Consider the following 48473-nt stretch of genomic DNA (forward strand, 5'->3'; position numbering starts at 1 on the left):
TGGCCCGACCCCCGAAAAGTGTGGTAGCCCTTCGGGCAGGTCATACGGTGGGGAACACGGAGGCCCCTTGTGGCTGGGAGCCCAGCCCGCCGCGCGGAGCGCGGCGAAGAGCGCCGCTGCGCGGCGGGGCAGCGCGAAGCGCGGCTTCCGCCGCGCTTCGCGCGAAAGTTGGTTGCCGTCAGGGCTTGGTGACGTCGTCCGGGTCCAGGGCCTTGCGGCGTTCGTTGCCCACCTCGGGCGCCAGCCACAACACCCCCGCCGGGGGCAGTTGCAGCACCGCCGAGGCGGGCCGCCCGTGCCAGGGCTTCTCCTCGGCCTCGACCCCGCCCATGTTCCCCACCCCGGACCCGCCGTAAGCCGACGAGTCCGTGTTCACGACCTCACGCCACCGCCCCGCCACCGGCAACCCCACGCGGTAGTCGTGGTGCGGCATGCCGGCGAAGTTGGCCACGCACGCGAGCAGCGACCCGTCCTCGCCGATGCGGACGAAGCTCAGCACGTTGCCCGCCGAGTCGTTCGCGTCGATCCACGAGAAACCCTCGGGCCGGTTGTCCTGGCTGTAGAGCGCGGGCGACTCGCGGTACACCGCGTTCAGGTCAGCCACCAGCGCCCGGACACCGGCGTGGTACGGGTTCTCCAGCAGGTGCCAGTCCAGCGAGCGCGACTCCGACCACTCGCCCTGCTGCCCGAACTCGCCGCCCATGAACAGCAACTGCTTGCCCGGGTGCGCCCACATGAACGCCAGCAACGACCTCAGCCCGGCGGCCTTGTTCCAGTCGTCGCCGGGCATCCGGGCCCACAGCGAGCCCTTGCCGTGCACCACCTCGTCGTGCGACAGCGGCAGGACGAAGTTCTCGCTCCACGCGTACACCAGGGAGAACGTGATCTCGTTGTGGTGGAACGACCGGTGGACGGGCTCGCGGGACAGGTAGTGCAGGGTGTCGTGCATCCAGCCCATGTTCCACTTGAACCCGAACCCCAACCCGCCCAGGTGGGTCGGCCGCGTGACGCCCGGCCACGCCGTGGACTCCTCCGCGACCATCACCACGCCGGGGTGTCGCTTGTAGACGGTCGCGTTCAGCTCCTGCAGGAACCGCACCGCGTCCAGGTTCTCCCGGCCGCCGTACTGGTTGGGCAGCCACTGCCCTTCCTGCCTCGAATAGTCCAGGTACAGCATGGAGGCCACCGCGTCGACCCGCAGGCCGTCGATGTGGAACTCCTCGATCCAGTACAGCGCGTTCGCGACCAGGAAGTTCCGGACCTCGTTGCGCCCGAAGTCGAACACCAGGGTGCCCCAGTCGGGGTGCTCGCCGCGCCTGGGGTCCTCGTGCTCGTACAGCGCCGTGCCGTCGAAGCGGGCCAGGGCCCACGAGTCCTTCGGGAAGTGGGCGGGCACCCAGTCCATGATCACGCCGATGCCGTGGCTGTGCAGGACGTCCACGAAGTACCGGAAGTCGTCCGGCGAGCCGAACCGGGACGTCGGCGCGTAGTACGACGTCACCTGGTAGCCCCACGACCCGCCGAACGGGTGCTCGGCGACGGGCATCAGCTCGACGTGCGTGAACCCGTTCTCGACCACGTACGACGACAGCTCGTCGGCCAGCTCCCGGTACCCCAACCCGGGCTTCCACGACCCCAGGTGCACCTCGTACACGCTCATCGGCGCGTTGATCCACGCCGTGGCGTCGCGCCGGGCCGTCCACTCGGTGTCGCCCCACTCGTAGGTGGACCTCGTGACGACCGAGGCGGTCTGCGGCGGCGTCTCGGTGGCGAACGCCATCGGGTCGGCCTTCTCGTGCCACGCGCCGTCGCGGCCGAGGATGCGGAACTTGTACCGCGTGCCGGCCGGGATGCCGGGGATGAAGATCTCCCACACGCCGGACGACCCGAGCGAGCGCATCGGGTTGGCGCGGCCGTCCCAGCCGTCGAAGTCGCCGCACACCCGCACGCCGCGCGCGGTCGGGGCCCACACCGCGAACGACACGCCGCTCACCGCGCCCGACGCCGTCTCGTACGTCCGCACGTGCGCGCCGAGCACGTCCCACAGCCGCTCGTGCCGGCCCTCGCCGATCAGGTGCAGGTCCAGCTCGCCGACCGTGGGCAGCCACCGGTACGGGTCGTCCACCTCGACCGCGGCGCCGGGGTAGGCGACCTCCAGCCGGTAGTCGCCGGGGTGCTCGGGCAGCCCGCCCTCGAACAGGCCGTCGGCGACCCGGTCCAGCTCCCACGTCTTGTCGCCGGCCACCAGGGACACCGCCGTCGCCCCGGGCCGGAACGCCCGCGCCACCACCTCGCCCGAGGCGAGGTGGTGCACGCCGAGCACCGAGTGGGGGTCGTGGTGCGCCCCCGCGAGCAGCCGGTCGATGTCCTGTGGGTTCATCGCTTTCCCTCTCCCGTGATCCGCGCGATCGACGACAGCGGCACCGTCAACCACTCCGGCCGGTTCGCGTGCTCGTAGGAAACCTCGTACACGGCCTTGTCCAGCTCGAAGGCCCGCAGCAGGTAGCCCCGCTTGCGCGGGTCGCCCACCGAGGACGCGGCGGCCTCCGCGTAGCCCTCGGTGAAGGCCGCCCGGTTGCGCCGCGACCACTCCAGCGCGCGCACGGCGAGCTGGTGGTCCTCCGGCTGCCCGACCAGCAGCTGGTGGGCCGCGTAGTCGAACGACCGCAGCATGCCCGCCACGTCCCGCAACGGCGAGCGCAACGCCGTGCGCTCGGCGATCGGCGCGCCCGGCTCGCCCTCGAAGTCGATCAGCAGCCACCCGTGGACGGTGCGCAGCACCTGGCCCAGGTGCAGGTCGCCGTGGATGTGCTGGATGGCGATGGCGCCCGGCGTGTCCCGGGCCGCCTCGAACGCCTCGCGCAGCGCCGGCACGTACGGCCGCAGCTCCGGCACCGCCGCCACCACCGAGTCCAGCCGCGCGGTCATCGCCCGGACGGTCTTGTCGATGTCGTCGGCGTCGGCGTGCTCGGTGCCCAGCGCGCGCTCCAGGTCGGCGTGCACGGTCGCCACGGCCTGGCCCAGCCGCTGCGCCTCGCCCGCGAAGTCGCCGCCCACCTCGTCGGCGTGCAGGTCGCCCTCGGCCATCAGGTCCCGCACGCTGGTGGTGGCCATCGCCCAGCCGTCCACGGCGTCGGGCAGGAACTGCTGGAGCATGCCGACGGTGGTGACCTGGCCGTCGAGCCGGCCGGTGATCGAGCCCAGCGGCCTCGCGATGTGCTCGCAGCCCACCCGGTGCAGCGCGCGTTGCAGCACCAGGTCCGGGTTCTCGCCCAGGGTGAGCTTGCGGAACAGCTTGAGGATGTACTGGCTGCCGAACACCAGCGACGTGTTGGACTGCTCGGCGGTGATCGGCCGGCCGCGCAGCCCCTTGTTCAGCGTCACGTCCGGCTCGTGCTCGAACACCAGCCCGTCCACGGTCGCGCCGTCGGCGAGCAGGTCGAGCAGCCGCCCGGCCAGCTCCGGGTCGCCGGTCGCGTCGTGGTTGTCCACGGTGTCGCTGACCAGCAGCTGGTAGGGCTCGCGCCGGTCGGGCTGCTCCACCTCGACCACCAGGTGCACCAGCACCGGGTCGGCCTCGCTCAACACCGTCGTCCGCAGTGGACGGACGCCGGTGACCGGCCGGTCCTTGCCGCCGAACCACCGCTGCGCGGGCAGCAGCCCGGGCAGCTCGGCCACCACCTCGGCCACCAGCGCGCGGGGATCGGTGCTCGTCCGCGGGTTCATCTCGGTGCTCACCTCGCCTCGCCCTCGTCGCCGGCCTCCACCAACTGGAACCAGTAGAAGCCGTGGCCCGGCAGGGTGAGCAGGTAGGGCAGCTCGCCCACGGTGGGGAAGTGCACCCCGCCCGTCAGCTCCACCGGCCGGGTGCCGAGGTGCTCCGACAGGTCCAGCTCCACCGGCTGCGGGAACCGCGACAGGTTGTTCACGCACACCACGATGTCCTCGTGGCCGTCCGGGCGGCGCCAGCGCCGCCGGTAGGCCAGCACGCTGGGGTTCGAGCCGCCCAGGTCGTGGAAGTCGCCCTCGGCGAACGCGTGGTGCTGCTTGCGCACCTCGATCATCCGCCGGGTCCAGTTCAGCAGCGACGACTGGCTGTTGAGCTGCGCCTCCACGTTGAGGCCCTGGTAGCCGTACACCGGGTCCATGATCACAGGCAGGTAGATCCGCCCGGGGTCGCAGGAGGAAAAACCTGCGTTGCGGTCCGGCGTCCACTGCATGGGGGTGCGGACCGCGTCCCGATCGCCCAGCCAGATGTTGTCGCCCATGCCGATCTCGTCGCCGTAGTAGAGAACGGGCGACCCGGGCAGCGAGAGCAGCATCGCGGTGAACAGCTCCTGCTGGTTGCGGTCGTTCTCCAGCAGCGGCGCGAGGCGCCTTCTGATGCCGATGTTCGCCTTCATCCGGGGGTCTTTGGCGTATTCGGCGTACATGTAGTCGCGCTCTTCGTCGGTGACCATCTCCAGCGTCAACTCGTCGTGGTTGCGCAGGAAGATGCCCCACTGGCAGCCGTCGGGGATCTGCGGCGTCTGCGCCAGGATCTCCGAGATCGGGAACCGGGACTCGCGGCGCACCGCCATGAAGATGCGCGGCATGAGCGGGAAGTGGAACGCCATGTGGCACTCGTCGCCGCCCACCTCGGGGTTGCCGAAGTACTCGACCACGTCCGAGGGCCACTGGTTGGCCTCCGCGAGCAGCACGCGCCCGGGGTACTCGTCGTCCACGACCTTGCGGCAGCGCTTGAGGAAGTCGTGGGTGCGCGGCAGGTTCTCGCAGTTGGTGCCCTCCTGCTCGAACAGGTACGGCACGGCGTCCAGGCGGAATCCGTCGATGCCCAGGTCCAGCCAGAACCGCAGCGTGTCCAGCATGGCCTCCTGGACGTCGGGGTTCTCGTAGTTCAGGTCCGGCTGGTGGGAGAAGAACCGGTGCCAGAAGAACTGGCCGCGCACCGGGTCGTAGGTCCAGTTCGACGTCTCGGTGTCCACGAAGATGATCCGCGCGTCCGGGTACTTCGAATCGTCGTCGCTCCACACGTAGTAGTCGCCGTACGGGCCGTCGGGGTCGGAGCGCGACTGCTGGAACCACGGGTGGGCGTCGGAGGTGTGGTTGAGCACCAGGTCGGTGATCACCCGGATGCCGCGCCGGTGCGCCTCGTCGAGCAGGTAGACGAAGTCCTCGACGGTGCCGAACTCCGGCAGCACCGAGCGGAAGTCGGAGATGTCGTAGCCGCCGTCGCGCAGCGGCGAGGCGTAGAACGGCGGGAGCCACAGGCAGTCGACGCCGAGCCACTCCAGGTAGTCCAGCCGGGAGGCGAGCCCGCGCAGGTCCCCGGTGCCGTCGCCGTTGGAGTCGCTGAACGCGCGCACCAGCACCTCGTAGAACACCGCGCCCTTGAACCAGTCCGGTTCGCGCGGCGCGAGCCTGGCCGAGCGGAAGTCCTCCGCCTGGGGCTCGACCAGGAGGCCATCCGCTCCGATGGCCTCCCCGGTGTGCGGCACGCCTTCCAGTCCGGTCAGCGCGGCGTCGGGTCGGGGGTCTTCTGCCATGTGCTCCACCTCGTCCCACCTCATCGGGGGTACGTCTGATCGTCCCCCGCGTGCGGCCGCGGGGGACTCGAGTAGTCGACGGCTTGCCTGCTAGCTGCTGAACCTGCGCTGCACGGCCACGATGTGCGCCGACGCGCGCCAGGGTTCGAGCCGGACGTAGTTGGCCTGCCCCCAGTCCCAGGTCTCCCCGGTGACCTCGTCGTGCGCGATCAGCCGTTCCGGCCAGTCGTAGCCGAGCGAGGGCAGGTCCAGCCACACGGTGCCGTCCTGCGCGTTGTGCGGGTCCAGGTTCACCACCACGACCACCGTGTCGCCGCTGCCCGGGTCCTGCTTGGAGTAGGCGATGAGGGCGGGGTTGTCGACGTGGTGGAAGCGGAGTGTTCGCATCTGCTGCAACGCGGGGTGCGCCCGCCGGATGGTGTTGAGCTTGCGCAGCCACGGTTCCAGCGAGCGGCCCTCGGCCACCGCCTTCGCGTAGTCGCGCGGGCGCAACTGGTACTTCTCCGAGTTCAGGTACTCCTCGCTGCCCTCGCGCACCGCCTGGTGCTCGAACAGCTCGTAGCCCGAGTACACGCCCCACGTCGGCGACATCGTCGCGGCCAGCGCGGCGCGCAGCGCGAACATGCCGGGGCCGCCGTGCTGGAGGGACTCGTGCAGGATGTCCGGGGTGTTGACGAACAGGTTCGGCCGGGCCTCGTCCCAGTGCTCGACCAGTTCGACGCCGAACTCGGTCAACTCCTCCTTGGTGGTCCGCCAGGTGAAGTAGGTGTAGCTCTGGGTGAAGCCCAGCTTGGCCAGCCCGTAGAGCCGGGCGGGCCGGGTGAACGCCTCGGACAGGAACAGCACGTCCGGGTGGGCGTCCTTCACCGTCCAGATCAGCCACTGCCAGAAGTCCGGCGGCTTGGTGTGCGGGTTGTCGACCCGGAAGATCCGCACCCCGTGGTCGACCCAGTGCAGCACGACCCGCAGCACCTCGTTGTAGATGCCCTGGGGGTCGTTGTCGAAGTTGACCGGGTAGATGTCCTGGTACTTCTTCGGCGGGTTCTCCGCGTAGGCGATGGACCCGTCCGGGCGGGTGGTGAACCACTCCGGGTGCTTGAGCACCCACGGGTGGTCCGGCGCGCACTGGAGGGCGAGGTCGAGCGCGACCTCCAGGCCCAGCTCGCCGGCGCGGGCGACGAAGGCGTCGAAGTCCTCGATGGTGCCCAGCTCGGGGTGGATCGCGTCGTGGCCGCCCTCGTCCGCGCCGATCGCCCACGTCGAGCCGGGGTCGTCCTCGGTGGCGGTGAGGGTGTTGTTGGGGCCCTTGCGGTTGACCCGGCCGATCGGGTGGATCGGCGGCAGGTAGGCCACGTCGAAGCCCATCGCGGCGATGCGGTCGAGTTCCTTGGTGGCGGTGGCGAACGTGCCGTGCACCGGGACGCCGGACTCGTCGACCCCGCCGGTGGAGCGGGGGAAGAACTCGTACCAGGAGCCGAACGCGGCGCGCCCGCGGTCCACCCAGACCTTCTGCGCCTTGCCCTTGGTGATCAGCTCGCGCACCGGGTGGTCGTGCATGACCTGCCGGACGTCCCCGGCCAGCGCGGGCGCGACGCGCTCGGGCAGCGGCCGGTCCTCGTCGCGCAGCGCGGCGGCGGCGTTGAGCAGCAGCGGCTTGTCCTTGCGCCGGTCGGGTCGGCGGGCGACGCGGTCCAGCAGCCGGGCGCCGGTCTCCAGGTCGTTCTCCAGTTCGCCGGCGCCCTGGCCGGCGGCGATCTTCACCTCCACGGCGTGCAGCCACGTGGCCCACGGGTCCGACCAGGCGTCGACGCGGAACGTCCACGACCCCACGGCGTCCGGGACGATCGTGGCGACCCACCGGTCCAGCCCGACGCCCAGCGGCGCCATCCGGGTTTGTCTGGCGACCCGGTCACCCGGCCCACGCCACGTCACCGTGGCGGCGACGGCGTCGTGGCCCTCGCGCCACACCGTCGCCTCGACCGGGACGTGCTCGCCGACCACGGCTTTGGCCGGGTACCGGCCACCGCTCACGGTCGGGGTCACGTCGTCGATACCGAGTCGTCCGCTCATCGGCAGCGCCCCTCTCACCTGGTGTGACGCTTGCACGGTCAAGTTTGCCCGGCACGGTCGCGCGCGTCGTCACCGGGGACACCCACGTGGAGTTCCTACCCCGTCTGGTTGGATCGCACACTTGGGGACTTGATCGATTCCCGCGATGCAGACACCCGTCCCACATACCGGATCGTGTGTCACACGGCCGGGGGAGTGAACGTGAACTCCTTCCCGCCGGTGCGCCTTGTCGCGGTGCCGCTGTGACCGGATTGCCGAACGGGTGGATTCCGGACACCGCAGTGGAGTGAGCCGGATCGGCCGCCGCTACCGGCGGTTCATGGTGATCTCGTTCAGGTACGTCGGTCTCAAGGGCCTGTTCGTCGTCCGCGTCCCCACGCCGGGTCCGACGAGGTCTTCGGCGACGTGGGGGCCGGCCCCAGTCGCCGCGCAACGCGCCGGCGGTGCCGCGGTTTTCGCCGGCCGGGTGGCGGCTATCCCGGAGCGGGCGACGGCCGGGTGGCGGTCATCCCGGGCGGGCGACGGCCGCCAGAGACGCCGCGGTGCCGCTGCCGCGGAACTCGACAAGTCCGCTCCGGCCGGCGCGGACGATCATCCTCGCCGTCGATCGGCGGAACGGGTGACTCCGCACCCGTGCGTTGCCGCGAACACCGCCAACTGTGTACGAAAGAACACGCGAGGGGCCGTCCGCGCTGGTAGAGCTGGATCGGTCCCTGCATCGGTCCGGGTGACCGTTGCTCCGCACCGCTGGATGGGGGATAAGGTCCGACGCCATGCGAGCACTCCGCCGGTTCACCGTCCGAGCCAGCCTGCCAGAGCCGCTGTCCGCACTGGGCACGCTCGCCCTGAACCTGCGCTGGACCTGGCACCAGCCGACGCAGGACCTGTTCGCCTCGATCGACCCCGCCCGGTGGTCGGAGAGCGCCGACCCGCTGCGGCTGCTGTCCACGGTCGACCCGGAGCGGCTGGAAGGGCTGGCGCGCGACGAGCAGTTCCTCGCCCACACCCGCGCCCTGGCCGACGACCTGCACCGCTACCTCACCGGGCCCCGGTGGTTCCAGCGGCGGCAGGACGAGGTGCAGCAACGGCGTGAGCACGGCAACTACGACCTGAGCCCGCTGCCGTCGGCCATCGCCTACTTCTCGATGGAGTTCGGCGTCACCGAGGCCCTGCCGAACTACTCCGGCGGCCTCGGCGTGCTCGCGGGCGACCACCTCAAGGCCGCCTCCGACCTGGGCGTCCCGCTGATCGCGGTGGGCCTGCTCTACCGGTCGGGCTACTTCCGGCAGGCGCTGTCGCTGGACGGCTGGCAGATCGAGCACTACCCGGTGCTCGACCCGCGCGGCCTGCCGCTGGAGCTGCTCACCGAGCCCTCCGGCGCGCCGATCCTGGTGCACGTGGCCATGCCCGGCGACCGGGTGCTGCGCGCCAAGATCTGGAAGGCCCAGGTCGGCCGCATCCCGCTGCTGCTGCTCGACTCCGACGTCGAGGAGAACGACGAGGACCTGCGCGGCGTCACCGACCGGCTCTACGGCGGCGACCAGGACCACCGCATCCGGCAGGAGATCCTGGCCGGCATCGGCGGCGTGCGGGCGGTGCGGACGTTCTGCGACCTCACCGGCCACCAGAGCCCCGAGGTGTTCCACACCAACGAGGGGCACGCGGGCTTCCTCGGCCTGGAGCGCATCCGCGAACTGGTCACCGGCGAGGGCCTCGACTTCGACCAGGCGCTGGCCGCCGTCCGCGCGGGCACGGTGTTCACCACGCACACCCCCGTCCCGGCGGGCATCGACCGGTTCCCGGTGGACCTCGTGCAGCACTACTTCGGCGCGGAGACGCTGCTGCCGGGCGTGAACACCCAGCGCATCCTCGCGCTGGGCGCGGAGGAGAACCCGGGCCTGTTCAACATGGCCCACATGGGCCTGCGGCTCGCGCAGCGCGCCAACGGCGTGTCCAAGCTGCACGGCAAGGTCAGCCGGGACATGTTCCGGGGCCTGTGGCCGGGCTTCGACGTCACCGAGGTGCCGATCGGGTCGGTCACCAACGGCGTCCACGGGCCGACGTGGGCGGCCACCGAGATGAGCCGCCTGCTCGGCGAGTCCGAGGACACCGGCGTGGGCCTGCGCGGCTTCGAGCCGGTCACCGACCAGCGGCTGTGGGAGCTGCGCAACGACCTGCGCGGCAAGCTGGTGGACGAGGTGCGCCGCCGGACCCGCCAGTCGTGGCTGCAACGCGGCGCGTCGGCGCTGGAACTGGGCTGGACCGACTCGGTGTTCGACCCGGACGTACTCACCGTCGGCTTCGCCCGCCGCGTCCCCACCTACAAGCGGTTGACGCTGATGCTGCGCGACCCGGAGCGGCTGCGGACCCTGCTGCTGCACCCGGAGCGGCCCGTGCAGCTCGTGGTGGCGGGCAAGTCCCACCCGGCCGACGACGGCGGCAAGGCGCTGATCCAGCAGATCGTGCGGTTCGCCGACGACGCCGGCGTGCGGCACCGGATCGTGTTCCTGCCCGACTACGACATGTCGATGGCCCGGTACCTGTACTGGGGCTGCGACGTGTGGCTGAACAACCCGATGCGCCCGCTGGAGGCGTGCGGCACGTCCGGCATGAAGTCGGCCCTGAACGGCGGGCTCAACCTGTCGATCCGGGACGGCTGGTGGGACGAGCTGTACGACGGCAGCAACGGGTGGGCCATCCCGACCGCGGACGGCGTCACCGACCCGACCCGCCGCGACGACCTGGAGGCCGCCGCCCTCTACGACCTGCTGGGCAACCAGGTCGCGCCGCTGTTCTACGACCGCGGTGAGAACGGCGTGCCCACGCGGTGGCTGTCCATGGTGCGGCACACGCTGGCGTCGCTCGGCCCGGCCGTGCAGGCGTCGCGGATGGTGCGGGAGTACGTGGAGAGCCTGTACGCGCCGGCCGCGTCGTCCGCCGCGTCCGTGGTGGGCGAGGGGTACCGGGGCGCCAAGGAGCTGGCGGCCTACCGGCAGCGGCTGCGGGCGTCCTGGACGCGGGTGCGCGTGCTGGACTCGGAACTGACGCTGAACGGGTCGGCCGCGCCGCTGCTGGGCACGCCGGTCGAGGTGCGGGCGCGGATCGAGCTGGCCGGGCTGGAGCCGTCCGAGGTGGACGTGCAGGTCGTGCTGGGCAAGGTCGGCGACTCCGACGAGCTGTACGACGTGGTCACGCACACCATGCACTACTCGGGCAACGGCAATTACGACATCGAGGTGCCGCTGCCGCACGCGGGGGCCGTCGGCTACACGGTCCGCGTGCTGCCGCGCCACGACCTGCTCGCGTCACCGGCTGAGCTGGGTCGCGTCGTGCTGGCGGGTTAGCTCACCCGGACGGATGACCGCCGGTCACGGCCGGCGGTCATCCGCTTTCCTCCGTCGGGGCGGCGTTATGCCATCCGGTGAACTCGCCGCGGTGCGGGGTCCGGTCGACGTGAACGGGCTTACGCTTTTTTCGCGTGGAATAGGTACCCCCGGTGCAGCCCCTTGGTCCCCGGTGCAACGCAGAACCGCGAGAGGAAGCGTGGGCCCGGTGAGGAAAATGGCGTCAACCGCATCGTTGCTAGTCGTCCTGGTGGCCGCGGCGGTCGTTCCGGACGCGCCCGCCGAACCGTCGCGCGCGTCGGCGCCACCCGTCGCGTGCGCCGGCTTGGTGCAGCAGTTGTCCGACACCATGAACTGCGGCCTGCCGGAACCGTCGGGCGGCCCGCCCGCGGTCCCGAGCCGGCCGGTGCGGTAGCGCGCGTCACCGGAAGAGGTGCGGTAGCGCGTCACCGGAAGTGGCCGACCGCCGGAGCCGCTCACCCGAGCCCTCCGCGCACCGGCACTCTTTGCCCCCACCACCGCTCACATACCGCGAGCGATAAGTGAGCGGAACCTTTGCGTGCCACTCCTCCGGGCGACAGATCACCCGACACCGGAATTTTGTGAGTAATGTCAGGCGGACCGGTCGCACGCGCAAGACCGGGGCGCGGGGGCCGGGGACACGCGCCGTCCCCGGCCCACCTCCATTAGCGGAATGCGTTCCCGCCCCACCGAAATTGTCGTACCCGCGTGGGAGAATGGATACCGGGGGCCGGCGGCCGGCCCCAAGTCCTCCCACGGGCCGACCCGAACCGGCTGGAACGCGCCCGAACGCCACGAGCCGCACCCGCCCCGGCCCGCCCCAGCCGGGCTGCCCGCCCCAGCCGGGCTGCTCGACGCGCACGACTTCCGCCGCCGCTTCGGCCGCCGCACCGCGCTGGGTTGCCGTGCGAGGCTGGGTTGCCGTGCGGGGCTGGGTTGCCGTGCGGGGCTGGGTTGCCGTGCGGGGCTGGGTTGCCGTGCGGGGCTGGGTTGCCGTGCGGGGCTGGGTTGCCATGCGGGGCTGGGTTGCCGTGCGGGGCTGGGTTGCCGTGCGGGGCTGGGTTGCCGTGCGGGGCTGGGTTGCCGTGCGGGGCTGGGGTCGCTGCGCCGCGCCCGGTCGCCACACCGAGCCTGGGCCGCCGGCGCCACCCCACCTGCCCGGCCGCCCTCACCCGCCCCGCGGCCCCGCCGTCAGCTGATGTCGAGGCGGGCACTGGTTTCGGCCACCCGCGGCATCCAGCCCGCCAGGGCGCGTGCCTCCTCCAGGGTCCGCCGCGCCGCCGCGTTGTCCCCGGACGCCATCTGCGCCCGGGCGAGCGTGGCCAGCGCGTCGGCCCGGCTCAGCGTCGTCTCCGCCGTCTGCCGCGCCTGCCCGGCCAGCACGATCGCGCGCGGCACGTCGTCCTCCAGCAGGGCCAGTTGAGCCAGGGTCGCCGTCGCCCGGTACCGCGGGTACCCGAGCTGCACCGCACCGTCCGACGCGCGCTTCGCCGCACCCAGCCCGACCTCCAGCGGCAGCTGGCCGGCCTCCATCGCGTTCGCCGTCGAACTCGCCATCTGCGCCATCACGAACGCCATGTCCCGCTGGTCCAGGTCCGTCCGCCCGACCAGGTTGCTCACCAGGTGCAGCGCCTCGGCGTACCGCGTCCGCATCGTCAGCACGGACACCTTCGTCCCGATCGCGGACAGCAGCGTCGGGTGCGCCGCCATCAGCCGCTCGGCCACCTCCTCGGCGCGTTCCAGGTCGCCCGCCTCCAGGGCGTCCGACGCGGCGGTCACCAGCGGCGCGGCTTCCAGTTCCGCGACCACCCGGCCCTTGAGCCTCGGCAGGGTGAACAGGAACCAGCCCGCCGACGTGCCACCCGCACCCCGGCGCGGCACGAGGGCGTTGACGACCACCGCCGTCCCGGCCACCGCGAGCCCCCGCCCGAACGGCCCGTCGAGCAACACCCAGCACACGGCCACGACGCCGGCGGTCAGCAGCACGGACGTCAACGACGTCAGCCACATCCGCCGCCGCACCGGCGCTCGCCCGGCCGTGATGCCCACGGACATCAGCACGGGCACGTTCCGCAGCACGACCCGCAGGCCCGGCCGGTTCCACGTGCGGACCTCGCCGCCGACGCCGATCACCACCGCCGTCACCCGCGCGCCCCACGCGAGCGCCCCGAGCAGCAGCCCGATCTCCAGCAACGCCAACGCGGCGAGCGCGCCGCACGCGGCACCCGCGAGGCCGACCGGGGCGGAGCGGTGGTCCCAGACCACCAGGACGAGGACGACGACCGCCGTCAGCACCTTCCACACAAGCCTGAAGACGCTACCGCTCCGCCGGCGGTTCCCTCAGGTCACCGCCTCGCTCGCACCCGGCCGCACCGGCAGCCCGGCGGCGGCGTACGCGCGGAACCCGCCGACGAGGTCGGTGGCGTTGGGCAGCCCGACGCGCCGGAGGTCGCGGGCGGCGAGGCTGGACGCGTAACCCTCGTTGCACAGCACGACGACGGTCGTGTCGGCGTCGAACCCGGGTATGCGGTGGTCGCCGTCCGGGTCCAGCCGCCACTCCAGCACGATCCGCTCGACCGCGACCGAGCCGGGGATCTCCCCTTCGGCGGCCCGGTCGTGCCGGGGACGGATGTCCACGAGGAGGGCGTTCTCCAGGTGTTCCAGCTCGGCGGGCGTGACGCGGCGCAGCTCGCGCCGGGCCTCGTCCAGCAACGCTTCGGCGCTCACGGCCCCTCCTGGTCGGCCAGTTCCCGCAGCCGCTCCAACGGCAGGCGCCGCGCGGGCAGCGGCGGGATCTCGGGTGGGATGTCCAGCAGGCTCGGGTACTGCCGGGTCGGCACCAGCGGCGGCGAGTAGGCGTGCACGCTGGCCGCGCCGACGGTACCCGCGTTGGTCACCCGGTGCGCCCGGCCGGCCCCGAACCCGATCGCGTCCCCGACCTCCCGCGTCCCCGACCGGACCGGGCCGCCGGGGTAGCGGTAGTCCTCGGCGAGGCGTCCGGTGAGGACGGTGAACGAGCCGGCCGCGCCGCCGTGGTCGTGCGGATCGGTGCCCTGGCCGGGCAGCCAGGACAGCAGCCACAGCTCGACGCCCTCGGTCAGGCCGAGCCGTGCCCACCAGCGCCGTCCGGGGTCGTACCGGAGGACGGACAGCAGCGGGGTGGTCAGTTCGGTCGCGACGACGGAGGTCAGCTCGCGCAGTTCGCGCGGGGTCCAGAGGGCGCGGTCGGGGTGGATGAGGTCGCGCAGGAGGGGCACGTCGAGCGCCGGGTGCAGGTCGGCGCGGGGTGCGAGTGCGGAAGTCACGGTGGAGTCGCTCCTGGTGGCTGCGGTCGGGCTCGGGCAGCGATCACGACGCGACGTGGCCGAGCGGGGATCAACCCGCCGGGAGCCGGAACGCCGGCCCGCCACGCCGCGTCCGGGTACAGCCGCACGACGCCACCAGCAGGAGGTCGATCGTGCGGTCACACCAGGTGAGCAACGGCAGAGCCACGCGCGCATGCTGCCACGCCGACGCCGGCCACCGCACCCGCTCCCACCAGCCAGGATTCCCTCGGACCCCGACGCACCGGCCCGCGCCCGACAACGCACACCATCACCGCGCGCGACCGGCTCGCGCGGTGGCTCAAGCCGGCCGGCGGGTGGGTTCGGGGACCCTCAGCAGCAGCAGGGAGCGGGAGGTGAGGTGTAGCCGGCTCAACGGCGCGTGCGGGTGGGGGGAACGCGGGGCGCCGTCGGGAGTGGTGGTGTCCAGGGCCGGGAGGTAGTGGGTGCCGTACTCCGGGCCCGGCAGGGTCACCTCCTGGCGGGTCGGCCCGGCGTTGAGCAGCAGGAGCCAGGAGTCGTCGCGCACCAGCTCGCCGTCCCGGGTGCGGGACAACGACGTCGAGCCGTCGATCCACATCCCCAGGAACCGCCGGCTGTCGTCGAACCAGTCCGTCTCCGCCATCTCCTCACCGTCCGCCCGGAACCACACCAGGTCCGGCGCGCCCGACGGCGTGGTGCGGCCGTCGAAGAACTCCGGTTGCCGCAGGGCCGGGCTGTCCGCGCGCAGGCCGATCACGCGGCGGGCGAAGGCGAGCATCGACTCCGCCTCCGTCGACAGCTTCCACTCCACCCACGACGTCTCATCGTCCAGGCAGTACGCGTTGTTGTTGCCGCCCTGCGTGCGCCACAGCTCGTCGCCCGCCGTGAGCATCGGTGTGCCGGTCGAGAACAGCAGGGTCGCCAACAGGTTGCGGGCCTGCCGGGACCGCAGCGACAGGATCGCGGGATCGGTCGTCTCGCCCTCGACCCCGCAGTTCCACGACCGGTTGTCGTTGGTGCCGTCGCGGTTGTCCTCGCCGTTGGCCTCGTTGTGCTTCTCGTTGTAGGACACGAGGTCCCGCAGCGTGAACCCGTCGTGCGCGGTGATGAAGTTGATCGACTGCCACGGCCGGCGCAGGTCGTCGGCGTAGAGGTCCGACGACCCCGACAGGCGGTACGCCAGGTCGCGCACGCCGGTGTGGCCGCGCCAGAAGTCCCGGACCGTGTCGCGGTACCGGCCGTTCCACTCCGCCCACTGCACGCCGAAGTCACCCACGCGGTAGCCGTCGCCGGTCGCGTCCCACGGTTCCGCGATCAGCTTGCACCGGGACAGCACCGGGTCGGTGGTGATCGCCGTGAGCATGGCCGACGCCCGGTCGAACCGGCCGCCGTGCGGGCGGCCCAGGGTGGAGGCGAGGTCGAAGCGGAAGCCGTCCACGCCCAGTTCCGTGGTCCAGTACCGCAGCGAGTCGGTGACCAGGCGCACCACCTGCGGGGACCCGGCCTCCAGCGTGTTGCCGCACCCGGTGATGTCCAGCGTGCTGCCGCCGCCCTCGATGTGCAGGTAGTAGCCCGGCGCGTCGAAACCGCGGTAGGAGAGGGTGGGGCCTTCGGGGCCGCCCTCGCACGTGTGGTTGAACACCACGTCGATCAGGACCTCGATGCCCGCCGCGTGCAGGGCGGCGACCATGGTCCGGAACTCCTCGATCTCCCGCCCCGGCTCGCTCGCGTACCCGGGGTGCGGCGCGAAGTAGCTCAGCGGCGAGTAGCCCCAGTAGTTGTGCCGGCCGTCGCGGATCAGGGCCGGTTCGTCGACGAACGCGTGGACCGGCAGCAGCTCCACCGTCGTCACGCCCAGCCGCGCCAGGTGCTCGACCACGGCCGGGTGCGCCAGCCCCAGGTAGGTGCCGCGCAGGTGCGGCGGCACGGCCGGGTGGCGCTTGGTGAACCCGCGCACGTGCAGCTCGTAGACCACCGCCTCCTCGAACGGCACCTCCGGCTTCACGCCCGTGTCCGGCCCGCCCGGCGAGGTCACCACCGACAGCGGGACGCTGCCCAGCGAGTCCACCGACGACGGCGGCCCGTGCATCGGGTCCACCGCGTACCCGAGTGCCGCCCCCAGGTCGGTGAACGCCCCGGTGATCCGCCGCGCGTACGGGTCGACCAGCAGCTTCGCCGGGTTGCACCGCAGCCCGCGCGCCGGGTCGTACGGCCCGTGCACGCGGTAGCCGTAGCGCTGGCCCGGTGTGACACCCGCCACGAGACCGTGCCACACGCCGAACGTGCGCTCGGTCAGCTGCACGCGCCGCTCGGCGCCGTCCTCGCTGATCAGGCACACCTCGACCGCGTCGGCGGGCGGGGCGGACACCGCGAACCGCACACCACCGGCCTCGGGGTGCGCGCCCAGCGGGAACGGCCGGCCGGCGAGCGGGGACGAGTCGAGTGCCATGCCCCGATCTTCCCAGGGACCGGCGACGAAGTGGGGATGGCAGGGCCGGACCGGACCTCTCGTCCGTGCGCGGTGGGCGGCAATGGAAGACTGTCCGCGCGCGAGGTCGCGTCGGTGGGTCGGGGCTCATTTCGTGGTGATCACGCTTTTCGATCACCGCGGAACCAGGCGCGACCCGCCGGCTTCCCGGCGACCTCGCCGCCGCGACGAAGGAGCGGCGATCGGACAGAGCGGCGAGGGTTGGCGTGGAAAACGAAGATCTGGTCATCCACATGCAGGGTGTTTCGGTTCGACGGGGCAAGACCACGCTGGTGGGGGACGTCGACTGGAGCGTCGAGCTGGACGAGCGGTGGGTGGTGCTCGGGCCCAACGGCGCGGGCAAGACGACCCTGCTCCGGCTGGCCGCCGCCGAACTGCACCCCACCAAGGGCAAGGTGCACCTGCTCGGCGAGCGCATCGGCAAGACCGACGTGTTCGAGCTGCGCCCGCGCATCGGCCTGTCGTCGGCGGCGCTCAACGGGCGCATCCCGGCCGAGGAGAAGGTGTCCGACCTGGTCGTCAGCGCCGGGTACGCCGTGCTGGGCCGCTGGCGCGAGGAGTACGACCAGCTCGACACCGGCCGGGCCAAGGAGCTGCTCGCGCAGTTCGGCATCGACCACCTGGCCGACCGCACCTTCGGCACCCTGTCCGAGGGCGAGCGCAAGCGCACGCTGATCGCGCGGGCCCTGATGACCGACCCGGAGATGCTGCTGCTCGACGAGCCGGCCGCGGGCCTGGACCTGGGCGGCCGCGAGGACCTCGTGGCGCGGCTGTCGGAGCTGGCGATGGACCCGGACGCGCCGGCGACGGTGCTGGTCACCCACCACGTCGAGGAGATCCCGCCGGGCTTCACGCACGTCCTGCTGCTGCGCGAGGGCTCGGTGGTGGCGCAGGGCCTGCTGGAGGACGTGCTGACCGAGGAGAACCTGTCCAAGACGTTCGACCAGCCCTTGGAGCTGCAAAAGGCCGGCGACCGGTACTTCGCGCGCCGCAAAGCTACCCAGGGGTAACCTCCCCTTGGCCCATCGACGCGACGCGGCGTCGGCAGACGACACGGAGGATCTTCTGTGGCTGAGTTCGTGAACCTCGAAGTCGAGGACGGCATCGGCACCATCCGGCTGGACCGACCGCCGATGAACGCGCTGAACCGGCAGGTCCAGGAGGAGATCCGGGCCGCCGCGCAGGAGGCCGCGCGGCGCGCCGACGTCTACTCGGTGATCGTCTACGGCGGTCCGAAGGTGTTCGCCGCCGGCGCGGACATCAAGGAGATGGCCGACCAGTCCTACGTCGACATGGCGGCCAAGGTCGCCGCCTTCCAGTCGTCGCTGCGCGCGGTCGAGGAGATCCCCAAGCCGACCGTGGCCGCGATCACCGGCTACGCGCTGGGCGGCGGGTTCGAGCTGGCCCTGTGCGCCGACCGCCGCATCGCGGGCGACAACGCCAAGGTGGGCCAGCCGGAGATCCTGCTCGGCGTCATCCCGGGCATGGGCGGCACGCAGCGCCTGCCCCGGCTGATCGGCCCGTCCAAGGCCAAGGACCTGATCTACACCGGCCGGTTCGTCGGCGCGGAGGAGGCCCTGCGCATCGGCATGGTGGACGAGGTCGTCGCGCCCGACGACGTGTACGAGGCCGCCAAGCGGTGGGCCGGCCAGTTCGTCAACGGCCCCGTGGTCGCCTACGCCGCCGCCAAGGCCGCGATCGACGGCGGGCTGGACACCGACCTGGGCAACGGCCTCAAGCTGGAGAGCCAGCTGTTCGCCGCGATGTTCGCGACCGAGGACCAGAAGACCGGCATGGCGTCGTTCATCGAGAACGGCCCGGGGAAGGCGAAGTTCAGTGGCCGTTGATCCCAAGCCGAACCCGCACGCCACCGCCGAAGAGGTCCAGGCGGCGTACAAGGACCCGAAGCTCGCCAACGTGCTCTACCACGACTGGGAAGCCGGCACGTACGACGAGAAGTGGTCCATCTCCTACGACGAGCGCTGCATCACCTACGCCAAGGACCGCTTCCGCGCCGTCGCGGGCGACGTCGGCCCCTACGAGCACGCCCTGGAACTGGGCTGCGGCACGGGTTTCTTCCTGCTCAACCTCATGCAGGGCGACGTCATCCGCAAGGGCTCGGTGACCGACCTGTCGCCGGGCATGGTCGAGGTGGCGTTGCGCAACGCCAAGAACCTCGACCTGGACGTGGACGGCCGGGTCGCCGACGCCGAGCGCATCCCGTACGACGACAACACGTTCGACCTGGTCGTCGGGCACGCCGTGCTGCACCACATCCCGGACGTGGCGGCGGCGATGCGCGAGGTGCTGCGCGTGCTCAAGCCGGGCGGCAAGTTCGTGTTCGCGGGCGACCCGACCGACATCGGCAACTTCTACGCCCGCAAGCTGGGCCAGCTGACCTGGTGGCTGACCACCAACGTCACCAGGTTCGCCCCGCTCAACGACTGGCGGCGACCGCAGGAGGAGCTGGACGAGTCCTCCCGAGCGGCGGCCCTGGAAGCGGTCGTGGACCTGCACACGTTCGACCCGTCCGACCTGGAGCGCACGGCGCGCGGCGCGGGCGCGGTGCACGTCAAGGCGGTCACCGAGGAGCTGTCGGCGGCGCTGTTCGGCTGGCCGGTGCGCACGTTCGAGGCGGCCGTGCCGCGCGAGAAGCTGGGCTTCGGCTGGGCGATGTTCGCCTACCGCACCTGGCAGCGGCTGTCGTGGGTGGACGAGAACGTGCTGGCGAAGGTCCTGCCGCGGGAGGTCTTCTACAACGTGTCGGTGACGGGCCGCAAGCCGGTCTGACGTGGGCTACGCGTTCACCCTGGACGACGTGGCGTACCTGCGTTCCGACGCCGGGTGCGCCGCGTTGTCGGCCTTGGCCGACCTGCCGCTGACACCCGCGTCGCGGCTGGCCGACGTGCGGCGGGCGAAGCAGGTGTCCCCGGACCACTCGGGCGCGGTGCTGGAAACCGTGCTGCTGCGCCGCAAAGCGGTGGCCAAGGTGGACTTCGACCAGGGCCTGTTCACCGACGACGCGCTCCAACAGGCCACGCCGCGCGCGGTCGCCGAGCACCGGGCGCGGCGGTTCGCCGGCCGGGTCGCGCACGACGTGACATGCTCGATCGGGGCGGACCTCGCCGCGCTGCCCGACGGGTCGTTCGGCTCCGACCTGGACCCCGTGCGGGTGGCGATGGCCCGGCACAACCTGGCCGGGTCGCGCGCGGTGCTGCGGGCGGACGCGCTGCGGCCGGTCTCCCGGCACGTGCCCGTGGTGGCCGACCCGGCGCGTCGGGACTCCGCCGGGCGGCGGACGTGGCGACCCGCCGACTTCGCTCCGCCGCTGGACGAGCTGGCCGCCGCCTACGCCGACCGGGACCTGGCCGTGAAGTGCGCGCCCGGCGTGGACTTCGCGGTCGCGCCGTGGGCGGACGAGGTCGAGCTGGTGTCGTTGGACGGGCACGTGCGTGAGGCGTGCCTGTGGACGCGGGGACTGGCCACGCCGGGCGTGACGCGGCGGGCGTCCGTGCTGCGGTCCACCGGCGAGGAGTGGACGATCACCGACGCCGAACCCGACGACTGCCCGGTGAGCGAGCCGCGGGAGTGGCTGGTCGACCCGGACGGCGCGGTGGTGCGGGCCGGGCTGGTGCGGCAGTACGGGCACAAGCACGGCCTGGCGCAGTTGGACGAGCGGATCGCCTACCTGACCGGACCCGTGCCGCCGCCCGGGATCCGCGCGTTCCGGGTCGTGGAGCACGGCCACTACAGCGAGAAGGCGCTGCGGGCCGTGCTGCGCGCGCACGACGTCGGGAAGCTGGAGATCCTGGTGCGCGGGCTCGATATCGACCCCAACGCGCTGCGGCCCAGACTGAAGCTGTCCGGTGGCGGGTCGATGACGGTGGTGTTGACCCGCATCGGCCGTCGTCCGGTGTACCTGTTGGCGCACGCCGAGCGCACTTAGGCGTTCTTGACGTCGAGCGCACTTAGGCGTTCTTGACGTCGAGCGCACTTAGGCGTTCTTGACGTCGAGGGTGCTCAGGCGTTCTTGACGCCGAACGCGGTCAGGCGTTCGAAGAGGAACTCGCGCAGGGCGTTCAGGTCGGCGTCTGCGGCGATGTCGATGCCGTCCTCCTTGGGGGTCTCCAGGCGTTCGTCCACCAGCAATGCGCCCCGGGCCGGTCCGAACGCGCACTCCACCTCGACCGGGAACCGTTGCGTCGTCAGGAGTCCAGGGTTCACAGCCGCTGCCACGGCGACGGCGTCGTGCACCGCCATGCCGTCCCAGCCGAGGAAGCGGCGGTAGGTCGCCAGGTAGTCCGGGGTGAGTCCGACCAGGCGAGCGCCGATCTCCGACGATTCGCCCACTTGTTGGAGCCACTCCGCGCTGACCGCGCACCGCTTGGTCAGGTCCATGGTGACCAGCGTGGTCGGGACCCGTTCCTCGACCAGAACGCGCCGAGCCGCCTCCGGGTCGCACCAGAGGTTGAACTCGGCTGCGGCCGTGATGTTGCCGCCCCTGATACCGCCGCCCATCACCACCAGGCGCGCGATGCGGTCTTTGAGGCGTGGGTGCGCGGCCAAGAGGAGGGCGATGTTCGTCAGTGGTCCGATGGGGACGATGGTCACCGGCTGCTCGGAGGCCTCCAGAAGGTCTTTGAGCAGGGTGACGGCGTCGCGGGGGTCCGGTTCGGCGGTTGGTTCGGGCAGCGTGTCGGCGAAACCGGACAGCCCGTCCGTGCCGTGGGCGCGGGAGACGTGCGGCTGGGGGTGCACCAAGGGGCGTTCCGCGCCCAACGCCACCGGGACGTCGTCGCGGCCCAGCAGGGTCATCAGGCGCAGGGCGTTGCGGCTGGTCTTGTCCAGCGCGACGTTGCCGAACACGGTCGTCACGCCGAGGAGGTCCACCTCCGGACTGGCGACGGCCACGGCGAGCGCGAGGGCGTCGTCCACGCCCGGGTCGGTGTCGATGATCAGGGGGATCGTCACGCACCCCATCCTGCCGCGCGGGTTACAGTGCCCGCGTGACGAGCATGTGGGGTGCGCCGATGTGGACGAGGTGGCGTCGGAACCGACGTGACCCGGCGCAGGCGCGTTTCCTCACGGTGGCCTCCCTGAAGTGGGTCCTGCGCCACCGGGCCTACACGCCGTGGTACCTGGTGCGCTACTGGCGGTTGCTTCGCTTCCGCCTGGCCAATCCGCACGTGGTGCTCAGGGGGATGGTGTTCCTCGGCAAGAACGTGGACCTCCACTGCCGTCCGGGATACGGGCGCCTGGAGATCGGCCGCTGGGTCCACATCGGCGACGGCAACGCCATCCGCTGCCACGAGGGTTCGCTGCGCATCGGCGACAAGGCGGTGTTCGGCAAGGACAACACCGTCAACTGCTACCTGGACGTGGAGATCGGCGCGGCCACGCTCATCGCGGACTGGGTCTACATCTGCGACTTCGACCACGTGACGTCGGACGTCAACCTGCCCATCAAGGACCAGGGCATCGTGAAGTCCCCGGTGCGCATCGGGCCGGACTGCTGGCTGGGCACGAAGGTCACGGTGACGCGCGGGACGCGGATCGGGCGCGGGTGCGTGCTGGGCGCGCACGCGGTGGTGCGGGGGGACGTGCCGGACTTCAAGATCGCGGTCGGGATCCCGGCGCGGGTGGTGAAGGACCGGCGCGAGGACTACAAGGCGGACGCGGTTCGGCGGGCTGCGGTGGAGGACATGGCTCGCAAGGCTCGGGAGGCTTTGGAGAAGTCCCAGCAGGCTTGACTTTCGGCGTGTCGCGCTTTGAAAGCGGCAAGCGAAGAGCGAAGAGCGAAGAGCGAAGAGCGAAGAGCGAAGAGCGAAGAGCGAAGAGCGAAGAGCGAAGAGCGAAGAGCGAAGAGCGAAGAGCTGAAAAGCGGCGCTCGCCGCGCGGCAGGCCCCCGGGGGTGGAAGGGCGTCGGTTCGTCCCCCGTACGGCCTGCCGGAGGCAACCACCCTTCGCTCCTTCTCGCAACCGGAAAAGCTGGTTGCGAGAAGGAGCGAAGCGCGGTTGGGCTGCGCCCAGGCCGTACGGGGAACGAACCGAGGCCCTTCCTGTGCTTGGCAGCCCGTTGGCGCCTGCGGCGCTTAGATGGGCTGGAGTTCTTCTGTTGCCTTGGCGTCGTAGGTGACCTGTGCGGTTCGGATGTCTTCGATGTGGTCTTCTGCCCACACTCGGATCGCGTCCATCAGCACGCCCACGTTCTCGCCCAGTGGCGTCAGGCTGTACTCGACCTTCGGGGGCACGCTCGGGTACAGGTCCCGGTTCACCAAGCCTGCGCGTTCCAGGTCCCGCAGGGTCTGGGTGAGCATCTTCTGGGTGATGCCGTCCAGTCTGCGCCTCAGCTCGCCGAACCTCATCGTGCCCGGCCGCAGGGCCCCGATCACCAGGCACACCCACTTGTTCGTCAGCAGGTCCAGGACGGCCCGGGAGGCGCAGTTGCGGAGGAACGCGTCCGCGCCGCCGTGTGCGCGCAGGTCGGGAACGGTATACATGAGGTACCTATATACCTTTCAGGTGCCTTCTTCACAACGGGTACCACCCTCGATGATCCTTTTCGCATGACGAAGATGCGAGCCGTCCTCCAGAACGGCCTGGGCGGCACCGAGGTGCTGGAGCAGGTCTTGACCGACAAGCCGACCGCCGCGCCGGGCCGGATCGTGGTCAAGGTGCACGCCGCCGGGATCAACCCCGTGGACTGGAAGGTCCGCGAGCACGGGTACTGGTTCGCCACGCCCCTGATCCCCGGCTGGGACGTGTCGGGCGTGGTCACCGAGGTCTTCCCCGGCGAGAACCGGTTCCGGGTCGGGGACGAGGTGTTCGGGCTGCCCGGCTTCCCCGACGTCGGCGGCGCGTACGCCGAGTACGTCACCGCGCCCGCCCGGCACTTCGCCCGCAAGCCCGCACAGCTCGACCACGTCGAGGCCGCCGCGCTGCCGCTGGCCGTCCTGACCGCCTGGCAGGCGCTCACCGAGGCGGCGGACCTGCGGGCCGGGCAGCGGGTGCTGGTGCACGCCGCCGCTGGTGGGGTCGGGCACCTGGCCGTGCAGTTGGCCAAGGCGCTCGGCGCGCACGTCGTCGGCACCGCCAGCGCCGGCAAGCACGACCTCCTGCGCGACCTCGGCGCGGACGAGCTGGTCGACTACCGGACCGAGGACTTCACCACCATCGAGCCCGTGGACGTGGTGCTGGACCTCGTGGGCGGCGAGGACTACGAGGAACGGTCGATGCGCGTGCTCAAGCGCGGTGGCACTTACATCGCCGTGGTGAACCCGACCATCGTCGACGAGCTGCGCGTCAAGGCGGAGCCGTTGGGCGTGCGCGTCGAGACCGTCATGGTGACCGCCGACCACGCCGCGCTGGAGCAGGTCGCCGAATGGGTCGAGCAGGGCAGGGTGCGCGTCGTGGTGGCCGAGACGTTCCCGCTGGAGGAGGTCGGCAAGGCCCACGCGCTGGGCGAGACCGGGCGGACCACCGGCAAGATCGTCCTGACCGTCTGACCCGCCTACAGGAAGGCGTTGCCGGTGGCGATCTTCGGCCGGCCCAGTGGTCCGTGTTCGCGGACCGCTGCCCGGTCGTAGACCGCCGCGGTGTCCCGGGCGATGCGGGTCCAGTCGAAGTCGGTGGCCAGGCGGGCCTTCGCGGCCTTCGCCCGGCGCACCGCCGACGGCCGGTCGTCCAGCACCGACCGCACGGCCCGCGCCAGCGCCTCCACGTCACCGGGCGCGAAGGACAGGCCGGTGACCCCGTCCAGCACGACCTCGCCCAGCCCGCCCGCCGTGGACGCCACCAGCGGCGTCCCGGCGGCGGCGGCCTCCAGGGCCACGATGCCGAACGGCTCGTACCGGCTGGGCAGCACGACCGCGTCCGCCGCGGCCAGCACGCCCGCCAGCTCCCGGTCGGACAGGTGGCCGACGAAGTCCACCGCCCGCCGGACCTTGTGCTTGCGGGCCTGCTCCACCAGCCACTGCCCGTGCGTGCCCTCGCCGGCCACCACCAGCCGCGCGCCGCGGTGGGCGCGTCGGATGCGGGGCAGGGCGGCGATCAGGTCCTGGACGCCCTTCTCCCACTCCAGCCGGCCGAAGAACAGCAGCAGCGGCGCGCCGTCCGGGCTGTACTCGGCCCGCGCCGCCGCCACGTCCTCGGAGCGCACCCGCCACCGGCGCGGCTCGATGCCGTTGTGCAGCACGGTGACCTGGTCGGCGTCCACCTCGAACAGGTGGGCCACCTCGGTGCGCATGGCCGAGGAGCACGTGATCAGCGAGTCGGCGCGGTTGGCCAGCCACCACTCCACCGAGTGGACCTGCTGGTTGAGCGTCTGCGACAGCCACCCGCTGTGCCGGCCGGCCTCGGTCGCGTGCACGGTCGCCACCAGCGGCGCGCCCGCGGCCTCGGCCAGCGCGATCGCCGGGTGGGTGACGAGCCAGTCGTGGGCGTGCACGACGTCGGGCCGCCAGCCGCGCAGCAACGCCAGGCCGGCGCGGGTCATGGCGTGGCCCATCGCGAGCGTCCAGGCCACCAGGTCGCGCTCGAACACCAGGTGCGCGGGGTCCTCGGCGACCCGGACCAGCCGCACGCCGTCCACGACGGTGTCGGTGGTGGGGTGGGTGACGGCGTCGGTGCCGGTGGGCTGGCGGCACAGCACGACGACGTCGTGGCCCTGCGCGGCGAGCTGCGTGGCCAGCGCGTGGACGTGGCGGCCCAGACCGCCCACGACGACCGGCGGGTACTCCCAGGACAACATCAGCACGCGCATGCCGCATCCTCCAGTGTTGGATTGCCCCGGCTCCGCCGGGGCGGCTCGCCCGCTGGGAAGTCGGTCGTCCGGTGCTCGGACCGCGCCGGTCGGAAAGCGTAACCGGCGCGGTCCGAGCGCCGGACGGCCGACGCGTCCTCGCATTTCCCCGATACCCTCGTGATGACCGAGGGGAGGGCTGTCATGCAGCCTTGGGTGTACGGGGTCCTGTTCTGCGCGGTGCTGATCGGCATCGCGCTGGTGGTCGACCGGCGGGCGCGCGCGAAGCGCGCGGGTTTGCAGCGGCCGGCCGACACGCGGGGGCGGTCGAAGGCCGACCCGGTGGTGCGGGCGCGGATCGACAACCCCGGTTCGGCCGGGATCGCCGAGCGCGCGGAAGGGCGCGTGGGCGGCAACGGCGGCGCCGGGGTCTGACCGGACCGACGGGCGGGGGCGGGCCTCACGCCAGTCCCCGCGCGTCGAGGTGGCCGAACGGGCCGTCGACCCGGCGCAGTTCGGCGGCCCGCGCGTGGCCCCGGCCGTGGCGCAGGGCGGCGGCCAGTTCGGCGAAGCGGTCCGCGTGGACCTTGGCGCGGTAGCGGGCGTAGTCGGCGGCCGAGTCCTTGGTGACCATGAACGCCCAGTCGCTGGACAGCGCCAGCAGCGCCTCGCGCACCGCCTGGTCGGCGACCGGGTCGCGGGTCGTGCCGCGCAGGTCGAGGTCCAGCAGTTCGCGCTGCACGCGGGCGTTCAGGTCCACGATGTCGGACACCTGCGGGCCGTTCCACACGTGCCAGTCCTTGCCCGCGCCCCACGACGACGGCGGGATCTCGACCGGCGCGCCCACGTGCCCGGCCTCCACCGCGCCGCGCAGCGTGGTCACCCGCACGCCCGCCTCGGGCAGCGCCCGCAGCACCGCCTCCAGCCACCGCGGGCCTTCGTGCCACCAGTGCCCGTACAGCTCGGTGTCGTACGCGGCGACCACCAGCGACGGCTTCCCGTGCCGCTCCTTCAACTCCCGCAACCGGTTGACCACGTGCGAGACGAAGTCCGCGGCGTGCCGGCGCACGGCGTCCGCGGCGGCGTCGGGGTCGTAGGGCTTCTTGTCCTCGGGCGCGACGTTCTTGCCGGTCACCCGGGACGGCTTGAGCCCGCTGGGGTGGTCGTAGGTGTGGAAGTCCCGGTAGGCCGGGTCGCCGGGGTAGCCGACCTTGGGCGACCACACCCGGTAGGACACCTCCAGGTCGCGCCCGAACGCCAGCACGTCCGACCCGCCGACCGGGCGGGCCGCGGCGGTGTCGCCGTGCAGGGACGGGCCGTCCACCAGGAACCGCCGCACGCCCGCCGCCGCGTACCCGTCCTCCAGACCCGGCGCGTAGGCGCACTCCGGGGCCCAGATGCCCTCCGGCGCGGAGCCGATCCGGTGCCGCGTGTCGGCCAGGCCGGTGCGCAGCGAGAACGCCCGCAGCCCGGGGTCGAGCAGCGGCTGGAACGGGTGCGCCGCCGGACCGCCGAGCAGCTCGACCACCCGGCTGTCCACAAGCGACCGCAGCAGCGGCGAGAACCCGTGCCGCCACTTGGTCTCGAACGTCTCCAGCGCCCACTTCGAGTCGCGGTGCTCGCGCGCGGCCAGGTCGGGCAGGCGCAGGGCGGCGCCGTGCGCGCGCAGTTGCCAGTCGCCCAGCCAGTCGTGGACGCCGCGCAGGCAGTACGGGTCGTCCAGCTGCGCGGCCAGCACCGGCGTGACGCCCAGGGTCAGCACGTCCTCGCGGCCCTCGGCGGCGAAGCGCTCCAGCAGGTCCACCACCGGCAGGTACGAGTGCGCCCACGCCTGGTACAGCCACTCCTCGCCGACCGGCCACGCGCCGTGGTGCGCGAGCCAGGGCAGGTGGCTGTGCAGGACCAGGCAGAACGTGCCCTCGGCGGTCATCGGCGCACCGCCACGGCCACCAGGTCCAGGCTCGCGTCCAGGTCGTCGGTGGTGATCTCGAAGTCCTCGCTGCGCACGTCGGCCACGGCCGCGAGCAGGTCCGCCGGCCACTCGCCGCCCTCGACCACGACGGCGACCTGCGCGTCGATGATCGACCCGCCGAACCGGGCGTCCAGCTCGCGCAGCCGGGGCCCGTGCCGCAGGCCGGCCAGCAGCTCCAGCTCCAGGCCCGCGCCGGTGACCAGCTCGGCCAGCTCGGCGGGGTTCAGCTCGCGGGTGTGGAACGGGTTGAGCGGGGTGTCGCGGCCGGGGGAGAAGGTGATCCGGTTCGGCGTGGTGACGAGGAGCCGCCCGCCGGGGCGCAGCACGCGCGCGCACTCGGCGAGGAAGCCCTCCTGGTCCCACAGGTGCTCGATGACCTGGAGGTTCGCCACGACGTCCACGCCGGCGTCGCGCAGCGGCAGCGACGCCAGGTTGCCGCGCAGCACGGACAGCTCCGGGTACGCGCGGGCCGCGTGCTCGGCGGTGAGCTGGTCGTAGTCCAGCGCGACCACGCGCGCGGCGTGCTCGGCGATCAGCGCGGCCCCGTAGCCCTCGCCGCAGCCGGCTTCCAGCACCACCGCGCCCGCGCAGTGGTGCACCAGATCGAGGTAAGCGGCCTCGTGGCGCCGGAACCAGTAGTTCTCCTCGGCGATCCCGGGCACGGTGCGCTCACCGGTGAGGGGCAGCGGCTCGACGGTCACCGGGCCAGCGTAGTCGCCGGTTACTCGCGGGTAGCCATCGGCTGGCCGGATCGTGTGTCACTATTTCGTGTGAACGGCCGCGTGTCGATTACCGAATGCTGTGTCGTGCGCGCATTGTCAAAAAGTTGCGACTCAAACGCAAAATGACACTATCGGGTGACGGAATCCCGCGTTCTGTTGATCTTTCGCTGGAATAAACGCGCTGCGTGGTGGCTTCGAAGCGCTTCCCGCAGGGGGTCCGACCGGCCCCGTAACGCGCTGGTTCGACCCTCTCACGCTGGGTATCCTCGGGCGAATCTTCGAAGCGAGTGGGGCGGCCATGAGTGCGAAAGAGCCGGAGATCGTTCCGCTTCATGCGGATTTCGACGTCGTGTACCGCGGTTTCCACCGCCGTCAGGTGATCGAGCAGCTCGAACACCTGGAAGAGCAGCTGCGCTACACCAGCGTGGACCGCGAGGAAGCCCTCGCCCAGGCGGCGGACCTGCGCAAGCTGCTGGAGATCACCCGCCGCGACCTCGACGAGGCGCGGGCGCGCGTGGAACGGCTGGAGATGTCGCCGAACACCACCACCGGCGCGGCCGAGCGGCTGCACCGGATGCTGGTGCTGGCCGAGGACGAGGCGTCCGAGCTGCGGCTGCGCGCGGAGCGCGAGGTCGAGTCGCTGCGCGCCCGCACCGACGTGGAGCTGGCCGAGCAGCGCCGGGCCGCCGAGGAGGAGGTCGCCGCGCTGCGCGCCGAGGCGGAGGCCCACGCCCGCGAGCTGCGCGGGGCCGCCGCCCGCCGCGCCGCCGAGCTGGACCAGCGCGAGGTCGACGTCGAGCGCCGCCGGGTGGAGACCGAGCACCACCTCCGGGAGCGGGTCGCCGAGGTCGAGGCCGAGTGCGCCGCCGCCGTCGCCCAGGCCCAGGAGGACGCGGACCGCCTGCTGCGCGAGACCGCCGAGCAGTGCAACCAGCTCGAAGCCGAGGCCGAGGCGAGGCGCGCGAAGGCGCAGAACTACTTCGAGCTGCAGATGACCCGCCGCCGCAACGAGGCCGCCCTGCACTTCACCGAGCAGGAGCAGCTGGCCAAGGCGCGGGCCGAGTTCGTGATCAAGATGGCGTGCCGGGAGGCGCAGCGCCGCATCGCCGAGGTCCAGGAGCGCACCGAGGAGCTGCACGACCTGCGCCGCACGGTCGTCGCCCAGCTCAACGCCGCCCGCGCGGCCCTGGCCGCCGCCGCCGACCGGGTGCCCTCGCTGATCCCCGAGCAGGACCGCGTCGAGCAGGTGGTCTCCGACGAAGAGCGGATGGGCGCCTGATGGCCCGTCGCCCCGTCCTGCCCCTCGCGGTCGCCGCGGTCGTCGTACCGGCGGCCGTGACGGCGTTCGGGTTCACCGTCTACGGCGAGGAGATCACCGGCGCGCTGCCGTTCTCCTCCTCGCCCGCGCAGCCGAGCCACCTGGTGAAGCCGCCCACGCGGCTGCCCGTCCCGACCCGCCCGACGACCGAGCCGGCCGAGGTGGTGGCCCCGCCACCGTCGCCGCCGTCGCCCGAGTTGGCCCGGCAGAACGTGGCGAGCCTGTTCTCCAGCAACGGGGTCAAGGGCATCACGTTCGCGCCCGGCACCACCGACCACGTGGGGCGCGGCGAGGCGGTGCAGACCGGGGTGGGCAACCTGCTGGGCGGCGTGCCCGGCGCGGTGGTGACGCTGGTGGCGCACGCGTGGAACGGCGAGACCCTCTCGCACCGCTGCGACGTGCTGGCCATGCGGCGGGCGGCGCTGGTGCGGGACTTCCTGGTCGCGCGCGGGGTGCCGGCGGAGGCGATCAGCACCCGCGTCGTGGTGGACCCGGTGTGGGGACCGCCGTCGGATGGTGGTCCGCAAGTCGACGTGCTCGTCGGGTAGGAGCGTTATGTCAGGCGCGGTCGCGTTCGTGTTCGGGTTGTGCGCCTTGTCGTTCGCGGCGGGCTGCGTGCTGACGGCGTACATGCTCAGACGCGAGCCGGAGCCGGAGACCCCGCCGGCGGTGGCGCCGGAGCCGCCGCCGGTCGAGCTGAAGCTGGACGTGGTGTGGCCGCCGGAGGACTACGCGACCAAGCCGATCCACCGCAACCCGGTGCTGGGGCTGCCGGTCACGGAACGGCCGGCCGAACCCGCCCGCCCGGCGCTGACCCTGGTGCCCGACCTCCAGCCGGTGGTCGACGAGCCCGAACCCCGCCCGCTGGAGGTCGTGCCGGAGCCGGCCGCCGAGATCGAGGCCGAGCCCGCGCCGGAGCCCGTCGTGGTGGCGGTTCCCGCGCAGCCGGAACCGGTCGTGGTGGAGCTGCCCGAGCGGGAGCCCGTGGTGGAAGTGCCCGCGCAGCCGGAACCGGTCGTGGTGGAGCTGCCCGAGCCCGTCGCGGGAGTGCCCGCGCGGCCCGAGCCCGCCGAGCCCGGGCGACCCGTGCCCGCCCAGCTGCCCGACCCGACCGAGTTCCGGCAGCGCTACCTGCGCAGTTTCGAACAAGCCCGCAAGCGCACCAGCCGCTAGTGGCCGGGCCGCCGGGTGCGGAACTTGCGGAACAGCTCCTGCGCCTTGGCCTTGTTGCGCGGGTCCCGGGCCGCGTGCTTGAGCTGCTCGGTGATCCGCCGCCCCTGGGGGCTGCGGGTGAACGCACTGAGTTTCCTGAACAGCGATGCCATGCCCATCACCTTCCCTGTCCGGGCAACGGGCAAACGCCGCACGCGGTTCCTAGACCGGCGAAACGGTCACGCCCACGGCCCCCGGACCGACGTGCGCGCCGATGGCCGAACTGACCTGGGTCACCAGGAACCGCCGCAGGTTCGGCAACTTCGTCCGCAACTGCTCCAGCACCGTCTCCGCCCGCTCGCGCGCGTCGAAGTGCTCCACGGCGATGTCCACCGGCGCGTCACCGGCCCGCCCGACGGCGAGGTCCACCAGCTTGCGCACCGCCCGTTCCGCGCCGAGCACCTTGTCCAGCGGCGCGATCCGCCCGTCCACCATGGTCAGCAGCGGCTTCATCGACAGCGCCGACCCGAGCAGGGCCGCCGCCGCGCCGATCCGGCCGCCGCGCCGCAGGTACTCCAGGGTGTCCACGTAGATCAGCTCGGTGCTGCGGTGGAAGCTGTGCTGCGCCGCCGAGAGCACGCGCTGCACGTCACCGCCGGCCGTCGCCACGGTGGCCGCCGCGACGACCGCGTACCCCAACGACATCCCGCACGTCCGGGTGTCCACGACGTGCACCGGCACCGCCACCTGCCCGGCCGCCTGCCGCGCCATCTCCACGGTCTGCGACAGCCCGGTGGACACGTGCAGCGACACGATGGCGTCCACCCCGGAGGCCGCCGCGTCGGCGTAGGCCCAGAAGAACGCGCCCGGGTCGGGCGGGGCGGTCGCGACCTCGACCGCGTCGCGCATGGCGCCCACGAGCCGGGGCACGGGCACGCGCGCCTCGTCGTCCACCTGGTCCCCGATCCTGACCTGGATCTGCGCGACGGTGATGCCGAGCTTCTCGGTCAACTGCGGCGGCAGGCACGCGGTGGAGTCCGTGACGATCGCTACCCGTCGGTACATGTCTCCCGACCCTAGCCCAGTAGGGGGAGGGGCTGTAACGCCGCCACCAGGCCGTACGATGCCAACCGATCGGGCCCAAACGCCTTGTGTCCATCGTCACGCGCGACACGTGCTTGCTGTCGTTTGCACCCCTGCTACTGGTGGGTAACATACGGGTGGCCCACACCACCATGCCAACGCGGCGAGGACATGGCAGGGTCACCACATCTGGTAACACCCGGATCGCGCGCGAAACCGCGTCGCCTGATCCGTCGCCGCCCCGTCCGCAGGAGGTCGAAGAGGACCCATGAACATTGTCGTCCTGGTCAAGCAGGTGCCCGACACCTGGTCCGAGCGCAAGCTCACCGACGCCGACCACACCCTCGACCGCGAGTCCGCGGACGCCGTGCTCGACGAGATCAACGAGCGCGCGGTGGAAGAAGCGCTGCTGCTCCAGGAGGCGCACGGCGGCGAGGTGACCGTCGTGGCGATGGGTCCCGACCGGGCCACCGACGCGATCCGCAAGGCGCTGTCGATGGGCGCGGACAAGGCCGTCCACGTCTCCGACGAGGCCCTGCACGGCTCCGACGTGCTGACCACCGCCAAGGTGCTGGCCAAGGCCATCGGCACCGTCGAGGGCTTCGACCTGGTCATCGCGGGCAACGAGGCCACCGACGGCCGCGCGGGCGCCGTGCCCGCCATCCTGGCCGAGCTGCTGGGCCTGCCGCAGGTCACCCAGGTCCGCAAGCTGACCGTCGAGGGCGGCACCGTCAAGGCCGAGCGCGAGACCGACGAGGGCGTGGCGCACCTGGAGGCGAGCCTGCCCGCCGTGGTCTCCGTGACCGAGAAGATCAACGAGCCGCGGTACCCGTCGTTCAAGGGCATCATGGCGGCCAAGAAGAAGCCCGTGACCACGCTCACCGTGAGCGACCTCGGGCTGGACGCGGGCGAGGTCGGTCTGTCCGCCGCGTGGTCCAAGGTGCTCCAGGCGGCCCCGAAGCCGCCGCGCAGCGCCGGTCAGCGCGTCGAGGACTCGGGTGACGGCGGTCAGAAGATCGCCGAGTACCTGGTCGGCCAGAAGCTCATCTGAAGGCGAGGAGGGAACAAATGTCCGAGGTCCTGGTCCTCGTCGACCACGTCGACGGCGAGGTCAAGAAGGTCACCTTTGAGCTTCTATCCGCCGCGCGCCGTCTCGGCGAGCCGTCCGCGGTGGTGGTCGGATCGCCCGGCACCGCGGGCAAGGTGAGGGAGTCCCTGGCGCGCTACGGCGCGGCCAAGGTGTACGCGGTCGAGTCCGAGGACGCCGCCAACTTCCTGGTCACCCCCAAGGTGGACGCCCTGGCGTCGCTCGCGGGCAGCAAGTCCCCGGCGGCCGTGCTGGTCTCCGCCACGCTGGAGGGCAAGGAGGTCGCCGGTCGCCTGGCCGTGCGCCTGGGCTCCGGCCTGCTCTACGACGTGGTGGACCTGGACGGCGAGGGCGTCGGCACCCAGTCGATCTTCGGTGGCGCGTACGTCGTCAAGTCGCAGGTCACCAACGGCACGCCGGTCATCGCGGTGCGCCCCGGTGGTGTGGAGGCCGAGGAGGCCCCCGGTGACGCCGTCGAGGAGGCCGTGGAGCTGCCCGCCACCGACCCGGCCAAGGCCACCCGCGTGACCGGCCGCGAGGCCGTCGTGGGCGGCGACCGCCCGGAGCTGACCGAGGCGTCGGTCGTCGTCTCCGGTGGTCGCGGCGTCGGCTCGGCGGAGAGCTTCGCCGTGGTCGAGAAGCTGGCGGACAGCCTGGGCGCGGCCGTCGGCGCGTCGCGCGCCGCGGTGGACTCCGGTTACTACCCGCACCAGTTCCAGGTCGGCCAGACCGGCAAGACCGTGTCGCCGCAGCTCTACATCGCGCTGGGCATCTCGGGCGCGATCCAGCACCGCGCCGGCATGCAGACGTCCAAGACGATCGTCGCGGTGAACAAGGACCCGGAGGCGCCGATCTTCGAGATCGCCGACTTCGGCGTCGTGGGCGACCTGTTCAACGTCGCGCCGCAGCTGACCGAAGCGGTCGACCAGCGCAAGGGCTGATCACCAGCGCTTTCACCGAGGGCCGTCCCCGATCTCGGGGGCGGCCCTCGGCCGTTGCGGGGCGCACCGGGGCTTAACCGACCTGCCACTGATGCGTCATCGGAACGACCTGCTGTCGGTCGCCATCCGGTCGGTACCAAAGACCCATGACGCAGCCGCAACTGCTTGTCAGCACCGGTGAGACCACCGGGCCGCGCTACTCCCTGCTCGTCGCGCGCGAGGGCGCGGAGGTGGTGGCCGCGCAGAAGCTGCGGCACCAGGTCTTCGCGGGCGAGATGGGGGCCACCCTGCGCTCGCCGGTCGAGGGCCACGACGTCGACGCGTTCGACGAGCACTGCGACCACCTCGTGGTGCGCGACGACCGGACCGGCGAGATCGTCGGCACCTACCGGATGCTCCCGCCGGAGCGGGCCGCCGACGCGGGCCGGCTGTACTCCGACACGGAGTTCGACCTGACCAACCTGGCCCCGCTGCGCCCGAGCGTCGTGGAGACCGGCCGGTCGTGCGTGCACCCCGACCACCGCAACGGCGCCGTCGTGTCCCTGGTGTGGGCGGGCATCGCCCGGTACATGCTGCTGTCCGGCCACTCGTGGCTGGTGGGCTGCGCCTCCGTGCCGCTGCAGGACGGCGGTTCGTACGCGGCGGGCGTGTGGGACACCGTGCACGCCAAGCACTACGCGCCCGAGGAGTACCGGGTGACCCCGTTGCGCCCGTGGGACGTGGACGCGGTGGAGCGCCCGGCCCGCGCCGTGCTGCCGCCGTTGCTGAAGGGGTACCTGCGCCTGGGGGCGTGGGTGTGCGGGCGGCCGGCGCTGGACACGGACTTCGGCGTGGCGGACCTGTTCGTGCTGCTGGGGATGGAGCACGTGGACCAGCGGTACCTGAAGTTCTTCCTGGGGGAGACGGCGTGAGCGCCCACCCGTGGATGCCCGTGTCGCCGTGCGGTGACGGGTGCGTGGACCACTCGTCGGCGCGGGTCGGTGTCGTGCGCGTGGTGCTGCGGGTGGTCGGCGCGCTGGTGGTGCTGCTGAGCGGGATCCTGGTGGCGCCGGCCGTGCTGGTGGCGCGGGGGCGGACGCGTGGCGTGTTGCTGCGCTCGTGGTTCCGGGTGCTGCTGCGGTCGTTCGGCGCGCGGCTGCGGGTGGTAGGCGCTCCGGAGTTCCAGGCGACACCCGGGCGTGGGGTGCTCGTGGTGAGCAACCACGTGTCCTGGTTGGACGAACTGGCGATCGACGCCGTCCAACCGATCCGCATGGTGGCGAAGCGGGACATCCGCTCGTGGCCGGTGCTGGGGTGGCTGATCACGTTGGCGCGGACGGTGTACCTGGACCGGGAGCGGTTGTCGTTGCTGCCCGGGACGGTGGCCGAGTTGGCGACGGCCCTGCGGTCGGGCGCGGCGGTCGGGATCCACGCCGAGGGGACGACGTGGTGCGGTCTGGCGTCGGGCCGGTACCGGCCGGCGTTGTTCCAGGCGGCGCTGGACGCCGGCGTGCCGGTGCGGCCGGTGGTGCTGCGGTACGCGCAGGAGGGGCGGACCGCGACCGGGGCGGCGTTCGTCGGGTCGGACACGTTGGTCGACTCGATGCGGCGGGTGCTGCGGTTGCGCGGGTTGGTCGTCGAGGTGCACGTGTTGGACGAGGTCGCGCCGGGGCGTGCGGCCGGGCGGCGGGCGTTGGCCGACTTGGTGCAGCAGGAGTCGGAACGGGCGTTGTACGGGGATGTGCTGGTGCCGGCGCAGCGGGTCCACGCGGCGCTGGAGGCCCGGCGCGAGGCCGTCTGAGACCACGGCGGGGGTGCGGTCGCCTACGCACCCCCGCCTTGCCCTTCCGCCGGGCCCGCCACGCCCTCTCCGCCGGCTCTCGCCGCGCACCCCGTGCCGCCGCCCCGCGGCTTGGCCTCCGCCCCGTGCCGCCGCCCCGCGGCTTGGCCTCCGCCCCGCGGCTTCGCCGCCGGTACGGGCGTGCCAGTTTTGCGTCATGAAACCTTGACCTCGACCCCGCTGGAGGTTGAACCATTGACCGGTGACCTCGACTGAGCAGCGCGAATCGCCCAAAGGCGACCTCTGGACCGCCGACCGGCGCGGTCCGACGATCGGCATCATCCTCCTCGTCACCCTGCTGGCGTTCGAGAACATGGGCGTCAGCACCGCGATGCCGCGCATGGTCGCCGAACTGGACGGCAACGAGCTCTACGCCTGGCCGTTCCTGTCCTTCCTCGCCGCGAGCGTCATCGCCACCGTGCTCTCCGGCCGCCTGAGCGACCTGCGCGGCCCCCGGCCCAGCCTGCTCGTCGGGCCCGCGTTGTTCCTGGTCGGGCTTCTCGTCGCGGGCACCGCCCAGGAGATGGGGCAGCTGATCCTGGGCCGCGTCCTGCAAGGGCTGGGCGGCGGCGCGCAGGTCGTCGCCGTCTACGTGCTCATCGCGCTGGTCTACCCCGAACGCGCCCGGCCCGCCGTGTTCGGGCTGCTCGCCAGCGCCTGGGTGGTGCCCTCGCTGGTCGGGCCCGCCCTGTCCGGGTGGCTCACCGAGACGCTGTCCTGGCGGTGGGTGTTCCTCGGGCTCGCGCCGTTCGTGCTGCTCGGCGTCCTGCTGCTGGTCCCGGTCCTGCGGAACCTGCCGCCGCACACGCCCGACCAGGGCACCCGCAAGGGGCTGCCGCTGGCCGCGGTCGCCGCGGGGGTCGGGGTCGTCGGGTTGAGCTGGGCCGCGCAGCACCCGAACGGGGTCAACCTGCTGATCGGCGTCGCCGGCCTGGCCGTCCTCGTCCCCGCGCTGCGCATCCTGCTGCCCAAGGGCACCCTCCGGGCCAAGGCCGGGCTGCCCGCGACGATCCTGTCCCGCGGCCTGCTCGCCGGCTCGTTCTTCGCGGCGGAGGCGTTCATCCCGCTCACCCTCTCCTCCGTCCACGGCTACTCGGCGATCTGGTCGGGCATCCCGCTCACGCTCAGCGCCCTCGGCTGGTCGTCGGCCGCCTGGTGGCAGGGGCGCAACCCGCACGTCCCGCGCGAGAAGCTGGTCCGCTGGGGGTTCGTGCTCAACGCCACGGGCATCGCGGGAGTGACGCTCATCGCACCTTCGTGGGGTCCCGCCTGGGTGACGCCCATCCTCTGGGCGGTCGCCGGCGCGGGCATGGGGATCGCGATGTCGAGCCTCAGCGTGCTCACGCTGGGCGCGTCCACCGACGTCGACCGGGGTTTCAACTCGTCGGCGCTGCAGATCAGCGACATGCTCGGCTCCGCGCTGCTGGTCGGCCTGGGCGGGGTGCTGGTCTCCACGTTCGCCTCGACCGCCGCCCCGACCGCCGCGGTCGTGCCGTTCGACCTGCTGATGGCCGCGATCGCGGTGCTCGGTGCCGTTCTCACGCGCAGGCTGGGCCGGGCTACCCTGGAAGACTGATGGCCTACTTCGACCATGCCGCCACGACGCCCATGCTCCCCGAGGCGATCGAGGCGATGACCAAGGCGTTGTCCACCACGGGCAACGCCTCGTCGCTGCACACGTCCGGGCGCAAGGCGCGGCGCGCGGTCGAGGAGGCCCGGGAGGACATCGCCGACGCGCTCGGCACCCGCCCGTCCGAGGTGATCTTCACCAGCGGCGGCACGGAGAGCGACAACCTCGCCGTCAAGGGCGTCTACTGGGCGCGCCGCACGGACCGCCGCCGGCGCGTCGTGGCCTCCAGCGTCGAGCACCACGCCGTGCTGGACACCGTGCAGTGGCTGGCCGACCACGAGGGCGCCGAGGTCACCTGGCTGGAGCCCGACCGGCACGGCCGCGTCCACCCCGACGCCCTGGCCGAGGCGCTGGGCGACGACGTGGCGCTGGCCACCGTGATGTGGGCGAACAACGAGGTCGGCACCATCAACCCGGTGCGCGAGCTGGCCGCGCTGGCCGCCGAGGCGGGCGTCCCGTTCCACACCGACGCCGTCCAGGCCGTCGGCGCGGTGCCGGTGGACTTCACGGAGTCCGGCGCGAGCGCGCTCACCCTCACCGGGCACAAGCTGGGCGGCCCCTACGGTGTGGGCGTGCTGCTGCTGGGCCGGGACGTGACGACCACGCCGGTGCTGCACGGCGGCGGCCAGGAGCGGGACGTGCGCTCGGGCACCCTGGACGTGCCGGCGATCGTCGGCCTGGCCGCGGCGGTGCGGCACGCGGTGACCGAGCAGCTCGCGGCGGCCCGGGAGCTGGCCGCGCTGCGCGACGAGCTGGTGGCGTCGGTGCGGCGGGCCGTGCCGGACGTGGTGCTCAACGGCGACCCCGTGCACCGGCTGCCCGGCAACGCGCACCTGACGTTCCCCGGCTGCGAGGGCGACAGCCTGCTGATGCTGCTGGACGCCAAGGGCATCGAGTGCTCGACCGGCTCCGCGTGCACGGCCGGTGTCGCCCAGCCCAGCCACGTGCTGCTGGCGATGGGCGTGGACCCGGTGCCGGCACGCGGGTCGCTGCGGTTCTCCCTGGGCCACACCTCGACGCCGGACGAGGTCCGCGAGCTGGCCGAGGCGATCGGACCGGTGGTGGAACGCGCCCGCACGGCGGGCATCGCGGGGATGAAGCGGACGAAGGCGGGGGTGTGACCGGGATGCGGGTGCTGGCGGCGATGAGCGGCGGCGTGGACTCCGCCGTGGCCGCGGCGCGGGCCGTGGCGGCGGGGCACGACGTGACGGGCGTGCACCTGGCCCTGTCGGCCAAGCCCGGCACGCTGCGCACCGGCGCGCGGGGCTGCTGCACGATCGAGGACGCGCGCGACGCCCGCCGGGCCGCGGACGTGCTGGGCATCCCGTTCTACGTCTGGGACTTCGCCGAGCGCTTCACCGAGGACGTGGTCGAGGACTTCGTCGCCGAGTACGCGGCCGGCAGGACGCCCAACCCGTGCCTGCGCTGCAACGAGCGCATCAAGTTCGAGGCGTTGCTGGACAAGGCGATCGGCCTGGGCTTCGACGCCGTCTGCACCGGCCACTACGCCCGACTGTCCACTGTGGACGGGAGGCTGGAGCTGCGCCGCTCGGCCGACGACGGCAAGGACCAGTCCTACGTCCTGTCGTCGCTGACCAACGAGCAGCTGGCCCACGCCATGTTCCCGCTGGGCGACTCGACCAAGGCGGACGTCCGGGCGGAGGCGGCGCAGCGCGGTCTCCAGGTCGCCGAGAAGCCGGACAGCCACGACATCTGCTTCATCCCGGACGGCGACACGCGCGGCTTCCTGACCCGGAAGCTGGGCGAGCAGCCGGGCCTGCTGGTGGACGACGAGACCGGCGCCGTGCTGGGCCGGCACGTGGGCGTCCACGAGTTCACCGTGGGCCAGCGCAAGGGCCTGGGCATCGACGCGCCGGCCCCGGACGGGCGGCCCCGGTACGTGCTGTCGCTGGAGCCGGTGACCGGCACCGTGCGCGTCGGTTCGGCGGAGAAGCTGGCGGTGACGGAGATCGTGGCGCGGCGTCCGGTGACCCGGATCCCGTTCGCCGGGCCGGTGGAGTGCGTCGCCCAGGTGCGGGCGCACGGCGGACTGGCCCCGGCGGTGGCCGAGCTGGTGGACGGCGAACTGCGGGTCCACCTGCGGGAGCCGTTGAGCGGGGTGGCCCCAGGCCAGGCGGTCGCGGTGTACCGCCCCGACGAAGCGTCCGGCGACCTGGTCCTGGCCAGCGCCACCATCGACGCCACGAGCTAGGCGCCCTTCGCCCTCGCCCTTCGCCTTCGCTTTTCGCGCGCAGCGCGTGCTCGGCTTGTTGGGGCGCGCAGCGCCCCCGCTTTTGGCTTTTCCGTCCTCCCCGTACGGCCTGCCCGAAGGGCTACCACAGATTTCCCCGGGTGCAGCCGAAATTTTTGTGAGGAACGAGCAAAAATTTTAGCGGCACCCGGGGAAATCTGTGGTTGGCTCCGCCAGGCCGTACGGGGAGGACGGAAAAGCCCCTCTTTTGCTTTTCTCCCCGGGGGCCTGCCCGCCGGCGAGGCTCTTTTAATCTTTTCAAGCGCTTCGGACAGCGCGCTTCGCGCTCTCAGGACAGCGCGCTTCGCGCTCTCAGGACAGCGCGCTTCGCGCTCTCAGGAGAACGCGCGGAGCGCTCGAAAGATCAAAAGCGAAGAGCGAAAAGCGGCGCTCGCCGCGCGGCAGGCCCCCGGGGGTGGAAGGGCGTCGGTTCGTCCCCCGCACGGCCTGCCGGAGGCAACCACACTTGGGGGTTCTTGGCAACCGGAAAAGCTGGTTGCCAAGAACCCCCAAGCGCGGTTGGGCTGCGCCCAGGCCGTACGGGGAACGAACCGAGGCCCTTCCTGTGGCTGAACAGCCCAGTCAAAAGCAGTGCGCCTGCGGCGCGTCGCTAGTCCCGGCTGTCAGGAAAGGGTGAAGGCTAGTACGGCGGTGGCGGTGAAGTCGATGGCCGGTTCCGAGCTGGGCCACGACGTCAGTTCGTCCACGAACCGCGAAGTCTGCGAGTCGAATTCCTTCGTGTAGGGCTTGGCGCACGGGATCGCGCCCGCCGGCATCTCGCCCAACCCGTCGAACAGCGCAGCCGCGTTCGGACCGTTGATCACGCCGCCCGCGAGCACCCGCTTGCCGCCGTTCGGGTGGCCGGACAGGTTCGCCGCCTGGTGGTGCGGGCATTCCGGGAACTTCGTGCCCACGCCGATGACCAGCGTCGTGCCCCAGGCGTTGGCGCCCAGCGTGAAGTTGCGCTGCTGCACGCCGAATGCGTCGAAGGACCGGTCGCCGGTGAGCGTGCGGTACAGGCGAGCGGTGGCGGTGTGGCCGAAGCTCCTCGTGGCCACGTCGAACTCCGTCACGCTCGCCGCCGTGCGGAACGGGCTGGTGGCCGCGCTGTCCACACCGGACTGGAGCTGGCGGCGCAGGTCGCCCACCACCTGGGCCTCGGTCACCTCCGCGTCCGGGATTCCGGCCCGCAGGAGCTTGACCAGGTCGTAGTGCGCCAACACGCTGGTGTTGTAGACGTTCAGCGTGTCCGCGTCGCCACTGGCCAGGTGGACCGCCGCCCAGTGCGTGGCCTGCCGCGCCCACTGGCCGGCGCGGGGGTCGCGCAGGGCCTTGCCCGCCACCGCCAGCTGGGTCGCGCCGAACTCCAGGTCGTCGGCCCACGAGTCCTCGGGGTAGTAGGCGTGCGGGAACGCCGTGACCAGTTCGCCCACGTCCGTGGTCTTCGCCCGCGCGAACAGGGTCGCCGCCTGGTCCAGGTACCACCGGGCCTTCGCCGGGTCGCGTTCCAGCTGGGCGGCCAGGGCGAAGGACGCCGTGACCCGGCCGACCAGGTTGGGGCTGATCTTCTCGCCCGGCTGGTTCGCGCGGAACACGGGCCGGTTCTTGATGAAGTACTTCTCGTCGCCCGGCTTCACGTCGAGCTTGTCGTCGTCCTCGGGGAGCCGCCAGACATCGTGGTCGCCCAGGAAGCCGTGCGCCTCGCTGCCCGTCCCGATGCCGACCTGCGCGTAGAGGACGCCCCGGTCCGCGTCCCAGACCTTGTCCAGCCAGCGCAGGCCGAACTCGGCCTCGGCGCGCAGCGCGTCCTTCGGCTCGGCGCGTTGGGCGAACAGCATGGACGCGGTCGAGTACGCGGTGGCGTGGGTGAACTTCACGAAGTCGCCGGCGTCGAACCAGCCGCCCTCGACGTCCACGGTGTGGCCCAACGGCTTCAGCGGCTCGGCCAGCTCGTCGCCGCCGTCGCCCCGGAACACCGGGGTGTCGTAGACGGTCGCGGCGCGGTCGGTGAGGTGGGCCGGTTCGCGGTTGAGGCGGCCCGGGATGACGTCCTGGCCGTCGCGTTGGGCCTGGAAGAACTCCACCGTCCGGTCGGTGACCGACGAGAACAGGTCGCCGCCGACCTTGAACGGCGGCGAGGTCGTGCCGGCCGCCTTGATCCGGTACGTGCCGGCCTTGGTCACCGCCGTGAAGTCGAGCGGGTGGACGGCCCGGTACGCCGGGCTCCACCCGCCCCTCGACGCGCCGATCCGGCCGGTCAGCACCGTCCGCCCGCGCGCGTCCACCACCGAGAACCCGCCGTCCACGGGCGTCTTGGCCAGCAGGTACGCGTGCTTGGCCTCCGCCGTCCCGTAGCCGACCTGGTCCAGCCGCACGTGCCCGGTCGGGGCGGCGTTCGCCGGCAGGGCCGTCGACACCGAACCGACGAGGGCGAGCGCCAGCGCCCACCGTGGGAACCGCATGGAACCTCCGCTCCAGGCCGGCGGCGGTGGCCTTAGTAAAGAACCTTCCCTAATTGAGGGGAGAGTAGCCGCCGGCCGGGCCGGTTACCAGCCCTCGGGCGGCTCCACGAACGCCTTGCCCAGGTCGCGGGTCACCGCCAGCGCCCGGCGGACCCAGGGCGCGGTCGCCCCGGCCAGGCCGCACGTCGGCGTCGGCACGGCGTGCGTGGCCAGGATCGAGCGCGGGAAACCGAGGCGGTCCACCAGGTCGAGCGCCGGCTTGGCCGCCTCGCGCAGCTTGAGCGGACGGCCCGGGTCGGTGCTGGGCACGACGCCGAGGAACAGCGTCGTGCGCTCCTCCCACGCCTCGCCGACCTCGTCCCACAGCCCCTCGTCCAGCGCGGTCACGTCGAACGCGATCGCCTTCGCGCCGGCCTCGCGCAGCAGGGTCAGCGGGGGACGCGGCGCGCAGCAGTGCACGACCACGTCCGCCCCGACGCCCTCGATGACGGTCTGCAACACGGCCCGCGCGTCGGGCTCGGGGACGGGGGCCACCGTGCCCAGCTTGGACGGGGTCGGCAGCAGCCCGCGCAGCACGGCGGGCAGCGTCGGCTCGTCCAGCTGCACGACGACCTTCGCGCCGGTCCGCTTGCCCACCTCGGCGACGTGCCGGGCCAGGCCCTCGGTCAGCGACGCGGTGAACTCGCGCAGCGCGCCCTTGTCGGTCAGCACGCGGTGGCCGCGCATCAGCTCGATGCCCGCCGTCAGCGTCCACGGTCCGGCCGCCTGCACCTTGATCACCGACGGGGTCAGGCCGTCGGCCGCTTCCTCGAACGCGTCGAGGTCGCGGCGCAGCAGGTCCACCGCGCGGCGGTGGTCCTTGCCGACGTGCGACGCGGTCCGGTAGCCGGAGGTCACCACCTCGATCGGCAGGTCGACCAGGAGCGCGGCGGTGCGGCCGATGATGTCCGCCCCGACGCCGCGCGCGGGCAGTTCGGGCAGGTGGGGGAGGGTGGGCAGTTCGCCGAGCACGACCCGCGCGGCTTCCAGCGGGTCCGTCCCGGGCAGGGAGCCGATGCCGGTTGCGCTGCCTTCGGACCAGGGTGCGTGTTCCACGCGCACAGTCTCCCATCCGGGGTTTCGACCCGTTCCGGACAGAAAAGGTCTAGACCCATTGACGAGGTGGTCCAGTCCACCTACCGTCACTGTGTCGGTGCTGAGAGTTGCGACGGCACCGCACACGACGTGGTGTGGGGGCGTGCCGCGCCCCGCGCTCCCGCACCACTTCCACCCCGTCCCCCTGCCACGGGAGCACGTTCGATGTCGAACAAGCGCACCACCCTCGCCGCACTCGCGGCGGGCGTCGCGGCGGCTGTGACCGCCGGTCTGCTGCTGGCCGCCCCCGCGGGCGCCGCGCCGACGCCCACGGCCACGTTCACCCAGGACTCCGCGTGGAGTTCGGGCTACCAGGGCAAGTACACGATCACCGCGGGCAGTTCCGCGCTGACCGGCTGGAAGCTGGAGTTCGATCTGCCCGCGGGCAGCACGCCCGGTTCCTACTGGGACGCGACCCTCGCGAGCAGCGGCAACCACCACACCTTCACCAACCGCGAGTACAACGGCACCCTGGCGGCGGGGGCGTCCACGTCGTTCGGCTTCCTGGTCAACGGCACCGGCCTGCCGCTCAACTGCAAGCTCAACGGCCAACCCTGCGCCGGCGGCACGACCACCACCACCACCACGACCAGGACCACCACAACCACCACGACCACGTCAACGACCACCACCACGACGACGACCACCACCACTCCGCCGCCGGGAAGCATCAAGTCGGCCCCGTACGTCGACATCACGATGCCCACCCCGTCCCTGGAGTCGGTGGCGCGCGCGACCGGGCAGAAGGTGTTCACGCTGGCCTTCGCGCTGGCCGACAGCTCGGGCTGCAACCCGTCGTGGGGCGGCACGATCCCGTTGAACGACAGCCGGATCATCAACGACGTGCGCGCGTTGAAGGCGCTCGGCGGTGACGTGATCGTGGCGACCGGCGGCGCGGCCGGCCCGTACCTGGAGTACACCTGCTCGACGGCGGACGCCCTGCTCGCCGCGTACAAGAAGGTGCTCGACGCGGTCGGCAGCAACCACCTGGACGTGGACGTCGAGGCGTCCATCCCGCACGACATGGTGAACACCGCCCTCAAGCGCCTCCAGACCGAGCGCGGCACGCACATCAGCTACACCATGCGCGTCCAGGGCGACGACTACGGCATGGACCCGTACTCGGTGCAGATCCTCCAGAACGCCGCCGCCAAGGGCCTGACCGTGCTGGTGAACCCGATGACCATGGAGTTCGGCACGTCCAAGCCGGACTGGGGCGACGCGGTGATCGCGGCGGCGGAGAGCACCCTGCGGCAGATGAAGCAGATCTGGCCCGGCAAGTCCGACGCGGAGCTCAAGCGGCTGCTCGGCGTGACCCCGATGATCGGCCGCAACTTCAACGGCAAGGTCTTCACCCAGGACCACGCGCGCAAGCTGGTGAACTGGGCGAACGTCAACAAGATCGGCTTGCTCGGCTTCTGGTCGGTGGGCCGCGACAACGGGTCCTGCCCCGGCGGCGGCATCTCGCCGACGTGCAGCAGCATCCCGCAGTCGCAGTACGAGTTCACCACCCTGTTCAAGGGGTTCACCGCGTAGCGACCCCGCGGGTCGGCGGTGGTGGCGACCCTGCGACGCCACCACCGTCAGCCGACCGGCCCCGGGTTCGGCCCACCGCGGCCGAACCCGGGGCGTCCGTCGGTGCAGCCGCGTGACCTCGACCAGGTCCTCCAGGTACGGCAGCGCCCGCTCCCGCAGGTCCAGCGCGCCCACCAGCAGTTCGACCGACAGCGGCCGGGCGCGCTCCAGTTCGGCCGACAGCGTCGCGACCCGGCGCTCCAGCGTCGCGACCCGCGCGGTGAGCGCCTCGACCTGCTCGCCTGCGCCGAACATCGGGCCCCCTTGTCCTAAGGTGCACAGCGTGAACGGACCCGCGGAGATGCTCGCCAACGACGCCGCGTCCACCGCGCTGGGGATCAGGGCCCTGGCGCTGGCGGACGGTTCCGCGACGCTCGCCATGACCGTCACCGACCGGATGATCAACGGCCACGGCATCGCCCACGGCGGGTACGTCTTCCTGCTGGCCGACACGGCGTTCGCCTGCGCCTGCAACCGCCCCGGTTCGGTGACGGTCGCGGCGCAGGCGGAGATCGACTTCCTGTCGCCGGTGCGGCTGGGTGACGAGCTGGTCGCCACCGCCGTCGAGCGGGTCCGGCGCGGGCGCAGCGGCATCTACGACATCACCGTGCGTCGCGGGGACGAGGTGGTCGCGGAGTTCCGCGGCCGGAGCCGGACCCTGCGCGACTAGGCCGCCGAGCGGCGCAGGCCGATCACCTGCAGGGTGATGAACCCGAGCACCGCCACCGCCTGGGCGACGATGAGGAAAACGCCCAGCCCGGTCACCGGGTACCACCCGGCGAAAGCGGTCAGGAAGCTGTCGACCACCCACACGAAATTGCCGACCACCACCACGCCGACCAGTGCTCGGACAGGGCGCGTCCCGAGCACGAAAACACCCACGCCGTAAGCGACGAGGAATGCGCCGAGCCCGAGCACGAGACCGCGCGGCAGGCCCAGGGGGAGGTCGAACAGCAGGGCCATCAGGCCCAGTCCGCCCGAGGCGACGCCGTCGAGCTTGAGAGCGAAGCGGAGGAAACCGTCGTTGCGAACCTGAGTCGTCGTCATGGCCCTGAAGTTAGGGCCGCCGGCACTGCCGGCACGACGTCAAACGCTGCCAACGGCTGCCAGTTCTCAGCCCGCCACCTGGGCGGACAGGTCCGCGGCCACCAGCTTGGCCCCCGCGTTCTGCCAGTTGTGGAGGGTCCGCTCGGGGACCTGGTTGACGAACCACGCGAGCGCCTTGCGGGCGTCCGGGTCGAGGTCCTCGCGTTTCGTGCGGCGTGAATACGGCCGGACGCCGACCACGTAGTAGAAGTACAGCGCGTTGTAATGCCGCCATTCGTCGCTGGTGCCGAAGTCGCCGTCCTTCGGCTTCAGTCGCTGGATGCTCTCCGACAACAACGACTTCAATTCCGCGGCGCGTTCCAGCGGTTGGTCGGGCGCGCCCCGGGCGGCCAGCCGCGCGGAGATCACCGGCAGTTCCGTCAACGGGCTGGCGACCAGTTTGCCGAGATCGCCGTAACTGCTCAGCGCCCGCCGGGTGAGCTTCACGAAATCGGTGTCCTCGGCCAGCGGCGCGCGGCGCGGCAGGGCGTCGGCGGCCTCGCGCAGTTCGGCCCGCTCCTCGGCGACCTCGGGCACGGCGACCCGGTCCACGACCGCCGCGAGCGGGTTGGCCAGCACCTGCAGCGCGATCGCCGCCGCGACCGTCCCGAACAGCAGAGGCGTGAGCCGGTCGTCGAGGAACAGCGCGACCTGCCCGCCGAACACCGCCGCCATGCCCGCCGACACCAGCAGCGACCGCACCATGTCCGCGCGGATCGCCTCGCCCTCGTCGAACGCGTCCCGCACCGCCACGAGCACGCCGAACAGCATGAGGTCCAAGCCGATCGCGCCGACCAGCCACACCGTCGGCACGAACTCCAGCAGCACCGACCCGGACCCGAGCAGGAACATCAGCGACGCCGCGCCCACCAGAGTGCGGTGCTCGCGCAGGTAGAGGACGAGCGCGGCGGCCAGCGGCACCAGCACGACCGGCGGGAAGAACCACGCCGCCACCACCAGCGGCGCCGCGGACAGCCGCCACCACCGGTCGTAGCGCTCCGGCAGCCAGCACGCGATCGCCCCGGTCCACGCGAGCGCGGGCAGCGCCAGGACGACCGGCGGCACGGGCAGCGCGAGCGCCGCCGCGTAGGCCAGCAGACCGGCCGCGGTCCGCTGCAACAACGGCTTGCGCGGGTCGCGGGCCAGCAGGTACAGGCCCAGCCACCAGGCCAGGCCGAACGCGACGACGGACACCCCGATCACCCGGCGATCCTACGGTTGCGTCGGCTGGGACCATGAGGCTCATGCCGGTGGAGCTGACGCTGCTCAAGGCCGCCGAGGAGCTGCGACGCGGTGATCTGGCCAGTGTGCTGCGCGCCCGCCAGCGACTCTCGGGCCTGGTGGCCACCTACCCGGACCGGCTGGACCTGCGGGAGCGGTTGGCGGCGGTGTACCGGGTGCTCGGCGACCCGGCGCAGGCGGGCCGGTGGAGCTACCTGTCCGAGGCGCGCGACGAGGCGGAGGTGGCGGCGTTCGAGCGGGCCTACCGCACGCCGCGGGCCCGGCTGGCGGCGCTGAACTGGGTCAGCGGCGAGCACACCACGGAGACCGCGCGGGTGCGGCTGGCGGCGTTGCGCGCCGCGGTGTCCGAGCAGCTGCGGGCGGAGCTGGCGGTGACCGACGACCGGGACTCGTCGTGGGTGGCCAACGTGCTGGTCCTGCTCGGTCTCGTGGTGGTGCTGCTGTGCTTCGTGATCGGCGCGGTGACCGTGGTGGTGTGGGTCTACCGGTGGTTCGGCGGCTGAGGGGCGCATCCTGGTGACATGGACGTCACCGCCGCAGCCGACCGCATCCGCCCCCACGTCCGCCGCACCCCGTTGTGGCGCGTGTCCGTCGACGGCCGCCCGCTCGTGCTCAAGCTCGAACACCTCCAGCTCACCGGCTCGTTCAAGCTGCGCGGGGCGGTGAACACGTTGCTGCTCGCGGACGTGCCGGACCGGGTCGTCACGGCGTCGGGCGGCAACCACGGCCTGGGCGTGGCGATGGCGGCGAAGCTGCTCGGCACGCAGGCGACCGTGTACGTGCCGGTGAGCGCGCCGGAGGGCAAGGTGCGGCGGATCGAGGCGGCCGGGGCCAAGCTCATCCGGGCGGGGGAGACCTACGCGGAGGCCGTGGTCGCGGCGCGGACGGCGTCCGGGTTCTACGTGGAGGCCTACAACGACCCGGCCGTGATCGCCGGTCAGGGCACGGTGGCGCTGGAGGTCGTGGAGGACGCGCCGGACGTGGACGTCGTCGCCGTGGCCGCCGGCGGTGGCGGGTTGGCCGCCGGGACCGCCCTGGCCGGGCGGCACGTGGTGACGTGCGAGCCGGCGGGGTGCCGCTGCGTGCACGACGCGCTGGAGGCCGGTGAACCCGTGGACTCGCCGGTCGACTCCGTCGCGGCGTCGGCCCTGGGCGCGACGCGGGTGGGTGACGTGCCGTTCGAGGTCCTGCGGTCGTCGTCGGTGTCCTCGGTGCTGGTGAGCGAGGAGGAGCTGCTGTCCGCCCGCGACCGGCTGTGGGAGGAGTTCCGCCTGGCCGTCGAACCCGCGGCGGCGGTGCCCTTCGCGGCCTGGCTGCACGGCCGGGTCCCGGGCACCGCCTGCGTGGTGCTGTGCGGCGCGAACACCGACTGGACGCCGTGAGCTAGCTGTACTGCCCCGTGAGGTTGGGGACGCGACTGGCGGGTGGTAGGCCCTTGAGCGCGGTGTGGCTGCGGTGGTGATTGTAGGTGTGCAGCCACTGCGG

42 protein-coding genes and 1 pseudogene are annotated in these 48473 nt (G+C 72.3%); 23 read left to right on the plus strand and 20 right to left on the minus strand.

Going from position 1 to position 48473, the window contains the following annotated elements; genetic code table 11:
- Positions 1-178 precede the first annotated feature (178 nt).
- The 4 genes from glgB to ABD126_RS37345 all read right to left on the minus strand — a co-directional run bounded on the left by glgB (position 179) and on the right by ABD126_RS37345 (position 7616).
- A complete protein-coding gene (glgB, locus tag ABD126_RS37330; RefSeq protein WP_343940154.1) occupies positions 179-2380 on the minus strand; it encodes a 1,4-alpha-glucan branching protein GlgB in 2202 nt (733 codons plus the stop codon).
- On the minus strand, positions 2377-3726 hold the full coding sequence (locus ABD126_RS37335) for a maltokinase N-terminal cap-like domain-containing protein (RefSeq protein ID WP_343940229.1): 1350 nt from the start codon (positions 3724-3726) through the stop codon (positions 2377-2379). The genes glgB and ABD126_RS37335 overlap by 4 nt, the downstream gene beginning before the upstream one ends.
- Before the next feature lie 8 nt (positions 3727-3734).
- Positions 3735-5546: a maltose alpha-D-glucosyltransferase gene (gene treS / locus ABD126_RS37340; RefSeq protein WP_343940156.1), complete on the minus strand. Its 1812-nt coding sequence runs from the start codon at positions 5544-5546 to the stop codon at positions 3735-3737.
- Between the two features lie 90 nt (positions 5547-5636).
- Positions 5637-7616, minus strand: a complete 1980-nt coding sequence (locus ABD126_RS37345) for an alpha-1,4-glucan--maltose-1-phosphate maltosyltransferase (RefSeq protein WP_343940158.1) — start codon at positions 7614-7616, stop codon at positions 5637-5639.
- A 773-nt stretch (positions 7617-8389) separates the two neighbouring features.
- Between ABD126_RS37345 and glgP the strand changes: the two genes are divergently transcribed.
- Both glgP and ABD126_RS37355 read left to right on the plus strand, forming a co-directional pair.
- Entirely contained in the window at positions 8390-10960 is a 2571-nt protein-coding gene (gene glgP, locus ABD126_RS37350) for an alpha-glucan family phosphorylase (RefSeq protein ID WP_343940160.1), read from the plus strand.
- Between the two features lie 217 nt (positions 10961-11177).
- Positions 11178-11375: a hypothetical protein gene (locus ABD126_RS37355; RefSeq protein ID WP_343940162.1), complete on the plus strand. Its 198-nt coding sequence runs from the start codon at positions 11178-11180 to the stop codon at positions 11373-11375.
- Between the two features lie 797 nt (positions 11376-12172).
- On the opposite strand, the gene ABD126_RS37360 is transcribed toward ABD126_RS37355, so the two are convergent.
- The 4 genes from ABD126_RS37360 to glgX form a co-directional block, all read right to left on the minus strand.
- The gene (locus ABD126_RS37360) at positions 12173-13285 is read right to left on the minus strand and encodes a tetratricopeptide repeat protein (RefSeq protein ID WP_343940164.1); all 1113 of its coding nucleotides are present in this window, start codon (positions 13283-13285) and stop codon (positions 12173-12175) included.
- 36 nt (positions 13286-13321) lie between these two features.
- Positions 13322-13708 carry a rhodanese-like domain-containing protein gene (locus tag ABD126_RS37365; RefSeq protein ID WP_343940166.1) on the minus strand — a complete coding sequence of 129 codons (387 nt, stop codon included), beginning with the start codon at positions 13706-13708 and terminating at the stop codon, positions 13322-13324.
- A complete protein-coding gene (locus ABD126_RS37370; protein ID WP_343940168.1) occupies positions 13705-14286 on the minus strand; it encodes a cysteine dioxygenase in 582 nt (193 codons plus the stop codon). Before ABD126_RS37370 ends, ABD126_RS37365 begins: the two co-directional genes overlap by 4 nt.
- A gap of 319 nt (positions 14287-14605) precedes the next feature.
- Positions 14606-16735 (minus strand): glycogen debranching protein GlgX, encoded by a 2130-nt coding sequence (gene glgX, locus ABD126_RS37375; RefSeq protein WP_343940170.1) that lies wholly within the window; start codon positions 16733-16735, stop codon positions 14606-14608.
- A gap of 272 nt (positions 16736-17007) precedes the next feature.
- On the opposite strand from glgX, the gene ABD126_RS37380 reads away from it, so the two are divergent.
- The 4 genes from ABD126_RS37380 to ABD126_RS37395 are packed head-to-tail and all read left to right on the plus strand — an operon-like array spanning position 17008 to position 20720.
- Positions 17008-17784 carry an ABC transporter ATP-binding protein gene (locus ABD126_RS37380; protein WP_343940231.1) on the plus strand — a complete coding sequence of 259 codons (777 nt, stop codon included), beginning with the start codon at positions 17008-17010 and terminating at the stop codon, positions 17782-17784.
- Positions 17785-17841: 57 nt separating this feature from the next.
- Entirely contained in the window at positions 17842-18621 is a 780-nt protein-coding gene (locus tag ABD126_RS37385; protein ID WP_343940172.1) for an enoyl-CoA hydratase/isomerase family protein, read from the plus strand.
- Positions 18611-19564, plus strand: coding sequence for a class I SAM-dependent methyltransferase (locus ABD126_RS37390; protein ID WP_343940174.1), 954 nt, complete (start codon positions 18611-18613; stop codon positions 19562-19564). The genes ABD126_RS37385 and ABD126_RS37390 overlap by 11 nt, the downstream gene beginning before the upstream one ends.
- Before the next feature lies 1 nt (position 19565).
- Positions 19566-20720, plus strand: coding sequence for a THUMP-like domain-containing protein (locus ABD126_RS37395; RefSeq protein WP_343940176.1), 1155 nt, complete (start codon positions 19566-19568; stop codon positions 20718-20720).
- A gap of 74 nt (positions 20721-20794) precedes the next feature.
- On the opposite strand, the gene ABD126_RS37400 is transcribed toward ABD126_RS37395, so the two are convergent.
- Positions 20795-21745, minus strand: coding sequence for a nucleoside hydrolase (locus tag ABD126_RS37400; RefSeq protein WP_343940178.1), 951 nt, complete (start codon positions 21743-21745; stop codon positions 20795-20797).
- Between the two features lie 35 nt (positions 21746-21780).
- Here ABD126_RS37400 and ABD126_RS37405 point away from each other — a divergent pair, with 35 nt between their 5' ends.
- On the plus strand, positions 21781-22524 hold the full coding sequence (locus ABD126_RS37405) for an acyltransferase (RefSeq protein ID WP_343940180.1): 744 nt from the start codon (positions 21781-21783) through the stop codon (positions 22522-22524).
- A gap of 342 nt (positions 22525-22866) precedes the next feature.
- On the opposite strand, the gene ABD126_RS37410 is transcribed toward ABD126_RS37405, so the two are convergent.
- Positions 22867-23274 (minus strand): winged helix-turn-helix transcriptional regulator, encoded by a 408-nt coding sequence (locus ABD126_RS37410; RefSeq protein WP_343940182.1) that lies wholly within the window; start codon positions 23272-23274, stop codon positions 22867-22869.
- A gap of 66 nt (positions 23275-23340) precedes the next feature.
- Here ABD126_RS37410 and ABD126_RS37415 point away from each other — a divergent pair, with 66 nt between their 5' ends.
- Positions 23341-24279, plus strand: coding sequence for an NADP-dependent oxidoreductase (locus tag ABD126_RS37415; RefSeq protein WP_343940184.1), 939 nt, complete (start codon positions 23341-23343; stop codon positions 24277-24279).
- 5 nt (positions 24280-24284) lie between these two features.
- Here ABD126_RS37415 and ABD126_RS37420 read toward each other — a convergent pair whose 3' ends face one another.
- On the minus strand, positions 24285-25535 hold the full coding sequence (locus ABD126_RS37420; protein ID WP_343940186.1) for a glycosyltransferase family 4 protein: 1251 nt from the start codon (positions 25533-25535) through the stop codon (positions 24285-24287).
- A gap of 183 nt (positions 25536-25718) precedes the next feature.
- On the opposite strand from ABD126_RS37420, the gene ABD126_RS37425 reads away from it, so the two are divergent.
- Entirely contained in the window at positions 25719-25949 is a 231-nt protein-coding gene (locus ABD126_RS37425; protein WP_343940188.1) for a hypothetical protein, read from the plus strand.
- 25 nt (positions 25950-25974) lie between these two features.
- Here ABD126_RS37425 and ABD126_RS37430 read toward each other — a convergent pair whose 3' ends face one another.
- Positions 25975-27444, minus strand: a complete 1470-nt coding sequence (locus ABD126_RS37430; protein ID WP_343940190.1) for a 1,4-alpha-glucan branching protein domain-containing protein — start codon at positions 27442-27444, stop codon at positions 25975-25977.
- Positions 27441-28187, minus strand: a complete 747-nt coding sequence (locus tag ABD126_RS37435; protein ID WP_343940192.1) for a class I SAM-dependent methyltransferase — start codon at positions 28185-28187, stop codon at positions 27441-27443. Before ABD126_RS37435 ends, ABD126_RS37430 begins: the two co-directional genes overlap by 4 nt.
- A gap of 319 nt (positions 28188-28506) precedes the next feature.
- Here ABD126_RS37435 and ABD126_RS37440 point away from each other — a divergent pair, with 319 nt between their 5' ends.
- Genes ABD126_RS37440 through ABD126_RS37450 form a run of 3 tightly spaced genes read left to right on the plus strand, consistent with a single transcriptional unit; the run spans position 28507 to position 30699 of the window.
- Positions 28507-29487, plus strand: coding sequence for a coiled-coil domain-containing protein (locus ABD126_RS37440; protein WP_343940194.1), 981 nt, complete (start codon positions 28507-28509; stop codon positions 29485-29487).
- Positions 29487-30074, plus strand: coding sequence for an OmpA family protein (locus tag ABD126_RS37445; protein ID WP_343940196.1), 588 nt, complete (start codon positions 29487-29489; stop codon positions 30072-30074). Before ABD126_RS37440 ends, ABD126_RS37445 begins: the two co-directional genes overlap by 1 nt.
- Positions 30075-30081: 7 nt before the next feature.
- Positions 30082-30699: a hypothetical protein gene (locus ABD126_RS37450; RefSeq protein ID WP_343940198.1), complete on the plus strand. Its 618-nt coding sequence runs from the start codon at positions 30082-30084 to the stop codon at positions 30697-30699.
- Here the strand turns inward: ABD126_RS37450 and ABD126_RS37455 are convergent.
- Both ABD126_RS37455 and ABD126_RS37460 read right to left on the minus strand, forming a co-directional pair.
- Complete coding sequence (locus ABD126_RS37455; RefSeq protein WP_343940200.1) at positions 30696-30851, minus strand: hypothetical protein; 156 nt, start codon at positions 30849-30851, stop codon at positions 30696-30698. The genes ABD126_RS37450 and ABD126_RS37455 overlap by 4 nt on opposite strands.
- A gap of 49 nt (positions 30852-30900) precedes the next feature.
- The gene (locus ABD126_RS37460; RefSeq protein WP_343940202.1) at positions 30901-31743 is read right to left on the minus strand and encodes a DegV family protein; all 843 of its coding nucleotides are present in this window, start codon (positions 31741-31743) and stop codon (positions 30901-30903) included.
- A 286-nt stretch (positions 31744-32029) separates the two neighbouring features.
- On the opposite strand from ABD126_RS37460, the gene ABD126_RS37465 reads away from it, so the two are divergent.
- The 7 genes from ABD126_RS37465 (at position 32030) to mnmA (ending at position 39450) form a co-directional block, all read left to right on the plus strand.
- Positions 32030-32812, plus strand: a complete 783-nt coding sequence (locus tag ABD126_RS37465) for an electron transfer flavoprotein subunit beta/FixA family protein (protein ID WP_343940204.1) — start codon at positions 32030-32032, stop codon at positions 32810-32812.
- Between the two features lie 17 nt (positions 32813-32829).
- Positions 32830-33789, plus strand: coding sequence for an electron transfer flavoprotein subunit alpha/FixB family protein (locus ABD126_RS37470; protein ID WP_343940206.1), 960 nt, complete (start codon positions 32830-32832; stop codon positions 33787-33789).
- A gap of 146 nt (positions 33790-33935) precedes the next feature.
- Positions 33936-34700: a GNAT family N-acetyltransferase gene (locus ABD126_RS37475; protein ID WP_343940208.1), complete on the plus strand. Its 765-nt coding sequence runs from the start codon at positions 33936-33938 to the stop codon at positions 34698-34700.
- Entirely contained in the window at positions 34697-35569 is an 873-nt protein-coding gene (locus ABD126_RS37480) for a lysophospholipid acyltransferase family protein (RefSeq protein ID WP_343940210.1), read from the plus strand. The genes ABD126_RS37475 and ABD126_RS37480 overlap by 4 nt, the downstream gene beginning before the upstream one ends.
- 241 nt (positions 35570-35810) lie before the next feature.
- Complete coding sequence (locus ABD126_RS37485) at positions 35811-37184, plus strand: MFS transporter (RefSeq protein WP_343940212.1); 1374 nt, start codon at positions 35811-35813, stop codon at positions 37182-37184.
- Positions 37184-38359: a cysteine desulfurase family protein gene (locus ABD126_RS37490; protein ID WP_343940213.1), complete on the plus strand. Its 1176-nt coding sequence runs from the start codon at positions 37184-37186 to the stop codon at positions 38357-38359. The genes ABD126_RS37485 and ABD126_RS37490 overlap by 1 nt, the downstream gene beginning before the upstream one ends.
- A 5-nt stretch (positions 38360-38364) precedes the next feature.
- Complete coding sequence (gene mnmA, locus ABD126_RS37495) at positions 38365-39450, plus strand: tRNA 2-thiouridine(34) synthase MnmA (protein ID WP_343940233.1); 1086 nt, start codon at positions 38365-38367, stop codon at positions 39448-39450.
- Positions 39451-40112: 662 nt separating this feature from the next.
- On the opposite strand, the gene ABD126_RS37500 is transcribed toward mnmA, so the two are convergent.
- Entirely contained in the window at positions 40113-41951 is a 1839-nt protein-coding gene (locus ABD126_RS37500) for a glycoside hydrolase family 9 protein (protein WP_343940215.1), read from the minus strand.
- An 84-nt stretch (positions 41952-42035) separates the two neighbouring features.
- Complete coding sequence (locus ABD126_RS37505; RefSeq protein WP_343940217.1) at positions 42036-43046, minus strand: methionine synthase; 1011 nt, start codon at positions 43044-43046, stop codon at positions 42036-42038.
- Positions 43047-43250: 204 nt separating this feature from the next.
- Here ABD126_RS37505 and ABD126_RS37510 point away from each other — a divergent pair, with 204 nt between their 5' ends.
- Complete coding sequence (locus ABD126_RS37510) at positions 43251-44621, plus strand: cellulose binding domain-containing protein (RefSeq protein ID WP_343940219.1); 1371 nt, start codon at positions 43251-43253, stop codon at positions 44619-44621.
- 340 nt (positions 44622-44961) lie between these two features.
- Positions 44962-45330, plus strand: a complete 369-nt coding sequence (paaI, locus tag ABD126_RS37515; RefSeq protein WP_343940235.1) for a hydroxyphenylacetyl-CoA thioesterase PaaI — start codon at positions 44962-44964, stop codon at positions 45328-45330.
- On the opposite strand, the gene ABD126_RS37520 is transcribed toward paaI, so the two are convergent.
- Both ABD126_RS37520 and ABD126_RS37525 read right to left on the minus strand, forming a co-directional pair.
- Positions 45327-45707, minus strand: a complete 381-nt coding sequence (locus ABD126_RS37520; RefSeq protein WP_343940221.1) for a hypothetical protein — start codon at positions 45705-45707, stop codon at positions 45327-45329. The genes paaI and ABD126_RS37520 overlap by 4 nt on opposite strands.
- A gap of 66 nt (positions 45708-45773) precedes the next feature.
- Positions 45774-46949 carry a hypothetical protein gene (locus ABD126_RS37525; protein WP_343940223.1) on the minus strand — a complete coding sequence of 392 codons (1176 nt, stop codon included), beginning with the start codon at positions 46947-46949 and terminating at the stop codon, positions 45774-45776.
- Between the two features lie 41 nt (positions 46950-46990).
- On the opposite strand from ABD126_RS37525, the gene ABD126_RS37530 reads away from it, so the two are divergent.
- Complete coding sequence (locus ABD126_RS37530; protein WP_343940225.1) at positions 46991-47491, plus strand: DUF6584 family protein; 501 nt, start codon at positions 46991-46993, stop codon at positions 47489-47491.
- 18 nt (positions 47492-47509) lie between these two features.
- Entirely contained in the window at positions 47510-48370 is an 861-nt protein-coding gene (locus tag ABD126_RS37535; RefSeq protein ID WP_343940227.1) for a serine/threonine dehydratase, read from the plus strand.
- Position 48371: 1 nt separating this feature from the next.
- Here ABD126_RS37535 and ABD126_RS37540 read toward each other — a convergent pair.
- Positions 48372-48473 (minus strand): annotated as a pseudogene (locus ABD126_RS37540) (IS481 family transposase); the annotation flags it as partial.

Origin of the sequence: Saccharothrix mutabilis subsp. mutabilis (assembly GCF_039521145.1) — a bacterium.
Classification (GTDB): Bacteria; Actinomycetota; Actinomycetes; order Mycobacteriales; family Pseudonocardiaceae; genus Actinosynnema; species Actinosynnema mutabilis.

What these genes read in the sequence shown, in the direction of transcription:
- glgB (WP_343940154.1), bottom strand. Translation starts at nt 2,380, where the DNA reads ATGAACCCACAGGACATCGACCGGCTGCTCGCGGGGGCGCACCACGAC.
- ABD126_RS37335 (WP_343940229.1), bottom strand. Translation starts at nt 3,726, where the DNA reads ATGAACCCGCGGACGAGCACCGATCCCCGCGCGCTGGTGGCCGAGGTG.
- treS (WP_343940156.1), bottom strand. Translation starts at nt 5,546, where the DNA reads ATGGCAGAAGACCCCCGACCCGACGCCGCGCTGACCGGACTGGAAGGC.
- ABD126_RS37345 (WP_343940158.1), bottom strand. Translation starts at nt 7,616, where the DNA reads ATGAGCGGACGACTCGGTATCGACGACGTGACCCCGACCGTGAGCGGT.
- glgP (WP_343940160.1), top strand. Translation starts at nt 8,390, where the DNA reads ATGCGAGCACTCCGCCGGTTCACCGTCCGAGCCAGCCTGCCAGAGCCG.
- ABD126_RS37355 (WP_343940162.1), top strand. Translation starts at nt 11,178, where the DNA reads ATGGCGTCAACCGCATCGTTGCTAGTCGTCCTGGTGGCCGCGGCGGTC.
- glgX (WP_343940170.1), bottom strand. Translation starts at nt 16,735, where the DNA reads ATGGCACTCGACTCGTCCCCGCTCGCCGGCCGGCCGTTCCCGCTGGGC.
- ABD126_RS37380 (WP_343940231.1), top strand. Translation starts at nt 17,008, where the DNA reads ATGCAGGGTGTTTCGGTTCGACGGGGCAAGACCACGCTGGTGGGGGAC.
- ABD126_RS37410 (WP_343940182.1), bottom strand. Translation starts at nt 23,274, where the DNA reads ATGTATACCGTTCCCGACCTGCGCGCACACGGCGGCGCGGACGCGTTC.
- ABD126_RS37415 (WP_343940184.1), top strand. Translation starts at nt 23,341, where the DNA reads ATGACGAAGATGCGAGCCGTCCTCCAGAACGGCCTGGGCGGCACCGAG.
- ABD126_RS37420 (WP_343940186.1), bottom strand. Translation starts at nt 25,535, where the DNA reads ATGCGCGTGCTGATGTTGTCCTGGGAGTACCCGCCGGTCGTCGTGGGC.
- ABD126_RS37425 (WP_343940188.1), top strand. Translation starts at nt 25,719, where the DNA reads ATGCAGCCTTGGGTGTACGGGGTCCTGTTCTGCGCGGTGCTGATCGGC.
- ABD126_RS37430 (WP_343940190.1), bottom strand. Translation starts at nt 27,444, where the DNA reads ATGACCGCCGAGGGCACGTTCTGCCTGGTCCTGCACAGCCACCTGCCC.
- ABD126_RS37440 (WP_343940194.1), top strand. Translation starts at nt 28,507, where the DNA reads ATGAGTGCGAAAGAGCCGGAGATCGTTCCGCTTCATGCGGATTTCGAC.
- ABD126_RS37445 (WP_343940196.1), top strand. Translation starts at nt 29,487, where the DNA reads ATGGCCCGTCGCCCCGTCCTGCCCCTCGCGGTCGCCGCGGTCGTCGTA.
- ABD126_RS37450 (WP_343940198.1), top strand. Translation starts at nt 30,082, where the DNA reads ATGTCAGGCGCGGTCGCGTTCGTGTTCGGGTTGTGCGCCTTGTCGTTC.
- ABD126_RS37455 (WP_343940200.1), bottom strand. Translation starts at nt 30,851, where the DNA reads ATGGCATCGCTGTTCAGGAAACTCAGTGCGTTCACCCGCAGCCCCCAG.
- ABD126_RS37460 (WP_343940202.1), bottom strand. Translation starts at nt 31,743, where the DNA reads ATGTACCGACGGGTAGCGATCGTCACGGACTCCACCGCGTGCCTGCCG.
- ABD126_RS37465 (WP_343940204.1), top strand. Translation starts at nt 32,030, where the DNA reads ATGAACATTGTCGTCCTGGTCAAGCAGGTGCCCGACACCTGGTCCGAG.
- ABD126_RS37470 (WP_343940206.1), top strand. Translation starts at nt 32,830, where the DNA reads ATGTCCGAGGTCCTGGTCCTCGTCGACCACGTCGACGGCGAGGTCAAG.
- ABD126_RS37475 (WP_343940208.1), top strand. Translation starts at nt 33,936, where the DNA reads ATGACGCAGCCGCAACTGCTTGTCAGCACCGGTGAGACCACCGGGCCG.
- ABD126_RS37490 (WP_343940213.1), top strand. Translation starts at nt 37,184, where the DNA reads ATGGCCTACTTCGACCATGCCGCCACGACGCCCATGCTCCCCGAGGCG.
- mnmA (WP_343940233.1), top strand. Translation starts at nt 38,365, where the DNA reads ATGCGGGTGCTGGCGGCGATGAGCGGCGGCGTGGACTCCGCCGTGGCC.
- ABD126_RS37500 (WP_343940215.1), bottom strand. Translation starts at nt 41,951, where the DNA reads ATGCGGTTCCCACGGTGGGCGCTGGCGCTCGCCCTCGTCGGTTCGGTG.
- ABD126_RS37510 (WP_343940219.1), top strand. Translation starts at nt 43,251, where the DNA reads ATGTCGAACAAGCGCACCACCCTCGCCGCACTCGCGGCGGGCGTCGCG.
- paaI (WP_343940235.1), top strand. Translation starts at nt 44,962, where the DNA reads ATGCTCGCCAACGACGCCGCGTCCACCGCGCTGGGGATCAGGGCCCTG.
- ABD126_RS37520 (WP_343940221.1), bottom strand. Translation starts at nt 45,707, where the DNA reads ATGACGACGACTCAGGTTCGCAACGACGGTTTCCTCCGCTTCGCTCTC.
- ABD126_RS37530 (WP_343940225.1), top strand. Translation starts at nt 46,991, where the DNA reads ATGCCGGTGGAGCTGACGCTGCTCAAGGCCGCCGAGGAGCTGCGACGC.
- ABD126_RS37535 (WP_343940227.1), top strand. Translation starts at nt 47,510, where the DNA reads ATGGACGTCACCGCCGCAGCCGACCGCATCCGCCCCCACGTCCGCCGC.